The following is a 56352-nucleotide window of genomic DNA, read 5'->3' on the forward strand; positions in this document are numbered from 1 at the left end:
GCTGTTCAGGCGACACATTGGCCAGCGCCCCAGGGGTCAAGGCGTCCAGCGTGATCAGCCCCCACACGCGACCGTCTAACACCACAGGCGCGCCCATGCAGTCGTGCACTGGCAGGATGTCCGGGTGGCCTGCCACCAGCCCATCGTAGGGGTCGGGCAGATGGCAATCGGATGGAAAACGCAGGCCCTGCCCGCTTGAAAGCAATTGCGCCAACCTGGGATGCTGCGCCACGGCGAAGCGTCGGCCCAAGGTGTCTTCGCTCAAGCCATCAATGGCCACCGGCACCAATGCATCGCCTTCCAAGCGAAGCAAGGCTGCCGCATCGCACTGGACCAGGCTCCGTGCCGCTGCCAGAAGGCGCCGATAAGGGGGCTCCGAGTTTTGATTGGTCAATTCGACAACACTAACGTCATTAAGACAACAACTCTCATGCTGTCATTTTAACAACAAGATACCAATTACGTTTGAGATCAAGCACTTGCGAGCGGCATAGGCCTGGCACGGTAATTGGATTGAACCTTTCAGACATTCAACCAAGCACCTCAGGAGCCCATCCGTGTTTTCAGCCCAGACCATTGCCCTCATCAAGGCCACCGTGCCCGTGCTTCAGCAACATGGCGAAGCCATCACCACGCACTTTTATCAGTTGATGCTGCGTGAGCACCCCGAACTCAAGGCCTTCTTCAACGAGGCCCACCAAGCCCACGGCACGCAAGCCCGTGCACTGGCCGGCGCCGTGCTGGCCTATGCCGCCAACATCGATCGCTTGGAAGCCCTGGCGGGCGCCTTGCCGCGCATCATTCAGAAGCACGTGTCCCTGGGCGTCGAGGCCCAGCACTACCCCATCGTGGGCCAATGCCTGCTGCGCGCCATCAAGGAAGTCCTGGGCGATGCGGCCACTGACGACATCATTGCCGCCTGGGGTGAGGCCTACACGGCCTTGGCCAACATCCTGATCGCCGCCGAAGAACAGGTTTACCAAGACAACGCCGCCAAGTCAGGCGGATGGCGTGGCACGCGCGCCTTCAAGGTCGCACGCAAGGAGCCCGAGAGCGACCTGATCACCTCCTTCTACCTGGAGCCCAGCGATGGTGGGCCGTTGCCTGCCTTCCAACCGGGCCAGTACCTGACGTTGGTGCTCAATGTGAACGGGCAGGAACTGCGACGCAACTATTCGCTGTCTGACGCGCCAGGCAAGCCGTGGCTGCGCATCAGCGTCAAGCGCGAAGCTGGTGGGCTGGCGTCCAACTGGCTGCACGATGACGTGCAAGTTGGCCAGGAACTGCGGGTGCAGGCCCCCGCCGGTGACTTTGTGCTGGACGGAGCGACACGGCCGCTGGTGCTCGTCACCGGTGGCGTGGGCATCACGCCCGCCATGAGCATGCTGGAAGCCAGTGCCGCCTCCGGCCGTCCCATCCACTTCATTCATGCGGCCCGCCACGGCGGCGTGCATGCCTTCCGCGACCGGGTGGAAGAGCTGGCAGCCCAGCATGCCAACGTCAGTGCCACCTATGTCTACGAGCAACCGCGCGACACCGAGTTGCCGCACACCGTTGGCAGAGTGAACCAGGATCTGCTGGGCCAACACTTGCCGGCCGACCGGGACGTGGACGTGTACTTCATCGGCCCAAAGCCCTTCATGCAGGCCATCTACCAGATCGGCCGAGACCTCGGCGTGCAATCCAACCGACTGCGGTACGAGTTTTTTGGACCGATGGAAGCCATCGCCTGATCGTTCGGGCTCGGCCATGACCGGCCGGGGCGCCGAATCGCTGGCACAAAGCATGCATCTCGCTTGGCCCCGGGAGACCTGCTTTGAACAGTCAACGCGAACGGCGCTTACAGCCCCAGCCACTGCAAAATGCCCTCGACCGGATTCAGATCACCCGGGTGAAGACCCGCGTGCCCATGAACCGTGCGGAGCAGAGAGTGGCGCTGCTGATCTGGGTTTGTTCGATCTGCACTGCCTTGCTGGCAGTCTCTGAAATATGCTCGGCGCTTCACGTAGCATTGCAGTGAGTCACACGATGCGCCAAAGAAAAACCCCCTGAGAGCAAGCTAACAGGGGGCATTCTGTTTTTGGCGGAGATGGAGGGATTCGAACCCTCGATACGCTTTTGGCGTATGCTCCCTTAGCAGGGGAGTACCTTCGACCACTCGGCCACATCTCCAGCACAGCTAGCATTATAGCCGTCAAAACGGCGCCAACCCTTGCTCTGCCGTCAAAACAACGGCACTTTCAATTCAAGCAGCGCGCGCTTCCTCTAGCCCAAAAGCCTTGTGCAAGGCCCGCACCGCCAACTCCATGTACTTCTCATCAATCACCACCGAGGTCTTGATCTCGCTGGTGGTGATCATCTGGATGTTGATGCTTTCTTCAGCCAGGCAGCGGAACATCGTTGCGGCGATACCCACGTGGCTGCGCATGCCAATGCCCACGATGCTGACCTTGCAAATCTTGGCATCACCCACCACCTGCAGCGCGCCAAGTGCGGGCACCACATTGGTTTGCAGCAATTCCATGGTTCGCGCGTAATCATTGCGGTGCACCGTGAATGAGAAGTCGGTCTTGCCATCGTGCGACACGTTCTGAATGATCACGTCCACGTCGATGTTGGCCTCGGCCACCTTGCCCAGGATCTGGTAGGCAATGCCGGGGGTGTCGGGCACGCCGACCACGGTGATTTTGGCTTCGTCGCGGTTGAAGGCGATGCCAGAGACAACGGCTTGTTCCATTTTTTCGTCTTCCTCAAAACTGATCAAGGTGCCCGATGCGGCTTCCACATCGAGGTCAATGTCCCAGGGCGTGAAGCTGGACAGCACGCGCAGGGGCACACGGTATTTGCCGGCGAATTCCACCGAACGGATCTGCAGCACCTTGGAGCCCAGGCTGGCCATCTCCAACATCTCTTCAAAGCTGATGCTGTTCAGGCGGCGCGCCTCGGGCACCACGCGCGGGTCGGTGGTGTAGACACCATCCACATCGGTGTAGATCAGGCACTCGTCGGCCTTCATGGCGGCGGCAATCGCCACGGCCGAGGTGTCCGAACCACCGCGACCCAGCGTGGTGATGTGCCCGTTGGGATCCATACCCTGGAAACCGGTGATAACCACCACTTTACCCGCCGCCAGGTCAGCCCGCACGCGCACGTCGTCGATGCTTTCGATGCGGGCCTTGCTGAAAGACGAATCGGTTTTGATGGGCACTTGCCAGCCGGCGTAGCTGACCGACTCCAGGCCTTCAGCCTGCAGTGCGATGGCCAGCAAGCCCACGGACACCTGTTCGCCCGTGGAGGCGATCATGTCGAGTTCGCGGGGGCTGGCGCGGTCGGAGATTTCCTTGGCCAGGCCGAGCAGGCGGTTGGTGTCGCCGCTCATGGCCGAGGGCACGACCACCAGTTGATGGCCAGCCCGAACCCACTTGGCCACGCGCTTGGCCACGTTGCGGATGCGCTCCGTGGAGCCCATCGACGTGCCGCCGTATTTGTGAACGATCAGTGCCATGTCAGGATGAAGTTGAAGGGTAACGATTACTTGGTCGAGCCTTCGATTTTAGCCCGTTCAACCAATGCCGCCCCACTTCCCATGATCGAGACACGTTAAATTGTCAGATTGGGCACCCAAATCAGGGTGACCTGGGGCTCGCCCGGAGCAGCCAAAGCACGGGCATCTACTCCCAGGCCTCGCACAAATACCAGTTGCCCTTGCGCAAACACCAGCGGCCCTGCGCGCTCCCATTCGGGCACCGCTTGCGCTTGAAACTGCTTGCGCAAAGCACGCGAGGGGCGGTTGGGGCCAAGCTGAAAATCCTCGCCGCCCTCCCGCGAGCGGATCTCCACCTGCGCCAGTCTGGACAAAGCCATCCCGCCACTGTCCACCACCGACACCACCAACTCGCCCCCCCACTCGGGCAAGGCATGGCGACCTGGCCCATCAACGCTCAACAGCACGCGGGTAGAGGCATCATTGGATGAATGCTTGGCCAGCGCAGCCGGGCGGCAGACCAACCCCCCCCGGTACAGGCAAACATCAAAAGCCCCCGCCCGCCACTGGATGGAGCGGCCGGTGTCCACCAGCGACGGCAACTCTTGCGTCAGCCGCACCACGGCGCTGGCTGGCAGGTGCCGATCGGTCCGGGTGGTGAACCAGTGCCGAAGCAGTTCCCGCTGATGCGGCAGCGGCAAAGCCAGCAGCGCGGGCGCACTCAAGGCCTCCGCCTGGTCCGGCACCAGCAAATCAGCCAAGGACTGCGCCAACCAATCTTGCAAACACACAAGGGCGTCAGCAGCCCTGGAAGCCGACTGGGCCAGCGACACCTCGGCCTGCTCAAAGGCCGATTCCAAGGCAGGCCAGACGGTGAGCCTCACGCGGTTGCGGGCGAAACGAGGATCGGCGTTGCTGTCGTCTTCCACGTGCGCCAGGCCGTGGTGGGCCACATAAGACTCAATGGCGCGTCGAGGCTGAGACAGCCAGGGTCGCTCCCAACGGATGCCATGGCGGTCGGCGCTTGAAGGCATCGCCGACAAACCCGCGATGCCCGCCCCACGCAGGGCTTGCAGCAAAAAGGTTTCGGCTTGATCGCGCCGATGGTGGGCGAGCAGCACGGTATCGGCCCCGGCTTCTTGAGCCATCTCGGTCAGGGCCCGGTAGCGTCCGTCGCGGGCCAGGGCCTCCACGCTGTCACCCGGATTTTGATTCAGGTTGAGCCGACGCCAGACCAGACTGACCGGAAGACCTTGCCCGGCCCAAGCCTCGCACTGCGCCTGGGCATGCGCCAGCCACTGGTCAGCTTGGGCACTCAAGCCATGGTGGACATGCAACGCGACGACGCGCAAGCCCGGCTGTTCCAGCGCGGCCACGGCTGTGGCGTGCAGCAAGGCGGTGGAATCACGACCTCCGCTGTAGGCCACGCCAATGCAGGCGCACTCACCCACCGCGTTCATGGGGCTCAATGCTCTTTGGTGTCGTTGTAGCGGCCGTAACTTTGCAGGCGGTCATAGCGTTGCTGCAACAGCTCTTTGACCTTCAGGTCGCTGAGTTGGCGCATGGCATCGTTCAAGCCACGCTTGAGGTTGGCCGCTGCTTGTTTGTGGTCACGGTGCGCGCCACCCACCGGCTCGCTGACGATCTTGTCCACCAGCCCCAAGGCCTTCAGGCGGTGCGCCGTGATGCCCAGGGCCTCAGCCGCCTCTTCAGCGCGGTCCGCCGTCTTCCACAAGATGGAGGCGCAGCCCTCCGGCGAGATCACGGAGTACACCGAATACTGCAGCATCAGCACCTGATCGGCCACGCTGATGGCCAGCGCGCCACCAGACCCACCCTCGCCAATGATGGTGGTGATGATGGGCACTTCCAGGCGCGCCATTTCAAAGATGTTGCGTCCGATCGCTTCTGACTGGTTGCGCTCTTCGGCGCCAATGCCGGGATAGGCACCGGGCGTGTCCACGAAGGTGAACACTGGCAGGCTGAATTTCTCGGCCACCTTCATCAGGCGCAAGGCCTTGCGGTAGCCCTCAGGGCGCGACATGCCAAAGTTGCGCATCGCGCGCTCTTTGGTGTCCCGGCCTTTTTGGTGGCCCAGCACCATGCAGGCCTGGCCGTTGAAACGTGCCAGCCCACCCACGATGGACAAATCGTCCGCGTAATGGCGGTCACCGTGCAGCTCCTGGAAATCCGTGAACAACTCGTTCACGTAATCCAGCGTGTAGGGCCGCTGGGGATGGCGTGCAATCTGCGTCACCTGCCAGGGCGACAGGCTGGAGTACACATCCTTGGTCAGCTGCAGGCTCTTCTTGCTCAGCCGGTCGATCTCTTCCGAGATGTCCACGGCCGATTCGCTTTGCACGTAGCGCAGCTCTTCAATCTTGCTTTCAAGCTCCGCGATGGGTTGCTCGAATTCCAGGAAATGTCGTTTGCTCATGGCAAGTTGTCCTCAGTCACGCGCAGCAGGTTTTTATGATGCCGAGGGCAGCGGGTCAAGGCTGCGCCACAGATACCACGTTCCCACTGTGCGATAGGGGGCCCAGGCTTCCGCAATGTCACGCGCTTCGGCACGTGACACGGGTTCACCACTGAAATAACTCTCGCTGATCGCCTTGATCAATACCGTGTCGTCCAGCGGCAGCACATTGGGCCGCATCAGGTGAAAAATCAGGAACATCTCGGCGGTCCAGCGGCCAATGCCACGGATGTCCACCAGCTCCTCGATGATGGTCTCGTCCTCCATGCGCTCCCAGTGGTTCACATGGACACGGCCTTCGGCAAAATGCTTCGCCAGGTCTTGCAGATATTCGGCTTTGCGCACTGACAAACCCGCTGTGCGGAGCTGGTCAACGCCCATCACCAAGACCGCTTGAACCGACAGGGGTGCACGAGACTCAGGCGGCTGCTGCCCCATCAAGGTCAGCAGCCGGTCCCAGACTGACTGCGCCGATTTGGGCGAAATCTGCTGGCCCACGATCGAGCGTGCCAGGGTAGTGAACGCATCGCGGCGGCTGTACAGGCGACCTTGCCCATAGTCGGCCACCAGTTTGCGCATGACCCGGTCACGCTTGGACAGGTGCTTGCACGCTTCATCCCAATAATGCGGCGTCACCAGTGCAGCGGGCAGCGGCGCGGCGTCGGCATCGGCCGCCGAGAAAGAGGCTGAAGACGGCATCAGGCTTTTACCCACGTCGTGCCTTGCGGGCTGTCTTTCAACACAATGCCTTGCTGAGCCAGCTCGTCTCGGATGCGGTCGGATTCGGCAAAGTTTCGCGCTTTCTTGGCCGCAGTGCGGGCTTCGATCAAAGCCTCGATCGCGGAGGCCTCCAGACCACCCGACTCGCCGCCCCCCTGCATGTAAGCCTGAGGAGACTGTTGCAGCAAGCCCAGAACACCCGCCAAAGCCTTGAGCAAGGACGCGGCCTCTGCGGAGCCCGAGCGATTCACTTCGGCCGCCAGGTCGAACAACACCGCCACCGCGATGGGCGTGGTGAAGTCTTCGTCCATGGCCGCTTTGAAGCGAGCGGCCTGAGGATGAGTCCAATCGATGTCCCTTGAGGGCACATCGGCCACGGTGCCTAATGCGGTGTACAGGCGGCGCAGGCCGTTGCGGGCGTCGTCCAGGCCAGCATCGCTGTAATTGAAGGGACTGCGGTAGTGCGTGCGCAGCATGAAAAAACGCACCGTCTCGCCGTCGTAGCTCTTGAGCACGTCGCGGATGGTGAAGAAGTTGCCCAGCGACTTGGACATCTTCTCGTTGTCTACGTTCAGGAAGCCGTTGTGCATCCAGTAATTGACAAAGCGCTTGCCACTGGCCCCTTCGCTCTGGGCGATTTCATTCTCATGATGGGGGAACTGCAAATCCAGCCCGCCGCCATGGATGTCGAATTGCTCACCCAGCAGCGAGCAGGCCATGGCCGAGCACTCGATGTGCCAACCAGGGCGGCCAGCGCCATAGCTTGAATCGTATTTGGCATCCTGAGGCTCGTCGGGCTTGGCGGCCTTCCAGAGCACGAAATCCAGCGGATCAAGCTTGCCATCGGCGGCCCGGTTGCCAGCCCCGTTCAGCTCGCGCTCGCCGGCGCGCAGTTGGTCCACCGATTTACCCGACAGCTTGCCGTAACCCTCAAACTTGCGCACGGCGTAGTTCACGTCGCCATTGATGGCCTGATAAGCCAGGCCATTGGCCTGCAACTTGCCAATCATGGCGAGCATTTGCGGCACATACTCGGTCGCACGCGGCTCGTGCGTGGGCGGCTCAATGCCCAGGGCGGCGATGTCCTGGTGCATGGCCAGCGTCATCTCTTGGGTCAACTGGCGGATCGTGATGCCGCGCTCCACCGCCCGCCGAATGATTTTGTCGTCGATGTCGGTGATGTTGCGCACGTAGGTGACCGACAAGCCCGAGGCCCGTAGCCAACGTTGCACCACATCGAACGACATCATCATGCGGGCATGGCCCACGTGACATAAGTCATAAATGGTCATGCCACACACGTACAAGCCGACCTGGCCAGGAACCATGGGGACAAACGACTCGACCTGCCGCGACAGGCTGTTGAAAATACGCAAGCTCATTGGAGACAAATTCTGGTCAAGCGCCCAAGGCCGCATCCGGTGTCGGGCGACACGGGTCATGCGGCACTTGCGGCAAAGCAACAAGTGGGCGGGGCATGCACGGGCCCCATCAAACTTGCAACGCTCAGATACAATCCAATGAGTATAGCGGCCCGCCCACGCCCAAGGATGACAGACACTTTTGCGGTCGGTGGTCGGCTGGTATCCTCGAAAAATGGCAGGCTTTTTTCTAGCCGCTTTGTGTGCCCGACACCATCAACACAAACCCATCGGATAAATACCACTCATGCAAGCTGTTGCGCCTAAGTTTGGAATCCGCTTCACGGCCATGGCCGCCAAGTGCCTGGCCATTGCCGCCCTGTCCATGACCGCCGTCGCGGTTCGTGCAGACGAAGTCGGCGATGTTCAAAAATTGCTGTCGGCCGGCAAAAACACCGAAGCCTTGCAGCGCGCCGACCAGTTCCTGGCCGCCCGCCCACGCGACCCCATGATGCGTTTCTTGCGGGCCATCAGTCTGTCGCAGGCCGGCCGCATCCCTGAGTCCATCACCGCGTTCACCAAGCTGACGGAAGACTATCCAGAGCTGCCCGAGCCGTTCAACAACCTCGCGGTGCTTTACGCCCAGCAAGGCCAGTACGACAAATCGCGCAATGCGCTGGAAATGGCCATCCGGACCAATCCCAGCTACGCCACCGCCTACGAAAACCTGGGCGATGTTTACGCCAAGCTGGCCAGCCAGGCTTACTCCAAGGCACTGCAAATCGACACCCGCTCGGCCGTGGCCCCCAAGCTGGCGATGATCCGCGACTTGTTCCCCAAAGAACGTGGTGGCACGGCCGTCGCTGGTTTGACCAACAGCAACACACCCACCACCACGCCAGCACCGGCACCCGTGCCCTTGCCAACCCCGGCCCCCACCACCAAGCCCGCTCCTGCGCCAGCACCCACCTCCGCCACCAAGCCCACGCCGCCCGCACCGGCGCCTGTGGAAGCCAAGGCTGAGGCGGCGGAACGCGAGGTCGAATCGGCCCTGCAAGCGTGGGCATCAGCCTGGAGCAAGAAAGACCTCAATGCCTACTTCGCCGCTTACAGCCGCGATTTCAATGGCGGCAAGTCGCGTAAGGCCTGGGAACAGGAGCGCCGCGAGCGCATCCAAGGCAAGCGCAACATTTCGGTCAAGCTCTCCAGGATCAATGTCTCCATCAATGGCAACAAGGCCACCGCTCGTTTCCGCCAGGACTACAAAGCCGACAGCCTGGACATCAGCAGCGGCAAGCGCGTTGAGTTGGTCCGCACGGGTGGTGAATGGGTGATCGTGAAGGAAAGCACCGGTTCGTGATGATTGGTCATTTGGGCCGACCGCCGCACAGCGCGGCGGGTCGGCGGTTGTCCATGCTGTTCAAATGCATGTTGCTGGCGAGCGCCATGGGCCTGAGCTTGGTCGGTGCTGGGCCTGTCCATGCCGTCAAACCAGCGCAGCAAAACCAACCTGCGGAGGCTCGCCTGCTTGAAATCTACCGCCTGATCGGCGCTGGACAAGGCAAAGTGGCCCTGAAAAAGGCGGAGACGCTGGTCGAAGACGTGCCCAATTTCCAGTTGGCACAGATGGTGTACGGTGATCTGCTGCTGTCCCAAACTGCTCCCCTGAAAGCCATGGGCAGCGCCCCCTCCGACCTGACTGAACGGGCGCCCCAGCGGATTGAACAACTGCGCACGGAAGCCGAGCGTCGGCTCGTCTCGCTCCGCGAGCGCCCCCCTGCTGACGCGCTGCCTGCCCAGTTCATCGAGATTCCACCCAGTACACGTCATGCCATCGCGGTCGATGCCAGCCGATCGCGCCTTTACCTGTTTGAAAATGGGCCTAACGGCCTGCGCGTGGTGGCAGACCACTACGCGTCCATCGGGCGCCTTGGCGCCGAGAAGGCCGCACAGGGCGACCAGCGCACGCCTTTGGGCGTGTACTACATCACCAGCCGCCTGGATGGCAAACAGCTCACCGATTTCTATGGTGTGGGCGCCTTGCCTCTGAACTATCCCAACGAGTACGACCGCCGCCAGGGCCGGACCGGATCGGGCATCTGGCTGCATGGCGTGCCCAGCGACAGCTACGCCCGCAGCCCCAACAGCACCGACGGCTGCGTGGCCCTGGCCAACCCAGAGCTGAAAAGCATTCTGGAAAGCGTGCAACCGCGCACCACCCCGGTGGTCATTGCCAAAAGCCTGACCTGGGTGCACCCCAAATCCGCCGAACATGAGCGGCGCAACATGCGCAACCTCATCGAGGGCTGGCGAGTGGCGCGAGCCAGCGGTGACCTGACCCGGTTGATGTCCTTTTATTCCAGCCAGTTTTCCAACGGCACCCGCGATTTCAATCAGTGGCGACAATGGCTGGAAAAAGAAGTGGTGAGCCAGCGTGGCAAGTCCTTGCAACTCAAAGACTTGGCCATCCTGGGCTGGCGTGACAAGAGCGATATCCTGGTGGTGACCTTCGGAGAAGTGTCCGACGGTCAACGCACTGGCGTCGTCAAACGTCAATACTGGGGTAAAGAAGGCGGCCTTTGGAAAATATTCTATGAAGGAGTGATCGGATGACCTACCTGCCCAAACTCATCAATGTTGGCCTGATGGCTGCGGCGCTCAGCGCTGTGGCCATGGGCTCTGCCCTGGCGCAAACGGTGAAACTGTCCACCAGCGAGGGCGACATCGTCGTTCAGCTGGACGCCGCCAAGGCGCCTAAAACGGTGGAGAACTTCGTTCAGTACGTGAAATCAGGCCACTACAACGGCACCGTGTTCCACCGCGTGATCAAGACCTTCATGATCCAGGGCGGCGGCATGACCCCTGACATGAAAGAGAAAACCACGCGCGCGCCCATTCCATTGGAAAGCCGCAACGGCCTGAGCAACGTGCGGGGCACCCTCGCCATGGCCCGTACCAGCATTCCCGACTCGGCCACCGCGCAGTTTTTCATCAACGTCAAGGACAATAACTTCCTTGACTCGGCCCAATCCCCCGATGGCAACGGCTACGCCGTGTTTGGCAAAGTCGTGCAAGGCATGGACGTGGTCGACAAGATCCGGATGGTGGAAACCGGCCAGAAGGGCCCACACGGCGATGTGCCCCTCAAACCCATCGTGATCAAACAAGCTACCCTGGAGAAATGACATGACCAAAACCGTTGAACTGCAAACCACGGCAGGCGTGATCCGCCTTGAACTGGACGACGCCAAAGCGCCCGCCACCGTCGAAAACTTCCTGAACTACGTTCGCGCCGGCCACTACAACGGCACGATCTTTCACCGCGTGATCAAGGGCTTCATGGTGCAAGGCGGCGGCTTCGAGCCTGGCCTCAAGCAAAAGCCCACCACCGACACCATCCAGAACGAAGCCAACAACGGCCTCAAGAACGACCACTACACCGTGGCCATGGCCCGCACCAGCGCGCCGCATTCGGCCAGCGCTCAGTTCTTCATCAACACCACCAACAACGATTTCCTGAACTTCAAGTCGGAAACCGCCAGTGGTTGGGGTTACGCGGTCTTCGGCAAGGTCGTCGCTGGCACCGAGATCGTCGACCAGATGGAAAAGGTCAAGACCGGCCGCAGCGGTGGCCACGATGATGTGCCCGTTGAAAACGTGCTCATCACCCAAGCCACGGAAGTGTGATGTTGTGATTGGGGACACCCTCCCCTTTCCTGCCGCCGACACGCTCAATGCACCGCCCTCGTGGCGGTGCATTGATTTTGTGTCTGACCTGCACCTGCATGTCGGCCTGCCCCGCACTGCCTTGGCGCTGGCCCGCTACCTGCGGGGCACCCCCGCCGATGCTGTCCTGATCCTGGGCGACTTGTTCGAAGCCTGGGTGGGCGATGACATGCGCCATGCCGACTTTGAGGCCGATTGCACCGCCTTCCTGGCCGAGGCCGGCAAGCGCTTGCACCTCGGCTTGATGGTTGGCAACCGCGACTTTCTACTGGGCCAAGACATGGTGGACGCCTGCCACGCGCACGCCTTGGCCGATCCGACCATCCTGAATGCCTTTGGCCAGCAAGCGCTGCTCACCCACGGTGATGCCTTGTGCCTGGCCGACCAGGCCTACCTTCGTTTCAGGGCTCAGGTTCGACAACCCGCCTGGCGGGACGCCTTCCTGGCCAAGCCGCTGGCAGATCGCCTCATGGTGGCCCGCCAGATGCGCGAAGCCAGCGCGGCCCATCAGCATCAGCAAACGCCTGACAACTGGGCAGACGTCGATGAGGCCGCTGCAGGCTCATGGATGCAGGCCGCTCACACGCCCGTGCTGCTCCATGGCCACACGCACCGACCCGAAAGCGCCCCCTTTGGCATGCATGGCGGCACCCGCCACGTCTTGAGCGACTGGGACCTTGACGGCGCCCATCCACGCGGTGAAGTGCTGCGCCTCAGCGCTCAGGGCTTTGAGCGCCTGTCTTTTCCACCAGCCACGGATTAAAAAAGCCGATGCCCCAACAACAAGGGCCCAGCCAAAGCTGAGCCCTTGTCCAATCTGGCCAGGCCAGACGAAGATCACTCGGCCGTGGCGGCCTCCGCCTTGGGCTTGTCGCTTTTCTTGTTGGGCTGAATGTCCAACTTGACTTCCATCTCGCCGTCGGCACCTTCCACCACGTCCACCGTCAGTCGGCCGCCATCCACCAGGCGACCGAACAGCAACTCGTCGGCCAGCGCACGACGGATCGTGTCCTGAATCAAACGCTGCATCGGACGTGCGCCCATCAGCGGATCGAAGCCCTTCTTGCCAAGGTGGGCGCGCAAGGCGTCGGTGAAGGTGACTTCCACCTTCTTCTCGGCCAATTGGCTTTCAAGCTGCAGCAGGAACTTGTCGACCACCCGCAGGATGATCTCTTCGTCCAGCGCCTTGAAGCCCACGATGGCATCCAGACGGTTGCGGAACTCAGGCGTAAAGACACGCTTGATGTCCGCCATCTCGTCGCCCGCCTGCCGCTGGGTGGTGAAGCCAATGGTCGATCGCTGCAAGGTTTCAGCCCCGGCATTGGTCGTCATGATGATCATCACGTTGCGGAAGTCAGCCTTGCGACCGTTGTTGTCCGTCAGCGTGCCATGGTCCATCACCTGCAGCAGGATGTTGAAAACGTCCGGGTGGGCTTTTTCAATTTCATCAAGCAGCAAGACGCAATGCGGCTTCTTGGTCACGGCTTCAGTCAACAGACCACCCTGGTCGAAACCCACGTAGCCGGGAGGCGCACCGATCAGGCGGCTGACCGCATGGCGCTCCATGTATTCCGACATGTCAAAACGGATCAACTCAATGCCCAGGATGTAGGCCAATTGCTTGGCCACTTCGGTCTTGCCCACACCCGTGGGGCCGCTGAACAGGAAGGAGCCGATTGGCTTGTCTGGCTTGCCCAGGCCCGAACGCGACATCTTGATCGCTGATGACAAGGCATCAATGGCAGCATCCTGACCAAACACCACGCTCTTCAAGTCACGGTCCAGGCTCTTGAGCTTGGAGCGGTCGTCGTTGGACACGCTGGTCGAAGGCACCCGCGCGATCTTCGCGACGATGTCTTCCACCTCGGCGCGCGTGATGGTCTTCTTCTGCTTGCTCTTGGGCAGGATGCGTTGTGCCGCACCTGCTTCATCAATCACGTCAATGGCCTTGTCAGGCAAGTGGCGATCATTGATGAACTTGGCGGACAACTCGGCCGCGGCTTGCAAAGCGCCCAAGGCGTACTTGACGCTGTGGTGCTCTTCAAAGCGCGACTTCAGGCCCTTGAGGATCTCGATGGTTTGCTCAACCGACGGTTCGACCACTTCCACCTTCTGGAAGCGACGCGACAAGGCGGCATCTTTCTCGAAGATTCCACGGTATTCCGTGAAGGTGGTGGCGCCGATGCACTTGAGCTGACCCGAGCTGAGCGCGGGCTTGAGCAGGTTACTGGCATCCAGCGTGCCGCCTGAAGCCGCACCCGCACCGATCAGGGTGTGGATCTCGTCGATGAACAGGATCGCGCTGGGCTGCTCTTTGAGCTGCTTGATCACGGCCTTGAGGCGTTGCTCGAAGTCACCACGGTATTTGGTGCCAGCCAACAGCGCGCCCATGTCCAAGGCATACACCTCGGCATCGGCCAGCACATCGGGCACGTCCTTTTGCGTGATGCGCCAGGCCAAGCCCTCGGCGATCGCGGTCTTGCCTACGCCAGCTTCACCCACCAGCAGCGGGTTGTTCTTGCGACGGCGGCAGAGGATCTGAATGACGCGCTCAACCTCATGATCGCGACCAATCAAAGGATCGATCTTGCCTTCACGGGCCAGGACGTTGATGTTCTGGGTGTACTGCTCCAGGGGCGAAGCCTTGGGCTCGCCGCCCTCTTCCTTCTCGGTCTCAGCGGGGCTGGACTCTGAAGAAGACTTGATGGGCTCAGGAGGATCGGCCTTGCGGATGCCGTGGGCAATGTAGTTCACCACGTCCAGGCGTGTCACGCCCTGCTGGTGCAGGTAGTACACCGCGTGAGAGTCCTTCTCGCCGAAGATCGCCACCAGCACGTTCGCGCCAGTCACCTCCTTCTTGCCGCTGCCCGAGGATTGCACATGCATGATGGCGCGTTGAATGACACGCTGAAAGCCCAGGGTGGGTTGCGTATCGACCTCGTCGGTACCGCCCACGGTGGGGGTGTTGTCACGCACGAACTGATCAAGGTTCTTGCGCAACTCTTCCAGGTTGGCCGCACAAGCTTTCAACACCTCGGAAGCGGAGGGGTTGTCGATCAGGGCGAGCAACAGGTGCTCGACGGTGATGAACTCGTGGCGTTGCTGACGGGCCTCGACAAAGGCCATGTGCAGACTCACTTCCAACTCTTGCGCAATCATGCGGTCTCCAGAATGCACTGCAGGGGGTGCCCGGCTCTGCGGGCGGCGGCAAGAACGAGTTCGACCTTCGTGGCCGCGACGTCTTTGGTATAGACCCCGCACACACCACGACCTTCGTGGTGGATTTTGAGCATGATTTGCGTCGCTGTCTCGATGTCGTGACTGAAATATTCCTGCAAGACGATGATCACGAATTCCATGGGGGTGAAGTCATCGTTGAGCATCACTACCCTGTAAAGCTTTGGCGGCTCCAGGCTGACAGTTTCTTTTTCGGCAATGGCCAGCCCCTCTCCACCCTCCCCAGGCCCAATGGGCGGTTCGGATGCGTGCGGCTTTAACGGTTCAGTCATGAATTCATTCTACGAGACGCCATTGCTTTGTGTCTTCACATGTTGCGGTAACCCACCTGAGTTCAAGGGGGGAAATTCACCCAGCTTTCACGACTTTTCAAAGCACCGTGGATTGGTCGGACATGCCGACGTTGCTGATAGCTTGAGGCTAAGCGCCAAATTTCAAGCAAATTTCACAATACAAAATCGATCGACTGTCAAGGCAAGAAACCCAGCCGGAACCTGGGTGCTTGACACCTGTGGATTCGGACTAGAAAATGACAACAAACTAACAGGAGGGACAGTATGGCTATAGGCACTGTCAAGTGGTTCAACGACGCCAAAGGGTTTGGCTTCATTGAGCCCGATCAAGGGGGCGGAGATGTTTTCGCCCACTTTTCAGCCATCCAGATGGATGGTTTCCGCACGCTCAAGCAGGGCTCGAAAGTTCAATACGAACTGATAGCCGGCCCCAAAGGCATGCTTGCGCAAAACATTCAGCCCGTTGATGCCGTCACGGCGGAACAGGCTCAACCCGATGCCCTGAGTGACATGCACTTCAGGGAATTGTCTGGAGGGCCTGGGCACAGCTTGCCGCACTGACGCCCCGCACCAACAAGAACCCCGCCTTCAAGGCGGGGTTCTTGTATCAAGCGGTGACTCTTGTTAGTCGCATGTCAGCTTGCCGGGCGCCGGTGTGCAGGTGTCCTTGTGTTTGACGGTGCCACTGCCTTCAGTGGCGGCGCGCCCCGCCCCAACCTCGCCGATCACGCTGTTGCGCACTCTGGATGAAACATTGGCGCCTGTCGGTGCCTGCCCCGCTTCGGCCACGCAATCCAAACTGTTGGTCTTGGGCGTGCATTTTCCAGGCAAACGCAACATGCGGCTACCTTCGGACACGGGTTGACCCGATCCAACATGAGTGATCAGACCGCCGCGAATGCTCAGCGCATCGCCCTGCTTCAAGGACCGCGTCGCTGGCGTGCCTTGACTTTGATCAAGGGTCGTCACCGCCGAATTCTTGGCAGCCACTCCAGGAGGGGTCGCAGCTTGCGACCTCGTTTCGACTGGAAACTGCCCTTCAGTGGGAGACGACGCCTGCGCCCAGATCGTGGAACACAAAGTGGCACACCACACCGCCAAAGCAGCCCGAACCAGGTGATGTGGGGTGCAAGAGAATGCTGATCGATTGGTCATATGGATTGCCTCAAGCTTTCAAGCTCAGAAGTTCTTGGTCAGCACGGCATTGGCGCGCGGCTGGTGGGTATTGTTGTCGGCCAGCGGCTCACCAGTGGCACGCCACGCCAAGTTCAGGCGTAACGCGAAATCACTGGGCCGCGCCCAGATCATGCCCAAGCCATAACCACTGAGGTTGCGGCTGGTCGAGGCCGACTCTGAGTTGCGCGCCAGTTTGGCATGGCCCCAATCGTAGAAAGTGCTGAATGCCAATTCATGCGCAAAGCGACCAAACCAGGCCTCGGGCGGCAAAAAGCGCAATTCGGTGGTCACCACATGGGCAGTATCACCCGCAGCTTCGCCAGGCGCAAAAGCACGAACGCCCGTGGGCCCGCCCACCGCGAAGCGTTCGGTGGCGTCCAAGGTGGTCCCGGCAATCTGGCCTTTGTAGCGTGCATAGAGTTGCAAACGGCCGCTCACCAGGTTTTGCAGGCGTGAATAGCCCAGACTGGCCTTGCCAAAATTGGTTTTCAGGCCAGCGGTCGTGGTGTCGGCCACATCGAACTTCATTCGGCCTTGCAGCCAGCTGAGCTCGTACGTGTTGACCCCGCCATTCAGCCAGTTGTCGCGGAAGTCCCCGACCACGCCCAGCTGCACGTCGTCACTGGTCTTGCGGGAAGACACACCATCTTCCTGGTCGTCAAATCGCTTGTTTTCATAGCTCAGCAAGCTGAACACGTTGAGGTTGCGCGAACGCACCACCGGGTACAGGGCAAAGCCGCTGGTCGCGACGACGGTGCCGGTCAGGTCCGAGGAAACATATTCCTTGTCCAGCTCGTAGCGCACTGTCGACAGGGCCGCGCCCAACTTCAAGCCATTCGCACCGACCGGCGACACGTAGCTCACGCCGGCAAACGCCAGGCCTCCACTGAGAGAACTCAGGGCATTGACCGACACGGCATCACCACGCCCGGTGGGACTGGCCACGGTCACCCCGCCACTGACGCGACCCATGCCGGTGTAGCGTGACCCCAAAGAGTCCAGCTCGGCGCGGCCGCTGACGCGGGCTTCGGCGGTGGGCGTCACGATCAGCGAAGCGGTGCCAGGATCGCGACCTTCGCCAATCTCGAAGCGCGAGCGGACACCTTGCAGATCGTTGAGCAGAAAAACGACCCGCTCAACGTCTTTCACGCGAATGACCTCGCCTGATTTCAAGGCGGCAAGGTAGCTTTCAAGCACGTCGCGGCGCACTGGCATGGCAGTGTCAGGCCAGTTCAGTTGCACTTGGTCAAGGCGTCCTTCGAGCACCGCGATGTGCACGACGCTATCTTTGGCTTGCTGTTCCGGCAGGTAGGCAAAGCCAACGTAGTAGCCCAGTTCGCGCTGCATGTACAAGGTCACGGCCGCCGTGGCGTTCACCAGGTCTTCATAACCACGCCCCTTGCCGGTGAAAGGAGCGGTGATGGCTGCCAGCCTCGCAGCTGAAGCCTCAGGCAGCCCATCGACCTGATAGGCGCTCACGTCCAGGGCCATGTCTTCTTCAGGCTTGCCCAATTCGCGCAGAGGCGCTGTGGACGAGGCAGCAGCAGATGGCGTGACGGACTGAGCCCAGGCCCCGCCGGTGGCCAGCAAGATGGCCGCAGCGGCCAGGACTTTCAAATTCAAAGACGCAAAACGCACGGCAACAATCCCTTTTGAAATGGTGATTTCGCAAGGCTGCGTGGGCTCAAGGCACCGCAGTCCTCCGAGCACCCGTGAGGCCGGCTGATGGTATATCAACCCCCATTCAATTGACAGACGCCACCAGAAAACACAACGGTTGATGGATTCGTGGTCTTGACATTGCGCTGTCACCGAACTTCGCCTGAGCACGATGCACGTCTAGACTTCAGCATGCCCGACGCTCACAACACCGCGACCACCACACGCCCTGCGCCCGTCACCTTCTGGGAAGCTTTTCGTTTCTGGCTCAAGCTGGGCTTCATCAGCTTTGGCGGGCCCGCCGGGCAGATCGCGATCATGCACACCGAGCTGGTCGAGCGCCGCCGCTGGATCAGCGAGAAACGTTTCCTGCACGCGCTGAACTACTGCATGGTGTTGCCCGGCCCGGAGGCCCAGCAACTGGCGACCTACATCGGCTGGCTGATGCACCGCACCTGGGGGGGCATCGTGGCTGGCGCTTTGTTCGTGCTGCCTTCGCTGTTCATCCTGGGCGTCTTGTCATGGGTTTATGTGGCGTTCGGGCAGGTGCCGGTGGTGGCGGGCATCTTCTACGGCATCAAACCCGCGGTGACCGCCCTGGTCGTTCACGCGGCGCACCGCATCGGCACGCGTGCATTGAAGAACGGCTGGCTGTGGGGCATTGCGGTGGCCTCCTTCGTGGCCATCTTTGCGCTGGAAGCACCCTTCCCCTTGATTGTGCTGATCGCCGCGTTCATCGGGCATGTGGGAGGCCGGATGGCACCGCAGATTTTTGTGGTGGGCGGTGGTCATGGCACGATTCAGCAAGCCTATGGGCCCGCGCTGATTGATGACGACACGCCGACTCCTGGGCATGCGCGATTCGCCAAAAGCCACCTGGTCAAAGTGCTGATCATTGGCTTGGGTTTGTGGGCTGGCGCCATGGCATGGCTGTTACTCACCCATGGCATGAACGGCACGCTCACGCAAATGGGCTGGTTCTTCACCAAGGCCGCCCTGCTGACCTTTGGCGGCGCCTATGCGGTGCTGCCTTATGTTTACCAAGGCGCGGTGGAGCACTACCACTGGCTGACGGGCCCTCAGATGATTGACGGGCTGGCCCTCGGCGAGACCACGCCCGGACCGCTGATCATGGTGGTGGCCTTTGTCGGATTTGTGGGTGCCTGGACGCAGCAGGTGTTCGGGCCCGATGCCCTGATGCTGGCTGGCGCGGTGGCCGCGACCGTGGTGACCTTCTTCACCTTCCTGCCCTCTTTCATCTTCATCCTGGCGGGCGGGCCTTTGATCGAATCGACCCATGGCCAGCTGAAGTTCACCGCACCGTTGACGGCGATCACGGCAGCCGTGGTCGGGGTGATCCTGAACCTGGCGATGTTCTTTGCGTACCACGTGCTGTGGCCGCTTGGCCTGAGTGGGCGCTTCGATGGGGTGTCGGCCTTGATCGCGTTGGGCGCCGCGGCGGCCTTGTTCCGCTTCAAACTGGGCGTCATGACCTTGCTGGGCCTGTGCGCCGTCCTTGGCCTGGCCATCACCTGGCTGCGCTAGTCGGCCAATTCGTCCAGGATGGGGCAGTCGGGCCGACTGTCACCCTGGCAGCACTGTGCCAGGCGCTCCAGGGTGTGTTTCATCTCGGCCATCTCGCGCATGCGCCGGTCCAGGTCGGCCACATGGGCCAGGGCAATGCGTTTGACATCGGCGCTGGAGCGCTTGCGGTTTTGCCAGAGCTTCAGCAGTTCGGCCACTTCGGGCATGCCAAACCCCAGTTGCCGCGAGTGCTTGATGAAGCGCAAGGTGTGCACCTCGCGCTCGCCATATTGTCGGTACCCGGCTTGCGTTCTCGCCACCTTGGGCAACAAGCCCAGGGATTCGTAGTACCTCACCATCTTGGCCGAGACACCCGACTGCGCGGCAGCCTGGCCGATGTTCATGGGTTCCGCAGTCATGTCGAGCTGCCTGTCCAACGGCGCAGCATCAGGGCGTTGGTGACCACGCTCACGCTGCTGAAGGCCATGGCCGCACCGGCGATCACGGGGTTGAGCAGGCCCATCGCGGCCAGCGGGATGCCCACCAGGTTGTAGACAAACGCCCAGAACAGGTTCTGGCGGATCTTGGCGTAAGTGCGCCGAGAGATGTCGATGGCATCGAACACCAAGGCCGGGTCGCCCCGCATCAGGGTGATGCCTGCGGCGTGCATGGCCACGTCGGTGCCGGTGGACATGGCAATGCCCACGTCAGCAGCAGCAAGGGCCGGGGCATCGTTGATGCCATCGCCGACCATGGCCACACGCAGGCCAGAAGCCTTCAGTTCGCCCACGATGGACGCCTTGTCTTCAGGCAAGACTTCGGCGCGGATCTCGTCAATACCCAGTTGCCGGCCCACGGCCTGGGCACTGCCCCGGTTATCACCGCTGAGCATCACCGTGCGCACGCCATGCTCGTGCAGGCGCGAAATCGCTCGTGCGGCCGAGGCCTTGACCGTGTCGCCAAAGGCCAGCAGGCCCCGCAGCAGTGGCTGGTCCGGGTTGGTGACATCGGCGACCCAGGACACCGTCCGCCCTTGCTCTTGCAACTGCTCGGCCCGCGCTTGCAGCATGCGAAGCTCAACGCCCAGTTCTTGCATCAGCCGGGTGCTGCCCAACCTCAAGTCGCGCCCGCTCACCTGGGCGGCCACTCCTCGACCGGCCAGCGCCCTGACGTCTTGCGCAGCGACCAATGGCAGCCCCTCGTCTTGCGCAGCTTGCAGCACAGCGTGGGCCAACGGGTGCTCGCTGCCCGCCTGGATGGCCGCGCTGTCGGCCAGGAGTTCGGCCGGGCTGCCATTGGCCGCCTCAAATGCCACCAATCGAGGCTTGCCTTCCGTGAGGGTACCTGTCTTGTCAAAGGCGACCAGCTTGACCGCGTGCGCCACCTCCAAAGCCTCGGCATCTTTGATGAGGATGCCATGGCGTGCCGCCACGCCGGTACCGGCCATGATGGCCGTGGGCGTGGCCAAGCCCAAGGCGCAGGGGCAGGCGATGACCAGTACGGCCACGGCGTTCAAGATCGCGTTTTCCCACTGGCCCGCACCCAAACCCCAGGCCATCAATGTGATGAAGGCAATGCCGATCACCACGGGCACGAAGACCGCACTGACCTGGTCTACCAGGCGCTGGATGGGGGCCTTCTTGGCCTGCGCAGACTCGACCAGACGGACGATGCGGGCCAGCGTGGACTCCGCGCCCACCGCCACGGTGCGCACCAGCAGCAAGCCCTGCCCGTTGACCGAACCTCCGGTGACCAGGTCACCCTCGTGCTTGGCCACCGGCAGGCTTTCACCGGTGATCAGCGACTCGTCGACCTCGCTGCTGCCTTCGGTCACCTCACCATCCACAGGCACGCGCTCGCCGGGGCGGATGACCACGACATCGTTCACCCGAACCCGAGCCACGGGGAGTTCAAGGTCTTGCCCATCGCGGCGCACGCGAGCCGTCTCTGGACGCAAGGCGTTGAGCGCCCGGATGGCTTCGGTGGTCTGGTGTTTGGCACGCGCCTCCAGCCACTTGCCCAGCATGACCAAGGTGATCACCACGGCCGAAGCCTCAAAGTACAAGTGGGGCATGTCGTGCCCGCCATGGCGCAACAGCATGTACAGACTCAAACCGTAGCCTGCCGAAGTGCCCAAGGCCACCAGCAAATCCATGTTGCCCGAACCTGCCCGCAAGGCTTTCCAGCCCGCGATGTAGAAGCGCGCACCCAACCAGAACTGAACGGGTGTGGCCAAGGCCAGTTGCAGCCAACCGTTCAGCATCCAGTGCTCGCCCACCAGCATCCCGATCATTGGCAACACCAAGGGCGCTGACAGCGCTGCGGCGACAGCAATGGGCCACCAATCGGGCGCCCATGGCCGCGCGGCGGCAACTTCCGGCTCGCCCGCCAAGTCGACAGGGTGAGCGGTGTAGCCTGCTTTTTCGACCGCGGCCACCAAGGTCGGCAGGTTCACATCGCCTTCATTGGCCTGGACCGTGGCCATTTCAGTGGCCAGATTGACCTGGGCCGACATCACACCAGGCACCTTGCTCAAAGCTTTTTCGACACGCCCGACACAGGAGGCGCAAGTCATGCCTTCAATCGCCATCGTCCACTCCTGCAATGGCGTGGCGGAGGCTGCGGCAATCGGGGTCGCATTCATGGCACGGTCTTTCTTCAAATCATCCATGGACCAAGTCTGCAGCTTCCCACAATGGGAAGGTCAACAAGCTGGTGATCAATCCCCTACAGTTGACCTTACCATCATGGTAAGCCTGACAGTTTGTGCCTGATCAACCCATTCCGAGGATCCCTCATGTTTGAATTCCAAGTTCCAGCCGTGTCCTGCGGCCATTGCGTGAAGGCCGTGACCGAGGCCGTTCAATCGTTGGACGACCAGGCGAAAGTGCAGGTTGACCTGGCTCAACACCGGGTCACCGTCGAGACCTCACAAGAGCGGCAGGCCATCGTCGATGCCTTGGCGGAGGCGGGCTACCCTGTCGAATGACCCCAACAGCCCTCCAGGCCAAGCTCAGGGGGCGGGCTTGATCTCGGTGACCACCAGGGCGCCATCCTGTTTCTCGACATGGAACTTCACAGCGTCACCGGGCTTGACCTTGTTCAGCAAGGCCTCGTCCTTGACCTGAAACACCATGGTCATGCCGGGCATGTCCAGGTTTTTGATCTCGCCATGTTTGATCGTGATTTTCTTGATTGACTTGTCGATCTTGCGGATCACGCCCTCGGACATGACTGGGTCTGCCATGGCCAGGTTGGCGCCAAAGGCCAGGGCCATGATCAGGGCCGAGGCAAGCTGTTGCAGTTTCATGAAGGCTCCTTTTCAGTGACCTGTGTGGCCAGTGGGTTTGCGAACTGACATTTCAAGCTGGGCGGGCGCAGCCTTGTCGACCTGGCGGGCAGGCTGTGCCAGCGGACCAGTCCATTCGTAGGCCACCGAACCGGCTGGGGGCTTGAACCAGCCCGGGTCCTTGTAGTCACCCGCTTTCTGGTCCTTGCGCACCTTGACCATCGAGAACATCCCCCCCATTTCGACCGAACCGTGTGGCCCCTGCCCCGTCATCATGGGCACGGTGTTGTCAGGCAAAGGCATCTCCATTTCAGCCATGTCGGCCATGCCCCGCTCGCCCATCACCATGTAGTCTGGAATCAACTGGGTGATGCGACGCGACACATCCTGGTGGTCAACTCCGATCATCGTGGGGATGTCATGACCCATGGCATTCATGGTGTGGTGGCTCTTGTGGCAATGGAAAGCCCAGTCGCCCTCTTCATCGGCCACGAACTCCAGTTGCCGCATCTGGCCCACGGCCACATCCGTGGTCACCTCGTGCCAGCGCGTGGACTTGGGCGTGGGGCCGCCATCGGTGCCGGTGATCATGAACTCGTGCCCATGCAGGTGAATGGGGTGGTTGGTCATGGTCAGGTTGCCAATGCGGATGCGCACCTTGTCGTGCTGGCGCGCCACCAGCGGGTCAATGCCAGGGAAGACTCGGCTGTTCCAGCTCCACAGGTTCTGATCCAGCATGGTCATGATCTTGGGGGTGTAGCTCCCCGGCTCAATGTCGTACGAGTTCAGCAGGAAGCAATAGTCGCGCTGCACTTCGTCGATCAAGGGATGCTTGCCTTTGGGGTGGGTGACCCAGAAACCCATCATGCCCATGGCCATCTGCGTCATCTCGTCGGCATGGGGGTGGTACATGAAGGTGCCCGGGCGCCGGGCCACAAACTCGTAGACAAAGGTCTTGCCAGGCTTGATGGCGGGCTGGGTCAAGCCGCCGACGCCATCCATGCCATTGGGCAGGCGCTGGCCATGCCAGTGCATGGTTGTGTGTTCAGGCAGCTTGTTGGTGACAAAGATGCGCACCTTGTCGCCTTCCACCACCTCGATCGTGGGGCCGGGCGACTGGCCGTTGTAGCCCCACAAGTGGGCCTTCATGCCTGGCGCCATTTCGCGCACCACGGGCTCGGCCACGAGGTGAAACTCTTTCACGCCCTGGTTCATCCGCCAGGGCAAGGTCCAACCGTTGAGCGTGACCACGGGGTTGTAGGGGCGGCCAGTGGATGGCAGCAGCGGCGCCATGGTGTCGGGCGAGGTTTGGATGACCGGCTCGGGCAAGGCCGCCATGGCCACCCGGCTGACGGTGGCGGCTGCCACCGCCCCACCAGTCAAGCCCAGGGCTTGAAGAAAACTTCTTCTGGAACTCATGAGTGTCTCCAAATCAAGGATGGACAGGCTTGCCAATCAAAGCCATTTGCAGGTCGCTTTGAGCCAGCCAGAAATCTCGCAAAGCGTCGATGTAACCATTGACCGCCGTGATCTGCTCGCGGGCATCGGCCAACAGGTCGAACACACTGATGAACATGCCGTTGTAGCGAAGCTGGTTCTCTTCCGAGATGCGCTTTCGCAGTGGCACGACCTCGTCTCGGTAGTGGCGGACCAGGTCATGGCTGCTGCGGTAGCCCAGGTAGGCCTCGCGCACTTCGGAGCGCGCCTCAACCGCAGCTTGGGCCAATTGGTTGACCGACTGCATGTAGATGGCCTCGGACTTGGCCACACGGGCGCCGCCCCAATCGAACAGCGGGATCTCCAGGCTGATGTCATAGCCACGCTCGGTGGTGGGCGCATCGTTGAAGGAGTTGCGGGTGGCCCCCACCTCCAGCACATTGACCACCCGGGTCACTTTGCTCAAGCCCAAGTTTTTGGCCAAGCCTTGGGTCTGGGACCGCAAGGCTTGAAGGTCCAGCCTTTGGCCCATGGCTTGCCGCTCGATGTCGGGGAATTCATCTGCCGACTTGGGCAACTCGGGCAGGCGAGGCGGCAGCGAAAACTTGGTTTGATCGCCCCACAGGCCCATCAAACGGGTCAGGCGTTCACGCGCCGCCAATCGGGCTTGCGTGGCTTTGGCCACGTTGAGCGCGGCATCGGCGCAAAAACCTTGCTCGCGGGCATGGTCAAGGCGGCTCCAGTTGCCAGCCTGGACCATCCGGGCGGCCAACTCTTCGCCCGCATCGGCGGCCTTGAGCACCTCTTGCATGTAGCGCAAAGACTCGTCAGCGGCCACGGCCATGAACCAGGCCTTGCGTGTTTGAGACGCCAACGAAAGCGTCTCTTGCGCCGCCAGGCCGCGGGTTTGTTCAAAACGCCGCGTCTCGATCCCCGACACCAACGGGGCCAAGAGCAAGCGAGTCAGGTCGAAATGGAAACCACGGTCGATCTCGGTCTCGGCACCCCGTTTAGAGCGTCCGAAAGAAAGCCGCGGATTGGGCAGCCGAGAAGCCTGGACAAGGTCAGCTTCAGAGATGCCCAGCTCAGCGTACGAGGCCTGCAAGCCCCGGTTGTTGAGCAATGCCACCTGAACCGCGTCATCAACCGACAAAGGCTTGGCCAGGAGTTCCGCCACGCGCTGCCGCGCGGCGCTGGCCTCAGCATCGGTCTTGTGCCAAGCGGCATCCAGACCGATGCGACTTTTGGTGATTTGCTGAACTTCGCCAAACCCGCCATCGGCGGAGAAGCTGGCGCAGCCTCCCAGCACCAGGGCAGACGCTGCCAGCACCGTCCCAGCCAGGCGCTTGCTTGTCATGAACATCGTCATGGCTGCCTCACTTGTTTGAATGTGAATGCCCGGCGTGCGGGTCGGGTTTGGGCGAAGCCCCAGGCGGTGAAGACGCGGCGCGCTCGGGCGGCATGGCGGCTTCTCGCGCGTATCCGCGCCACCCGCCTCGGCTCAGAACCGTTTGATGGGCCTGGCGCCAATCACTCACCGCAGGGTCGCTCAGTGGGCGAACCCCGGCCAAGGGTGACTGGTAGACCACGGGGGGCACGGTGGCTTGGGGGTCGGTGGGATCAGCCGCGACGGGCTCGGCTTGAACCGGCGCGCTCAGCATCATGGCCGCACCCAACAGGGCGGCCACCACCGACCAGGCAGACGCCTGGGATGAAATCAACATGGGAAACCTCGCAAAACAAGACTTGAAGCAGCCGAGCGAACGCCTTAACAGGCGCCGTGCACGGCGTCAGGCGGTCAAGCGAGGACAAATCTGGGCGGTCGATCCAGCCCGTCTGGCTGAAAAGAGGGCAACAGAGGCCTGAAGGTGGCCACTAAGACGGCATGCTCGTGAGAGGGCGCCAGCCACTGGGCGAAAGTGGCCACCATGCCCAGGCCCGAGCAACAAGAGGCACAGACACTGCACTTGTCGGCACTGGGTTGGTGCTGGGGCGCGGCGTGATCGCCACTGCCATCGTGCTGGGCGTGATGCTCATGCATGTCGTGCGCTGCACTCACGGGGTGATGATGCGCCGACCCACAAGACAGCCTCGTCACCGCCGCCATGCCCTGAACAGGGAGCGACAGAACGCAAAGCCAGACGAGGAGGATCTTGAGCAACTTGGTCATTCAGCCTTGATTATTGCAGCGCTTGCCCTGGGCTGCAACGTCTGTCGGTTTCTTTGAGCAAGTGGCGAACTCATCGAAAAAACCCGCATGCGCCCCACCATGGCCTCGACTTGGCCACTCAAAGGCTCTGGGCTCCGTTTGAATTTCGCGAGGCGCTGCTGCTGCGTCAGTGTCACGGAGACTTGGCGGTCAAACATGGTCGCCTCAGAGTGCGTTGAGGGGGAGCTTGAGGTAAGTCGTGCCATTGGCCTCAGGCGGCGGCAAGTGCCCCGCGCGCACGTTGACCTGGATGGACGGCAAGATCAGTTTGGGCATGGCCAGGGTGGCATCCTTGGCCTGGCGAAGCGCCACGAATTCAGCCTCGGTCACGCCATCACGGATGTGGATGTTGTGGGCTCGTTGCAATGCCACAGTGCTCATGACCTGCGTGGGGCGGTCCACCGGCGGGTAGTCATGGCACATGAACAGCCGCGTCTCGCCAGGCAGTGCCAGGAGTCGCTGCACCGACCGGTACAACTCGTGGGCATCACCCCCCGGGAAATCACAGCGGGCGGTGCCCACATCAGGCGGGAAAAGCGTGTCGCCCACGAACACTGCGTCACCGATGCAATAGGCCAGGTCGGCGGGCGTGTGCCCTGGCACATGCCACGCAGTCGCGGTCAGGGCACCGATGGCAAAGGTCTCACCATCGTCAAAGAGGTGATCAAACTGCGCCCCATCGGTGGTGAATTCCACCTCGAGGTTGAACAAGGACTTGAACACCTTCTGCACACGCTGGATGGCACGGCCAATGGCGATGCGTCCACCCACCCGCGACTGAATGTAGGGCGCCGAGGACAGGTGATCCGCATGCGCATGCGTCTCCAGGATCCAATCAATGGTGAGGCTTTGCCCTTGAACAAAGGCGATCACGGCATCAGCCGACCCATGGGAAATCCGGCCGCTGCTCTGATCGAAGTTGAGCACAGGATCCACGATGGCCCCGTGGCCACTCGGTTGATCGAAAACGACGTGTGTGAAGGTGCTCGTGGCTTCGTCAAAAAAGGATTGAACCCGAGTTGGTGTGGCGTTCATGTTGATGTCACTGGATGACCTTGCTGCGTTGCAATGACTTTATTGACAAATAATATACATGTCAACATAATCTAAATTATGAATGTGATTAACCCGACCAGGCCAAGCCAACGGCTGCCCAGACCTGACCTTGCTGCACTGCAGATCTCGGCCGAGAAGGCTTGTGCTCTCCTCAAAGTGCTGGCCAATGCAGACCGCCTGGTGCTCTTGTGCCGTCTGGCACAAGGCGAGTTCTGCGTCGGCGAACTGGAAGAGGACCTGGGCATTCGCCAGCCCACCCTTTCACAGCAACTGACGGTGTTGCGCACTGAAAGCCTGGTAGACACGCGCCGCCAGGGCAAGCACATCTATTACCGGCTGATCAGTGAAGACGCAGAAGCCGTGATGCAGGTTTTGCACAGCCGCCTGTGTGGTGCCGCGCTGCCGCAGCCCTCGCCGTCGCTCGACATGCCCCCTCAACGCAAAGCAAGGAACAAGACATGACATTGAGCGTCCCCACCACGGCCTTGTGCCCCGAGTTCACTGTGTGCGGTCAAATTTCTGTCGCCGACGTTGCGGTGTTTGCCAAACAGGGTTACCGGAGCATCATCAACAACCGACCCGATGGCGAAGGCGGCCCGGATCAACCCCGAAGCGCCGACATTGAAGCCGCTGCCAAAGCCCACGGGATGCGCTATGTGCACTACCCCGTGCCCAGCCCCATGCTGAGCGCCGACCAAATTGAGGCCTACCGCCAAGCCTGCGCCGACCTGCCCCACCCCGTGGTGGCATTTTGCAAATCAGGCGGTCGGGCCAGCGCCTTCTTTCAGGCATGCGGCGGCCAAGTCGGCTGTGGCATCACTTTCAAACCAAGGACATCATCATGAAATCAAATGTTGGCAGCATCGACCGCATGGTCCGCATCGGCGCGGGCTTGGCACTCATCGCGCTGGCGGCCACCGGCACCGTCGGCATGTGGGGCTGGATTGGCGTGGTGCCCCTGGCCACAGGGCTGATCGGATGGTGCCCGGCTTATTTGCCCTTCGGCATCTCGTCGTGCAAGGTCAGGTGACGCTTGAGCATCGGCACTGATCGACTGGCTTCAATGCAAGCACTTTAGGCACGCTGCGGCAAGCAAAGCCGCCGCACAGGCCCAGCCAGAAAACAGCACCCGCCACAGCACGTGGCGTGGCACAAATCCGATCCCGCGAACGAAGCCTGCCGCCATGGCCATGAACAGGGCCATGGCCAGGCCATGGTCGGCATGGCCTGCCGCATTGACCATCAAGGGCGGATACACCGTGCCCACCAGCATGATGGTCAGGCCCACCAGCAAGCTGGGCAAGTGCGTGGGCGTTGGCGTGCGAGTGGGCTTGACCATCATGGCGTGCGCTGATTTTTTCATTGCTGATCTCGGAGGCTGTTCGCCCTCGCCTCTTCGCTTTCACCCCACATGGCGTTGAGGATGGCCAGCAACACGGCAAAGCCGACGCCCAAAATCCAAGCGAAATACCACATGGTTTTACTCCTTTGGCTCAGTAAGCCGTGTGTTCGTTGGCCTGGATCTGCGCGACCGTGACCTTGCCACGCATCACGCGGTAAGCCCAGGAGGTGTAGACCAGGATCAGTGGCATGAAGATCAAGGTGGCCCAGAACATGATGCCCAGCGTGAGGTGGCTGGACACGCTGTCCCACACCGTCAGGCTGGCGTTGGGCGTGCTGCTGGAGGGCATGATGAAAGGGAACATGCTGGCGCCAGCCGTGCCGATCACCCCCACGATGGCCAAAGCCGAAGCGACAAAAGCACTCAGAGTGCGACGGGCCAGCAAGAGCCCGGCTGCCAGCAAGGCCCCCACCACCCCAAGTGCAGGCAAAGCCCACATGAGCGGTTCACGCGCATAGTTGGCCATCCAGGCACCGGCTTCCCGCACCACGGTTTTGTTCAGTGGATCAGGCAAGGCGTTCATGTCGATGGCCGAGGTGATCTTGTAACCATCGATGCCCTGAAGCCACACCCCTGCCCCAACAAAAGCCAGCGCCATGATGAGGGCCGCGCCCACCGCCCCCTTGATGGCGCGTGACTGAATGACACCCTCGGTGCGGTGCGCCAAGTAGGCACCTCCGTGCATGGTGATCATGGCAGTGCTGACCACACCAGTGAGCAAGGCGAAGGGGTTGAGCAGTTGCCAGAAGCTGCCGGTGTAGGTCGACACCATGTAGTCGTCGAAGCTGAAGGGCACGCCTTGCAGCAGGTTGCCAAACGCCACGCCAAAGATCAGTGGCGGCACCGCCCCACCCACGAACAGCCCCCAGTCCCAGGTGCTGCGCCAAGTGGCGTTGTGGACCTTGCTGCGGTAATCAAAGCCCACCGGCCGAAAAAACAGCGCCCACAATACCGCCAGCATGGCCCAGTAGAAGCCACTGAAAGCCGTGGCATAAACCAGTGGCCATGCCGCAAAGATCGCACCGCCCCCGGTGATGAACCAGACTTGGTTGCCATCCCAATGGGGGCCGACGGTGTTGATGACCACGCGACGCTCCAGGTCGCTCTTGCCCACGAAGGGCAGCAAGGTGCCCACGCCCATGTCGTGGCCGTCCATGATGGCAAAGCCGATGAGCAACACGCCCACCAGCAGCCACCAGATGATTTTGAGGGTTGGGTAGTCCAACATGATGATCTCCTTGTGTTGCTGACTCAGGCGTGTGCCGTGGTGGGCGCGGCTTCGTGCTCATACCGCCCTGTACCCAAACTGCCAGGCCCCATGCGTGCGAACTTGACCATCAGGTACATCTCGACCACCAGCAAGACGGTGTAGAAACCGACGAAGCCTGCCAATGAGCCATACAGGCTGTTGACGCTGAGGGTGGACACGCTCAGGTGGGTGGGCAAGACACCGTAGATCGTCCAGGGTTGGCGGCCATACTCGGCCACGAACCAGCCCAACTCGCAGGCCAACCAGGGTGTCGGCAGCATCCAAAGGGCCGCCTTGAGCAACCAGGGCTTCTTGGCCCAAGCCGACTTGAGCGTGCTCCAAAAGGCCAGGGCAAACAGGACCAGCATGGCAAAGCCCAAGCCCACCATGGCGCGAAAGGCCCAGAACATCGGGGTCACGCGGGGCACGGTGCTGTCCACGGCCTTCTGGATCATCTCCGGCGTGGCCTGGTTCACATCGACCACATACTTTTTAAGCAGCAGGCCAAAGCCAAGGTCGGCCTGGTATCGCGCCAGGGTGTCGCGCGCCAAGGTGTCGTCGCGGTGCTTGCGCAAGGTCTCCAAGGCATTGACAGCCACGATGCCACGGATGATGCGCTCTCGGTTCTTGGCTTTGATGTCATGGATACCAGGGATCTCTTTGCTGATGGAGCGCGTGCCAATCAGGCCCATGAGCCAAGGCACCTCGATCTCCCAGTCGTTCTTCTGAGCGCTCTCGTTGATGCTGGCTACCAAGGTCAACGGTGCAGGCGCTGGCTTGGTTTCCCACATGGCCTCCAGCGCGGCCATCTTGGTTTGCTGGGCCTCACCCACGGTGTAGCCCGACTCGTCTCCCAGCACGATCACACTCAGCACCGAGGCCAGGCCAAAGGCCGAGGCCACACGGAAGCTGCGCTTGGCGAACTCGATGTCGCGCCCCTTGAGCAGGTACCAACTGGAGATGGACAGCACGAACATGGCCCCGGTCACATAGCCCGCAGAGACCGTGTGCACGAACTTCGCCTGCGCGACCGGGTTGAAGACCACGGCCCAAAAATCAACCATTTCCATGCGCATGGTCTGGTAGCTGAACTCGGCCCCGACCGGGTTTTGCATCCATCCGTTGGCGATCAGGATCCACAAGGCCGACAGGTTGGTGCCCACCGCCATGAGCAGAGTCACCATCAAATGCTGTGTGCGGCTAAGGCGATCCCACCCAAAGAAGAACAGCCCGATGAAAGTCGACTCCAGGAAGAAGGCCATCAGCCCCTCAATGGCCAGGGGGGCACCAAAGATGTCGCCCACATAGTGAGAGTAATAAGCCCAGTTGGTGCCGAATTGGAATTCAAGCGTGATGCCGGTGGTCACGCCCAGCGCAAAGTTGATCCCGAAAAGCTTGCCCCAGAACCGGGTCATGTCCTTCCAGACCACCTTGCCGGTCATGACATAGACGCTCTCCATGATCACCAGCAGCCAGACCATGCCGATGGTCAAGGGCACGAATAGAAAGTGGTACATGGCGGTCGCGGCAAACTGCAGCCGCGAGAGGTCGACCAGTTGTTCTGATATCACTTGGGAACTCCTTGAGAAATGGCTTGACCGCCGAGTTGCGCCGCCACACTGTCGGTGTCCGCGCTCACGCGGGCGTCACGAACGAAAATCCACCACAGCAGCGCCAGCACCACGAGCTTGATCAGCACAGCAGTGGCAAGGTGGCGCACCAGGCGTCGTTCATCAGGGGTCATGCTCCTTTCAACACACATTCCGTGCCAGGGCAAAAGGCAGGATAAAGTATTTAAAATCAATTACTTACAGGCGCATACCGGAACCGTCAGTGCCATAAAGGCAGCTCGCTATGCGCCACTTTGGCAGTCATGCCAGAATGGCAGCAAGATTCCGAGGTTGCCATGTCAAATGCCCTGCCTGAGTTGAAGTGCTACCTGGAGTCGCTGCCAGAGCCGCACATCCTGTTTGACGACCGCTATCGGATCCTGGCGGCCAATGCGGCCTACCTGCGGCAGTTCGGCACGCAAGCCTCAGTGATCGGCAGAACGTGTTATGAGGTTTCCCACCACTTTCAGGCACCTTGCGATCAAAGTGGTGAAAGCTGCCCGATGGCGATGGCCAGGGCCTCTGGGCAACGCGAGCGCGTTCTGCACCTGCACCACACGCCCAAGGGCGAGGCTTACGTCAACATTGAACTGGTGCCGCTGAGCAATGCCCAAGGGCAACAGGTTTATTTCATCGAAAAGATGGAAGCCTTGAACGTGGCCAAGGGCACGCCCGTCTCCGAGGGCCTGGTCGGGCGCTCCGTGGCGTTTCGAGACATGCTGGAGTTGGCCACGCGTGTCGGGCCCTCCAATGCCAGCGTGCTGCTCTTGGGTGAATCGGGCACGGGCAAGGAGCTGGTGGCCCGGGCCGTGCATGAGGCCAGCAAGCGTGCCCAGTCGCCGCTGGTCGTGGTCGAGTGCGCCAGCTTGAGCGAATCCCTGTTTGAAAGCGAACTTTTTGGCCACGAGCGTGGCGCCTTCACCGGCGCCAACACGGCCAAGGCGGGCCTGGTCGAGGCCGCCAGTGGCGGCACCCTTTTCCTGGACGAAGTCGGCGACATCCCCCTGAGCATGCAAGTCAAATTGCTTCGGCTGCTGGAGAGTGGCACTTACCGCCGGGTGGGCAGCACGGAACTGAGGCGGAGCGACATCCGTGTCATCGCGGCCACGCACCGCGACCTGCAGGCGATGGTGGCTTCAGGTCTTTTCAGGGAAGACCTTTACTACCGCCTGAGCACCTTCCCCATTGGGCTGCCGCCCTTGAGGGCGCGCGCCGATGACATCCCCCTGCTGGCCAAAGCCCTGCTGACACGGGTGGCCCATGGCCGCAGGCTGAGTCTGTCTCAAGCTGCGCTGGACCGATTGTCCGCCTACCCCTTCCCGGGCAACATCCGGGAGTTGCGCAATGTGTTGGAGCGCGCCACCTTGCTGTGTGATGGCGACGTGGTCGGCCTTCAGCACATCGAAAAATCGCTGAGCACCGACGCACGAAACGCCTTGTCTGCCCGGGCATCAAGCCAAGGAACGGCGTCACTCGTCAGCGCAGCACCTTCGTCGGCTGCTGGCGAAACCCGCTCACTGCGCGAGGTAGAAACCGATCTGTTGATGGCTCACCTGCGAAACCACCAAGGCAGCAGAGCCGAGCTCGCGTCAAAACTGGGTATCAGCACCAGGTCGCTGTACCGCAAGCTCAAAGCCCTCGGTCAGGCGGACTGAGCCGACAGAAGGCTGGCTTCACCGCGCCCCTCTATTTTTCGAGGCGCTCGATCCCTAAGGCTTTCAGCACGTACTTTTCGTACACAGGCTCGGATTTGCCGGTCTTCATTTTGTGCATGAAGTATTTCTCGAAGGCCACCTTGGCCAGGTGCACCCACTTGCCCTTTTTGAACCAGTTCACATTGCGCGGCGGGATCTGAGGCAGCGCCACAAAGGCCGCACCGGTGTCGCCCATGTCGGCCAGACATATCGCATTCCAGGTGGCTCTGGCGTGCGGTGCCTCACCGGCCAGCTCGGCTGCGATGTTTTCGACGATGGCCGTGACCATGGTCTCGATCATGTACCCCGTCTTGGGCGCACCGGTGGGCACCGGTGTTGGCTCAATGGGCGGGATCGCCACGCAAACCCCCGCCGAGTAGATGTTGGGGTATTTGGGGCTGCGCTGATGGGCATCGATCAACACAAACCCCCGCGGATTGCACAGGCCCTCAACATTGGCGACGGCTTCCACCCCCTTGAAGGCGGGGATCATCATTGAAAATTTGAACGGAAGTTGGTGCTCTTTGAACACCTCGCCACGCTCGTCCAGCTGGGTCACATGCATGACGCCGCCTTCAACCTTGGTCACCTTGGCGTTGGTGATCCACTTGATGTCGTTGTTGCGGAACTCCGACTCCAGCATGCTCTTGGAGTCTCCCACTCCGCCCAAGCCCATGTGTCCCACGTAAGGCTCCGGGGTCACGAAGGTCATGGGGACCTTGTTGCGCAACTTGCGACGACGCAGGTCCGTGTTCACGATGAAGCTGAATTCGTAAGCAGGGCCGAAGCAGCTGGCGCTGGGCATGGCGCCCATTACCACAGGGCCCGGGTCTTCCAGGAAGCGCTGGTAGCTGTCCCAGGTTTTCTCGGCATGGTCGATGGTGCAGATCGAGTGGGTGTGGCCTGCGGGGCCGGCACCTGCCACTTCGTCAAAGGCCAACTTGGGGCCCGTGGTGATGACCAGGTAGTCGTAGCGCAACTGATCGCCATTGGCGAAGGTGAGCATGTTGCCTGCGGCGTCAATCTGGCTGACCGACTGGGCGACAAACTCAATGCCCTTTCGCGCCAGATAGGGCCGGATCTCGAACGTGGTCTCGTCGCGCTTGCGCCAACCCACCGCCACCCAGGGGTTGGATGGCACGAACTGAAAGGTTTCACTGGCATTGACCACCGTGATGCGGTGTTCGGCGCCCAGCTTGTTGCGCAACTCATAGGCGGCGGGCATGCCACCTGTACCTGCGCCCAATACAACGATGTGCTTCATGGTGTGTCTCCTCAGCCCCGACTCGGGAAGGCCGCTTGCCCCGGGGTTGAGGCAAGTGGTATGGATCAAGCCATCACGGCAAGCTCCGCTCTGCAAACGATTGGTTCACATCGCGCAATACAGCCTCGTCCAGGCCACCAGCAGCGGCAGCCAGGCGTAGTCGCCCCAGCAGCACCGCATGGCGGGCTTGCTGCAAAGTCACGTCAACCGTGTGCAGCTCTCTTTCGGCATCCAGCATGTCCAGCACCGTGCGATCGCCCACCTCAAAGCCCGTGCGGCTGGCGTCCAGCCGCTTGCCTGCAGACAATCTCGCCTGCTCCAGGGCTCGCAAGCGTGCCACCCCTGTGCTGACAGCCAACCAGGCCGAGCGGGTCTGTCGGCCCACCTCAAGCCGAACCGCTTCACTGCGTGACTGGGCTTGGTCGGCCAAGGCCAGGGACTCTCGCTCTTTCGATGAACGCATGCCGCCGGTGAACAAAGGCACGTTGAGTTGAACGCCCAGCCAACGCACGCCAGAATTGCCCTTGGCGCCGTCAGACCCGTTTGCATAGGGGCCGCTCCCCTGTATCCGGTCCTCGCTGGCCCGCGCCACCAGGTCCAAGGTGGCCCCTGCCACCGCGCCATGTCGCGTCACATCGGCTCGTGCCAGATCGGCCGCCAGGCGTGCCTGAAGCACATGGGGGTTGTCAGTTTGAGCACGCCCAAGCCACTCGTCCAATGGCGCGAGTGCTGGCCCAAGGTACGAAGATTCAGGCAGATCGACCGCTTGCTCCGCAGGCAGGCCTGTCATGTCAACGTAAGCGTCATCGCTCATGGCCAAGGCGTCTTGTGCGGCAAGAACCTGAGCCGCCACCATGTCGCGCCGGGCCTGGGCGTCGTGGACGGCGGTTACCGGCACGCCACCCGTTTGGAAGCGCTCCTTGGCCTCGCCCAGCGCTCGCTGGGAAGCAGCTTGTTCGCTCTGCGCGGCTTTCAAGCCCACGCGCGCGGCCAGCACGTCAAAGTGAACTTGGCTCACCTTCAGGATCAGTTCCTGCTGCGCTTGATGCCACGCGACATCAGCCAATTGGGCCTGCAAGTCCAACTGCTTGGACGACGCAGAGCGGTCGGCATTGATCAAGGGTTGTTGAAGCATCAGGCTCCAACCCTGTGCCCTGCCCCCATCCACATGGGTTTTGAACGCCACGTCTGACGATTCGCCAAAGCCCGGTGCGTCGAAGCCCGCCCCTTGGGTGCTGGTGGTCTGAGATGCCCAACCGAGGTTCGCTGCGGCCATGACGGTGGGTCGCCACAAGGCCTTGGCCTGATCGGCCTTGCTCACCCCAGCGGCCCGTCCCGCACGGGCGGCGGCGTAGGCGGGATCGTGGGCAGCCGCTGCGCGCCAATCAACCAGCAGATCCTGACCGGCCTGTGCGCCACAGGCAGCCATCAGCATACCGGCGTTCAAGGCCACATGACGAAAGCGCATGGTCAAGCTCCCTTGTTGGCCAAGGCCAGTTGGGTGTCCACCCACTGGAGCAACTGAGGCCCCGACATGGCGCCTGATGCGCGGGCGATCTCGTCGCCCCCTAGGAACAAGGCGATGGTGGGGATGCTGCGCACGCGGTGACGCATCGAGGCCTTGGGAGAGGCATCGCTGTCCACCTTGACGAAGCGAACCCCGGGCCGTTGCTCCGCCGCCTGCGCGAAGTGCGGCGCGAACGCTTTGCACGGGCCACACCATTCGGCCCAGAAATCCACCAGCACAGGTGCCTCGGTCTTGGCCAGGTAGGCAGGCAAGCGGTCGTCACCAAGTGCCACAGGCTTGGCCGGGGCCACCTCGGCACCGCAGCGGCCACACACCGGTTGTTCGCTCAGTCGGGCTGGGGGCACGCGGTTGGTGGCGCCACATTCAGGGCAGACAATGTGCATGTTGTGCTCCTTAAGATCAATCAGCGGCACGCAAGCCGAGCTTGCGCAGGATGCGTTCCATCAGGCACCAGCGCGTGAGGCCGCTTTGCAGCAAGTTGATGCCCACGAAGGCGGTGAACCACAACCACATCGGGCTTTGGAACAGGGGGCTACCCTGCGCGCCCAATGCCAGGGACAGGAGAATGAAGGCGCCAGCGATGACGCGGGTAAGTTGCCAGGAAGTCATGGTCGTTTCCTCTGAAAAAAATGGGTGCGGCTCAAGCACCGTGCTCATGCCGGTAGGTGCGGAAGTACAGCAAGGGAATGACGACAAGGGTCAGCATGGTGGACACCAAGATCCCGAAAATCAGGGAAATGGCCAGGCCGTTGAAGATGGGGTCGTCCAGGATGAAGAAAGCCCCCGCCATGGCGGCCAGCCCCGTCAGCGCGATGGGCTGGGCACGGGTGGCCGCAGATCGGATCACCGCCTCACCAAAGGCCACGCCCTCGCGCACCTGCAGCTCGATGAAGTCGACCAGCAAGATGGAGTTGCGCACGATGATGCCAGCCAGCGCGATCATGCCGATCATCGACGTGGCGGTGAATTGGGCGCCCAGCAAAGCGTGGCCTGGCATGACGCCGATGATGGTCAAGGGGATGGGCGCCATGATGATCAAAGGTGTTCGGTAGGAACCGAACTGCGCCACCACCAAGAGGTAGATCAGGATGAGGCCCACGCCGTAGGCGGCACCCATGTCGCGGAAGGTCTCGTAGGTGATCTGTGATTCGCCATCCCACTTCAGGGACACCGCACGGTAAGGGTCGGTGGGCTGCGTGGTGAAGAACTCCTGGATGTGCCCTCCGGCCACCTCCAGCTTGGCAATGGCAGGACGCATGCCCGCCAGGCCGTACAGCGGGCTGTCCAGGCCCTGCACGACACCCGTTTTCGCATCGGGCACACCGGCCATGTCGGCGACCACCATGTTCACGGGCAGCAAATCCTTGTGCCAGATGGGCTGGTCTTGCGTGGTCTGCACGGTGCGCACGAGTTCGGCAATGGGCACGAGGGCGCCACTGCTCGATCGCACGGACAGCTTCAACATCTCGCTGGTGTCGCCTTGGGTGCTCACCGGCAGGCTCAAGTGCAGCGGCACGGGGTACTTGGACTGGTTGTGGAGGTAACTCACATCCTCGCCCGCCAAGCTCGCCCTCAAGGTGCTAACAATGGCCGCCTGGGGCACCCCCAACATGGCGGCCTTCTCGCGGTCCACCACCAACAGCTGCTTGGGCGCGGTGGCAATGTCAGACGAGTCCACATCGACGATGCCCGGTGTGGCGTCGAACACGCCGCGCACCGCACGCGCAGCGGCAAGCCGGGCAGCGTCACTGGGGCCATAGATCTCAGCCACGATGGGCGACATCACTGGCGGGCCAGGCGGCACTTCCACCACCTTGACACGGCCACCACTGGCAACGGCGATCTTGTGCAACGCAGGCCTGACCCGCATGGCGATGGCGTGGCTTTGCGCGCTGCGGTCATGCTTGTCCACCAGGTTGACCTGGATGTCGCCCACCTCGCCCCCAGTGCGCAAGTCGTATTGGCGCACCAAGCCATTGAAGTTGATGGGGGCGGCGGTGCCGACGTAGACCTGCCAGTCGCTCACCTCAGGCACCTTGGCCAGTTCGGCCGACATGGCCTGCAAGACGCTGGCCGTGCGCTCCAGGGGCGTGCCAGCAGGCATGTCGAGCACCACCTGGAACTCGGACTTGTTGTCAAAGGGCAGCATCTTGAGCACCACCAGTTGCCCCACCGGCAGCGACACCGACAAGACAATCAGGCCCAGGATGCCCAGCCACAACTTGATGCGGTTGGCGTGGCCCTTTTGCTTGTCGAGAAACGGCTTGAACAGGGTGGTGAAAAACGGCAGCAACTTGGCGGTCAGGCCGCCTCCGCCATGCCCCTCATGCTGAGGAGCTGCGCTGACCTTCAACCAGCGGTTGGACAACCAAGGCGTCAAGATGAAGGCGATGGCCAGCGAGATCAACATGCCCATGGAGGCATTGATGGGGATGGGGCTCATGTAAGGCCCCATCAGGCCGCTCACAAAGGCCATGGGCAGCAAGGCCGCGATCACGGTCAAAGTGGCCAGGATGGTGGGGCCGCCCACTTCATCGACGGCCGCGGGGATGATCTCCAGCAACGGCCGCCCCGGCTTGAGCAGCATGTGGCGGTGGATGTTCTCCACCACCACGATGGCGTCATCGACCAGGATGCCGATGGAAAAGATCAGCGCAAACAGCGACACCCGGTTGAGCGTGAAGCCCCAGGCCCAGGAGGCGAACAAGGTGGCCGTGAGCGTCAGCGCCACCGCGATGCCCACGATGGCCGCCTCACGGCGCCCCAGGGCAATGAACACCAGCCCGACGACCGAGGCCGTCGCAAACAGCAGCTTCTGAATGAGCTTCTTGGCCTTGTCGTTGGCCGTTTCACCATAGTTGCGCGTGACGCTGACCTCGACGTCGGCGGGCACCACGGTGTTGCGCAATTCGGCCACGCGCGCGATCACGGCCTGCGCCACGTCCACCGCGTTCTCACCTGATTTTTTGGTGATGGTCATCGTGACGGCATCGGTCTCCAGCGGCGCCCCCGATTCGCTGCGCTGGCCAAACCACACATGGCGTGCTGGAGGCAAGGCCCCATCGCTCACACGCGCCACATCCCGCAGGTAAACGGGGCGGCCATGGCGTGCGGCGACCACCAAGCCGGCCACCTCATCGGCATTGGACAGGAAAGGACCCGATTCGATGGCCACGGACTGGTTTTCGGCGATGGTCTCGCCCAGAGGCAAGCCCAAGTTAGCCGATTGCAACACGCCGCGCAGGTCTGCCACGGTGACGCCTGACGAGCGCATCCGCCCCGCGTCCAGTTCAACGCGGATCGCGCGGCCTGGTCCACCCAGAGTACTCACGTCGCGGGTGCCAGGCACGCGCTTGAGTTCAGCCTCCATGGCGTGGGCAACACGCTCCAGGTCGTAGGCACTGGGCGCCTCGTTATTGGCCTTGGCCGCGCCATGCAGGGTCAAGGAGACGATGGGCACATCGTCGATGCCCTTGGGGCGAATGATGGGCTCACCCACGCCCAATTGAGGCGGCAGCCAATCGCGGTGCGCTGCCACCGTGTCATGCAGGCGAACAATGGCCTCGGTGCGCGACACGCCCACCTTGAACTGCACGGTGAGCACGGCCACGCCGGGGCGCGACACCGACACCACATGCTCGACGCCCGGCATGCGAGAAAACACCTGTTCCGCTGGCCCGGCCACAGACTGCTCGACCTGCTTGGGCGAGGCGCCAGGAAACGGCACGATGACATTGGCCATCGTCACGTCGATCTGGGGCTCTTCCTCGCGTGGCGTCACCATGACGGCAAAAATTCCCAAGAGCAAGGCCACCAAGGCCAGCAAGGGCGTGATGCGTGCCGTCAGGAAAAATGCGGCAATGCGGCCAGACACGCCCAAGCGAAGGGGTGCGCGGTCATCAGGATCAGGATTCGAATGTGTCATGGGGATGTCCGTTCTGCCGGGGGCTCAGCGCAAGGCCGCTTGGGCTGCGGCCACTGGATCAACAGCCACCCTCTCTCCGGGCTGCAAACCGGAGAGCACCTCGGTTTGCGCGCCCGACGAGCGGCCCAGGCGAACCTGGCGCAGCCGTGCCTCGCCTTGGGTGGTCACCACGTACACCGACGTCAATTCTCCGCGCTCCACCACCGAGGCCGTGGGCACCATCAATTGCCCCCTGGGGGCGAGACCTTCTGTTCTTGCTTTGAGCGGCAAACTCACCTTCGCGAACTGCCCCGGCAAAAGCGGGGGCACCGGGCCCGCGATGTCGATGCGCACCGTGGCACTGTGGGTGCTTGCATCCAGCGACGGCAGCACTGTGGTGCGCACCCCCAAGAGCTGGCGCGGGCCATCCATCTCGTTGGGCAGCTCAATCTCGGCGGGCTTGGTGACATCCAGCGAAGAGGCGACCGACTCCGGCACCTGAACCGCCAGTCGCAACGCGGCAGGGTCATACACCGCCAGCAAGGGCACGCCTGGCAAGGCCATGTCACCCGCGCTCACGTTGACCTGCGAAATCCATCCCGCAAAGGGGGCTCGGATCGTGAAGTAAGCGGACTGCACCGATGCGCCTGAAGCCTGAGCACTCAAAGCTCGGGCTTGCGCCTCAACGGCTTTGTATTGAGCCTGCGCGTGGTCCAAGGCAGCCTTGCTGAGGTATTCCTTCTTGTAGAGCTGCTGCGCACGTTCATGGTCACCCTTTGCTGCCAGCAGCATGGCCTGCGCCTGTGCGAGTTGCGCTTGGCTGCCCATGACTTGCTGGGCAGCCGCGCTTTGATCCAGCCGCACCACAACCTGGCCCGCTTGCACGCGGTCGCCCGCTTTGACCAACACTTCAATGATGCGGCCCGGAACCTGACTGGACAAACGGGCGTCACGGACGGCCTCAACCGTGGCATCTGCCAAATAGGCCCCCTGCCCCGCCACCCGCTGGACGGTAACCGTCTTCAGCGCGGCCCCTGGATCAGCCGCAGCAACCCAAGATGATGCCCCCAAGGAACACGCCACAACGCTCAGCAAACGCCCCAAGGCCATCCATGACGAAGGAATTCTGTTTTGGGATGCGTTCATGCCTGCTTCTCCTTGCCTACGAAATCATTTATCAATACTATATCGCCATGTAGCTATGCACGCAAGTCAGGATGGGATTATGATTTCGACCAGTTGGACAAACCGGGTTGGAACGACGATGGAAGCCTTGGACGATCGCGCGTTGGAGCATGTGGCGGACTACTTCCGAGCACTGGCAGAGCCTTTGCGGCTGAAGTTGCTCAATGCCTTGCGGGACGGCCCGCTGAACGTGGGTGAACTCACCTCATTGCTGGGCTGCAGCCAGGCCAATGTGTCCAAGCACTTGGCGCTGCTGGCGAAGCTGGGGCTGGTGTCTCGCGAGTCCAAAGGCACCAGCGTCTACTACCAGATCGCAGACCCTCGCACCTACCAACTCTGCGATTTGGTGTGCGGTCAAATCGCCCAGCGGTTGATTGAGCAAGTTCAGGGCATGGGTGGCTTTGGCGTTAACCGAAGCCCCCTGAAGAAGCACCGCCGACCTTAAAGGTCGCCCCCCAGCTTGGGATCTCAGCGCAAAGGTTCTTCAGCACGCCGAGGGGCTTGGTTGTCATACCGTATGACGCTGATGTGGCCGTCGCCCTCCATGTAGGCATGGCGAACCAGTTTCACATCGTCAACGCCTTGCTTTCTCAGTTCACTCATCAAGTCATCCTGACCGAGAAACTCCTTGCGCAGATTCCGCTTAAGCACCTGTCCATGCCGGATCAATGGCAGCTTGGGAGGCTCGAGCAAGAGGTGAATCAGCTTGAAGCGGAAGGCCGCCCAGTCCAACAGGTAGTTCCAGCCAACAATGGTGGACACCAGCAACATGCCGTCGGCGATGGACTTGTAGTCGCCCGCCATCGCGTTTTGCGAGGCATCGGCCACGATGACCAGCAACAACACGTCTGAGATGGCGATCGAACCGACATCCCTCCTCAGCAAGAACCGGAAAATGAGGAAGAGGAACCAATACATGGCGGACCCGCGGATCAGAAGCTCCAGCGGCGACATGGTGAAGGTGAAGAGTTGGATGATTTCGTCAGCGCTCATGGCTTGGACCTACGCGTTAGAGGGTTCATTGCGGGCACGAACTCCTCTCCACAATTCGTTGAGGTAGGGGATGAGGGGGAACACCGTGGCAGCGGCCAACAATGCGGCAATGTAGATAGCCGAAAGCGACTCTGACTTGAGCGCGATGTCGAAACGGGCCGACTCGATGCCCAGACCAAACAAGGCCAGAAACTGAGACTCTTTCAACAGCGACACCATGACAATGCACATGAGTGGCAACAGCTCCAGAAAGCTGTGCACATGCTGCTCGCCGGGGCTGACCAAGCGCTTGCTGACGGCGTAGGTCACGTCCCACAAAGCGGTGGCTTCGTGAACGAAGAAGGCCGTGATCATCAAGCCGATCACCAGCGCATTGACTTCCAGAAGCACCGCGGGTGTTCAATGTCAGACCTGCGGTGAAATATCCAGTCGACGAAGCCTGCAAGCACCCACATCGGCACGAGGAAGTACATGAGTATGAACTGCACTGAATCTGCGGACATGGCTGATGTGGTCGGTCAAACTGCGACTAAACAAGCTCAGGCAAGCGCAAGCTGGGGGAAGGATCGGTGCAGATGCAAAGGGACTCTTGCAGCTGCGTCAGCGTTCGGTCGCGCAGAGCGGGCGTGTGCGACGCCACGCCATCTGCAGGACACCACACCTTGAAGTCGCGCATGCAGGCATCCGTGGCCGTCATGGAAACACAGTGTTCGGTGGACACGCCAGTGAGGATCAATTGTCCGACATGGAGGTGTCGCAGCAACAGCTCCAGAGGCGTGGCGTAAAAACCAGAATGCTTGGGCTTGAGGACGAAGTAATCGCGCTCGCGTGGCGCGAGACTTCGGGCGATGTCGCCACCCGGGCCTTCCTGCGCGCAGGCATCTTGAACCACCTTTCGAAGGTCTGACCGCCAGCGCCCATGGTTGTCATTGACATAGACCACCGGCACCCCCACCGCATCACAACGTGCACGCAGGGCCTCAATGGCCGGGGCGATGCGCGCTGCATGGCGCAACAATGGCTCGCTGCTCGGAAACCGCCATTCGCTCATCATGTCAATGATGAGCAAAGCGCTTCCCCCAGCAGCATGCTCCTCCGCGAGCGGGGCGCGTCTTTCGTCAGTCGGCATGTTCGCTCAATCGCCGTTGACGACGGCGTGGGGCGGCACATTGGTCTGGCGAGCCAACTCCCGGTCGGCTTTGTTCTGGTCGCTGCGGCCATGGACACGCCCCGATTCGCCAGCCTCGTAAAGGGTGCCGTCTCGCGAATGCGGCACTTCAGTGCACTGTTGGCGTCCAATCTGCATCGTCGCCCTCTCGGGCTTGATCATCGGTGTCGGCAACATGGGCACCTGAGTGATGACTTGCTGATCAATCGGTCTGAGTGATGGTCGCTGCATGGTCTTGCTCCTGCCTGGAAAGGGTGCCGTGCTTGTCGTTCAGCAATCGCCGTACCAGGGAGATCTGCTCAGCGAGCAGGACGTCGTGGGGGGGGGAAGATGCAAGTTTTTCGGCAAACGCCTGAACCCATCGAACACATTTGCCGTGTGGACGCTTGGCTTGGCGGCGAACGGGTCAATCGGCTCGGTGCGGGCGTTTTAGACAAAGCACACACAATGCCACCAGTTCCCTTCGGAATGAAGAAAAGGCAGCAGCCAAGCCAGGTATGCAGCCGTTCTGAGAGAGATCGGCATGGGTGGCCTCCAGGAATTCCTCCGGGCTTCGTGGTGAGCGTCCCAGACACGCCGCCATCAAGGCCGGGTCGGCCAACCGGTTCACCAATGCGGCAGGCACGGCCAGAAATCGCGCACAGCCCGCTCCAAGAGACCGTCGCAAAACCGCCAGATAGTCTCGAAAACTCAAGGCTTGCCCACCCGACGCGGCAATGCGACTGCAAGGTGCCAGTTCGGGCTGTTCCACCAGCCGCACCACCAGGCTGGCCAGATCGTCGATGTGCACAGGCTGGATCAGCTGAACCACGCGGCTGCCCCCTTCAATGGCGCAAGCGCGAAAAAGAGCGGCCGGGCCCTGGACGTACAGGGTCAGGATGCCCACCGCGTTGACGACCACGTCTATGCCCCGAATTCGTGAAAGCCACAGGGCGGGTTCGTGGTCCATCGTGAAATCAATCTCTGCGAAGGAGCAGGGCGGCCATGACCGCCGTGGCAGCGTTGGCTGATTTCAAAATGGTGCCTGAACGCCTCACACCCGGATTTGAGCATCACCTCTCCAGAAAAAGCTTGTGGTTGACTTACGGCGTATTCGCGGCGGGGCTGGCGCTGGCGCTGGCAGTCTTGGCCACACGGGATGGCAAGGGGCCGGACAAATGAATCGACGCCGTCGGATGACCGGGCCAAGCGGGCGGTGATGCTCGATTCCTCAGGCCAGAGGATCCAGATCCCGGGCACGCGTGCAGGCCATTGCCCGCCTGCGGCCCTGGACATCAACGATGATCAGCGCCAAAACCGCGATGACCGCCAGGGACATCAAGGACCACATCCCCTCCATAGGGGCTTCGGGCGAAGACTGGGACAGCAACACCAGTGAACCCATCGATCCGACCAGGATGGCCACGTCCTGCATGCTGCCCTGCGCGTTCATGAACACTGCCCTCATGCCGGGCGGCGGCGCGCCTGCCGTGTGCGAAGCCAAGGCCACGTTCTTGGCGGCGTTGGCGGCCATGAACAAGGTGAACACGGTGGCGGCTAGCAAGGGATGGTCTGATGGAACACCCCATGCGAAGAGGAGCATGGCCGCGATCAGTGCAAAACATGCCAGCATGAATGGGGTGCGATACCCCAGTCGGTCAGCGCCCATTCCTGACAAGCGCATGCAAGCAAACGCAGCCAGCCCACCCGACGCATAAACCCATGGGATCAGGCCCGGCGAGACGCGCAAGTTGGTCACGAGGAAGGTGGCCAGCACCGGGATGATCAGAAAAGTGGAGAACTGGCTCAAGCCTTGCAATAAAAAGGCGCGCCTCACCCCGGGCAAGGCCCACAGCTGACGCCACGCGGCGAGACCTGAGGTATCACCAACGGCATGAACGCCCATTTTCATCCGCCAAACCAGGATCAAGAGCGTGCAACTCAAGATGCTCATGAGAACGAACGCCGCCCGCCATCCCGCCAGGTTGGCCACACCCAGCGCCATGGGCACACCCAGGATGACCGCCAGGCTGGCCCCACTCATGGCGGCAGAGATCGCCCGCCCTCTCTGATCCGAGGGGGCTCGGTCAATGACCTCGGCCATCATGGTGGCCACGACAGGTGCCCCGGCGATTGCGGCCAAGGCCCGGCAACACAACAGCCCCATCAAGTCATTGACAAAGGCGGTTGCCATGTTGGCCAGCACGAAGCATGTGAGCCCACCCAGGATGACCCTTTTCTTGCCCAGTCGATCCACGATGAGGCTGGCACCCAACCCTGACAGCAGGGATGCCAGGGTGTAACTCACCGACAACCAAGCCACATTCGGGGCAGCGAACCCAAGTTCGCGGCTCAATGCGGGCCCCAGCGGCAGCGGCATCACAAAGTCCACCATGTAGATGAACTGCCAGAAGGCCGCAAGCCAGATGATGTTTCGGTGAGTCACACCAGCTCCTTAGAAGCGCCAGGCGGCCGACACGCGAATGTCTCGCCCAGGCTCAGGGAAACCTGCAACCGCACCCCAGCGCGGGTGGTAACCAAAGCTGGACTGTTCGTGATAGAACTTGTCAAACAAGTTCTTGACGGTGAACGTCAAGGTGACGTCATCCGTGCCCGTTGGTTGCCATTGCGCATACACGTCGTGAACGGTGTAGCCCGCACGCGGGTCACTGCCCTCAGGCACGTAGCTCAGTTTCTCGACCAGACGACCCGTCCACCCCAGCTTCAGGTGCATTGCAGGCAGTTGATGGTCAAGCTGCGCCACCCAGGTTCTGCCATCCGAGTTACCCAGCAGCAACGAATCGTCTTGCGACAAGGGCACACCATTGACCGATGGCTTGGCTTGAGACACCCCCACGCTGGCTGACCACAAGGGAGCTTTGTAGCCTGCGCTGGCGTTGAAGCCTCGGGTGATCACATCGCCCATGTTCATGCGCACATCGTCATAGCCGATGAAGTTCGAGATGCGCTGACGAAAGACACTGCCAACGAGCTGCCAGCCACCCGACACCCAGGCCGCACTGAGTTCGGAGTTGCGTGCCTTTTCAGGGGATATCTGAGCTGCGTTGTCCTGGTATTGCTTCAGGAAGGGCTCGACAATGCCGACACCCCGCAGTGCACGGGATTGAGTGGCCCGCAGCGTCCACGCATCAGTGGGCTTGAATGCCAGCGACGCGCTGGGTGATGCACCGCTGGATTCATATTGCTGTGACTTGATGTCGGTGTAGGCGTAGTGGTCATAGCGCGTTCCCAGCGTCAACTGCCACATGGTGCTGAGGTCGATCTGATCCTCCACAAAAACGCCTGTCACCCGCGCGGCCTCATCTGGCATCGGGCCAGTATCCACATCGGCATAACCCGTGTCGCTGCGATGATTGAGTCCATAGGTCAGGCGGTGCCTACCGGCCAGCACGGAGGTGTTGCTGATGTTGATGCCATGGCTGCGGGTGCCCAGCTTGTCAGGCTGTGCCGTCTCCAGTCCCACTTGGGCGCGGTTGTCGTTCACGAAGACGGTTGCAGCCAAGTCGATCCATTCATTACCAGGTACGTATTTGTAGTGAAGCGCTGTAGAAGTACGCTTCGTCCGTTCACGCGTGGGTGCATTGAACGCCGCAGGCAGCAAGTTGGTGCGCACGTTCCATAAACCCTCTTCTTCTCGTTGTTCGTGCGAAAGTTCGACTCGCTGGTGCTCACCCGGCCGCCATCCAGCCTTGATGAACACATCCTGGGCATCACTGCCGCTGTTGGGGACCTCGTCGCCTCGCCCATCCTTGTAAGACTGCCCCTGCAACGTGGTACCGCTGAACAAGATGTCGCCTTGCGTGCCAAGTCGAGCAAAGGCTGTGGCCGACAATTTCGTGGCTTGCGCGGCGCTTTGATACCCGGCCTTCAGCAGGCCGCCAGCCTGCTCCCCGGGCTTGAGCAAATCCAGCGCATTTTTGGTGATCAGCCTCAGCGCACCAGCCAGTGCACCAGGCCCCGCCGTGGCCGCCCCCGTTCCCGCCTCAATCTCCACACGCTTGAGCAATTCGGGCTCGATCATCAACTGGCCCATGTGGTGGTAGGCAGACTCGGGTTGCGCCGCGCCGTCGATGGTGACCGTCAGCATGCGTTCACTCAGGCCGCGCACGTACAGCTTCTGCGCCGCGGATTGGCCGCCGCTGACATGCACTTCAGGCGTCTTGCTGAAGACGTCACGAATGCTGCTGGCTTGCTCCACCTCGATTCGCTTGGCCTTGACGACGGTGTTGGTGTCTTGCCCACGGGTCGCAGTCACCACAACGGGATCCAGGGTTTGCGTTTGATTTTCAGCCGTTTGCGCCCAGGCACCAGCGCTGGACATCAAGGCCATCCAGCAAGGGCCGTAAACGCGGGCCTTGCGAAAAGGAATGGATGGTTTGGCAGTCGAAAACATGAGGATCCTCACTTCAGGTCAGGTTGAAACATTTTTGTATTGCGAATCATTCGCGTTCGCATTACTATAGTTTTCTTCTTTTGAAAGCGCAAGCCCGCTGTATAGGCCAAGCCGTCATGTCATGACTTGGCCTGCTTGAAGCTCCTCAGTTCTTCAACCCCTGTTTCAAGGCATGGAGGCCGCTCATGAGTCACGGTCAGACACAAGGCACCTGGTCCATTTCCCCCCCTTCGGCAAGCGCGCTGTTGCGCCTGTATCGAATGGGCGACGGCGTATTCATTTCCCCAAGCTGCAGCCTGCTCACACGCGGGGTCCACCGCCACCTCGACAGCCGCAATCTAGAGGTCCTGCCCTCAGACGCGAAACGACTGCTTCAAACCATCGCCAACGAGGCAGAGGCGGAACCACTGCTGATCGGCGCCATCGGTTTTGACGATCACACCCCGCCCAGGCTGTTCATACCCGACGGCGTGGTGATGGGCGCAGGGGCTGCACCCCCTCACAGGTCTTTCGGTAGCGCAACCACCACCTTGACTCAGTTACCGGACGCAGACTCAGGTCACAGCTTCCCGCCGCAAGCCCGGTACTGTGGCAACGTCGAGAAGGCGCTGCGCCAGATCGAAGCAGGTCACCTCGACAAGGTCGTGCTCTCCCGTTCGCGCAAGCTGTTGGCGCAGGTCGATGTTCCGCGGCTTGTTCAGCGCCTGATGCCCCGCAATCTCATGGGCTACACCTACGCGATCAACCTGGAGGACAGCGACTTGCCAAGTCATGCAAGGACCTTGGTGGGCGCCAGCCCCGAATTGCTGCTTCGCAAGCGTGACAGACATGTCGTCTCGCATCCGTTGGCAGGCTCGATACCGCGCTCGGCCGACGCCCTAGAAGATCAACGCAGAGCCGCCCGCTTGCTGGAATCAGCCAAAGATCTGCGGGAGCACGCCTATGTGGTCGATGCCGTGGCCCACACACTGGCCCCGTACTGCAGAACGCTGATCGTCCCGCCCGCCCCGACCCTGGTGTCCACGCCCACCATGTGGCATTTGGGCACACGCATCGTGGGCGAACTGAAGGATGAAGATGCCTCGGCGCTCGAACTGGCGCTGGCCTTGCATCCCACACCCGCGGTGTGTGGCCATCCCAATGCGGCCGCCAAGAACTTCATCCGTCAGCACGAAGGGTTTGACCGTGCTTACTTTGCCGGGCTCGTCGGGTGGACCGATCTGCGCGGCGATGGCGAGTGGGCTGTCACGATACGCTGTGCCGAGGTGACCCCGCAGCACGCCACCTTGTATGCGGGTGCAGGTGTGGTCAGTGGTTCCGATCCGCAACGGGAGTGGGCCGAGACCGAGGCCAAGATGGCGACCATGTGGGGTGCCATGGCGTCCACGCTGGTCAAGGAGGCCGCATGAGCCTTTTGACATCCACGCCTCAGCAGGCCGACTGGACACCCTGGCCTGCGGACATGGCCGCCCATTACAAAGCGCTGGGCTACTGGCGCGGAGAACCACTTTGGCGACTGCTGGCAGACAGCGCTCTCAGGCATCCTGGCCAAACCGCGCTGGTGTGTGGTGCGCGCCGGTGGTCTTACCTGCGCCTTGATGAATGGGCTCGGCAGCTTGCTGGCGGCTTGTGGCAGCTCGGCATCCAGCCAGGTGACCATGTGGTGTTGCAACTTCCGAACGTCGCTGAATTTCTCGCCGCCTGCTTCGCCTTGTGGCGCGTGGGCGCCAGACCGGTCATGGCGCTGCCAGGGCATCGGCACGCCGAGATGGCTTACTTCTGCGCGCACACGGGCGCCACAGCGGCCATCGTGGCAGACACCGGCCCACACGGGTTCGACCATGTGGCCATGCTCGGTCGGATCAAGGCCCAAACACCGTCGCTCAAGCATGTCATCGTGGTGCAAACGCATGGGGGCAACAGGTCGGAGCGAGATGACGCGATCTCTTTTGCGTCGTTGGCCGAGCACCCACCCGTGCCAGCCAGTCACGACCACGTCGATGCATCCACCCTGGCGCTCTTGCAGCTGTCCGGCGGCACCACGGGCCTGCCCAAGCTGATCCCACGAACACATGACGACTACGCCTACAGCGTGCGGGCCAGCGCCGACATCTGCCAGTTCTCTACTGACACGGTCTATCTGGCCGTGTTGCCGCTGGCGCACAACTTTCCGCTGAGTTCACCTGGCACGCTGGGCGTGCTGTACGCGGGCGGCACCGTGGTGCTGTGTCAGCACGGCGACCCAGGCACCGTTTTCCCGCTGATCGCCAAAGAGGGCGTGACCCACACGGCCGTGGTCCCGCCACTGGCCCAGGCGTGGTTGAACGCACCGGAGTCAGTCCGCGCACAAGGCCGAGGCTTGCAATGGATGCAAGTGGGTGGCGCGCGGCTGTCGCCAGACGTCGCACAACGCATCGTCACAGAAATGGGTTGCCGCCTGCAGCAAGTCTTTGGCATGGCAGAAGGCCTGGTCAACTACACCCGGCAAGATGACGCGCCGGAGACGATCATCTCGACACAGGGACGCCCTATTTCGCCCGACGACGAGTTGCTGGTGGTGGATGACCACGATGTGCCCGTCCCCAATGGTGTCCCTGGCCACCTGCTCGCCCGGGGGCCCTACACGATCCGAGGCTACTTCCGCGCCGACGAGCACAACGCACGGGCGTTCTCGACCGACGGCTTCTACCGCACGGGGGATGTGGTGCGTGTGCTTGAAAGCGGGCACATCGTGGTCGAAGGCAGGGCCAAGGATCAGATCAACCGGGGAGGAGAAAAGATCCCGGCGCAAGAGGTCGAAACCCACCTGCTGGCCCACCCATTCGTCCTCGATGCAGCGCTTGTCGCGGTGCCTGATCAACACCTTGGCGAGCGCAGTTGTGCCGTGCTGGTGTGCCCCTCCGACAGGCCCTCCCGGCGCGCACTGGTCAGCTTTCTGAAAGACAGAGGCCTGTCCATCTACAAATACCCCGACCGCTACGAGTTCGTGGATCAACTGCCCAAAACCAATGTGGGCAAGATCGACAAGCGCGCCCTCCGTCAATGGCTGGACAACACCCCACCAACCGCACCATGAGCATCCCAAAAATAGCCACCTACTGCATGCCTGAGCCTGCCACATGGCCGACCAACCGGGTGAACTGGCACGCTGACCCCCAACGTGCCGCGCTGTTGATCCATGACATGCAAGCCTACTTTCTGGGCTTCTACGACCAGACCCAGGCGCCAGTGCCAGACCTCGTGATGCGCATTCAACGCCTCCGTCAGGCTTGCCATGCTGCAGGCATACCCGTGTTCTACACCGCGCAACCCGGTGAGCAGCCGCTGACTGAACGTGCGCTGCTGCAGGATTGGTGGGGCCCGGGCATCACGGCCGACCCTGAACAGTCTGGCATCGTGCATGAGTTGACGCCTTCGGATAACGACACGGTGCTGACCAAGTGGCGCTACAGCGCCTTTGCCAAAAGCGATTTCCAGCAACAACTCCAGCAGCTCGGCCGTGATCAATTGATCGTCTGCGGCATCTACGCGCACATCGGCGTGATGACCACTTGTGTGGATGCCTTCATGCGCGACATCCAGCCCTTCTTGATCGCCGATGCCGTGGCCGACTTTTCGCTAGCAGAACATGAGATGGCGCTGAAGTGGGTCGCGGGCCGCTGTGGTGTGGTAACGGGAACAGACGCCCTGATCCAAGGCCTTGCACCCACAGCAGAAGTGCACCTGTACCCCAGCGAGCAGGCGTTGCTGCTCGATGTCGCCAAGGTCATGGAAATGCCCGCCTCAGATCTGCAGGCTGATGACAACCTGGTGGACATGGGGCTCGACTCGATCCGCCTGATGGCGATGATCGGTCACTGGAAAAAAGCCGGTAGCCAGGTCGATTTTTCCGCGCTGGCCAAGGTGCCGACCATTCAGGCGTGGTGGCCCTTGCTGACCACTGCACCCTCCCACCTCTCGCCGGAGGAGAACCACCTTGGCACCTGAGCAAACCAAGCCTCTGACGCAAGCGCAACGAGGCATCTGGATGGGCCAGCAGATGAGCCCGGACACCCCCAGCTACTGGACCGCCGAGACACTCCTCCTCAAGGGCGATTTGCGGCTTGAGTTTTTTCAAAGAGCCGTGGACCATGTTTTGCGGCATGCACAAACACTGCACATGGTTGGCGTGGATGCCGCGAGTGCCGCATACCCTGCCATGCCACTGGCGGAAGGTTCCTGCCGCCCTCGCCTTCAAACGCTTGAGCAAGGGCCAGGTCAGAACCCGACATGGCCCGATGTCAGCGCACAGCTCTGTGCCAGGGGCCCGACAGCCGCACCAACGGTCGGCGAATCTCTCTGGCGGCAAGTCTTTGTGCCAGTGGCAGAGGATCAGTACGCATGGTGCTTCTGGGCACACCATCTGGTGCTGGACGGCTATGGGTACGCGCTGCTACAGGCCGCTGTGGCGCAGAGCTATGTCTCGCTGCACAGGGGGCAAGCTTTGCCCGACTTGTCGCACTGGACACTTGACGAGGTGATCGCAGAAGACACCGCTTACCAAGCCTCGCCAAGACGTCAACAATCCGCAGGTTTCTGGGCGCATCGGCTCAGCGGGGTTGCTGCGAACACGCTGGCCCAGTGGCCGAGCTCGCAGCCTCTGCCAACGGCACATTCGGTGCGCCGAGCCCAGCACAAGGTTGCGGCTGATGATGTCAAGGCTTGGCGACAAGCCGCCCTGCATCAAAATCAGGACTGGATCACCTGGCTGGCTGCCGGGGCCGCCAAGGCTCTGACCAACTTGATGGGCACGCAGCAAGTCACCTTGGGGTGGCCCGTGATGAACCGGCTGGGCTCCTGCGCCTTGTCGGTTCCCTGCATGCACATGAACATCGTGCCGCTTGCGCTGCAATGCACGGCACACGACCAGGTGGCGCAGCTGGCCACGCAATTGGCCAAGCACTTGCGCGACATCCGGCCGCACCAGCGCTACCGCTATGAACACATGCGGCAAGAGCAGCGTCGGCTGGGTGAGCGTGGCCGGATCTTTGGGCCGGTTCTCAACCTCATGCCCTTCGAGCGAGTACCTGACATGCCTGCACTTGCAGTATCGACACACACGCTCGCTGCGGGGCCTGTGGAGGATCTCGTCATCAACTTGTCTTGGCACGACCCCGAGATGGCGCTGCACATCAGCGTCGAAGGCAACCCCTTCCTTTATGAACAGGCCAAGCTCGCCGAACTGGTGTGCGAACTGCAAGCCGTCTGGCGCGCTGGCGCACTGGAGCGCGCCGACGATACCGTGCCTCAACACGTTTTGACCGGGCCAGCGCTCACCTGCCCCATGCCCCCACCGCTTGCAGGAAGTGCGGTGCTCGCTCAGCTGGCTGCCCACGCGCAAGGCCGAGGTGATCATGTGGCCGTGCAGTGCCCTCGTCAGCAACTGAGCTACGCGAGCCTCTGGCACCAGGCCGCCGCGCACGCCAACGCCTTGTCCGCCAAACTACCGGAGCGAGACGCCCGGGTGTTGATCGTGCTGCCCCGCCACACCCAGACCTTGGCCCTGATCCTTGGGGCGTGGATGGCGGGGGCATGCTACATCCCGCTGGACCCTGCCACACCTCCAGCTCGGCGACAACTGATCGTGGACGATGCCCGACCACACCTCATCGTCACCCATGCGGACCTGGCACCTCAGTTCTCGGGTGACTGGCCTGTCTGGACACCAGATCTGGAGACGCCCTTGACTGCCCCAGGGACAGCACTCCCATCGCTGGACCAACTGCACGGCAAACTGCACGGCATGGCGCGCGCGCCGTCGGACACCGCTTATGTGATCTACACCTCAGGCTCGACGGGTCGGCCCAATGGGGTGATGATCAGCCACGCTGCGCTGGCCCATTTCCTGGCGGCGGCGACGCAAACTTACGGCATGCAGCCAAACGACCGGATGCTGCAGTTTGCCCCCCTGCATTTCGATGCCAGCGTGGAGGAGCTGTTTCTACCCTTGATGAGCGGGGCCACGGTCGTGATGCGGGATGACGCGGTGCTGGAGTCTCCGGCTCACTTGCTGCGCCACGCCGGCCTGAATGGACTGACCGTGCTCGATCTGCCAACAGCCTATTGGCATGAATTGGCCCGCGCGCTGGCCGACGATCAAGTGCTGCGGTCGATGTGGCCAGCCTGCATCCGGCTGGTGATCATTGGCGGCGAAGCGGCGCAACTCCCCCATGTGCTCAGTTGGCGCGAGCACATGCCCAAAGACGTCGTCCTGCTCAACACCTATGGGCCAACCGAGACCACCGTGATCTGCAGCACCGCCGTTCTGTCTGGCCCTCAAGCCGTCGACATCAGCGAGGGCATCCCGATCGGGGGCGCCTTGCCGGGGCTGCGGTTTCTGCTCTCTGAGCCACGCCCCTTGAACACGGCAAACTCGGCAGGCCTTGGGGCGCAGTGCTGGCACCTGTCGGTCGAAGGCCCCACCCTTGCAAACGGCTACCTGGGCAATCCGGCACTCAGTGCGGATAAATTTCGGGAACACCAATACCGCACAGGCGACTTGGTCAGCATTGACGCATCTGGGCAGCTGATCTATCAGGGGCGAATCGACGATGAACTCAAGATCAGCGGTTACCGGATTGATCCATGCGAGATCGAGTCAGCCTTGCTGAGCCATGATGACATTCAAGCCGCGTCGGTGCAGGCCCATGCCTTGGATGGCGGTCAAAAGCAGTTGCTTGCGTTTTATGTGCTGCGAAGCGCCAACAGCCCAGCCTTGAACCAAGCTCAGCTGAGAGAGCACCTTGGCAAGCGCTTGCCTGCGCCAGCCATACCGACACATTTTCTAGCGTTGTCCCGACTGCCCTTCAACCACAACAACAAGGTAGACCGCCACGCGCTCAAGGCGCAGATGGCCGAGCACCTTGCCCGTGCGCAACAGGCGCCAGCTCAGCGGGCATGCACCGAACTGGAGGCGATGATCGCAGCCACTTGGACGCCTTTGCTGGGCGGCGTCCCTCTGCAGCCCGACAGCGATTTCTTCGCACTGGGTGGGGCCTCACTGCAGGCGATTCAAGCCTGCAGCCGCCTGGCCACCCATCTGGGCCGAGAAGTCCCGGTGTCGATGCTGTTCGCACACCCCACCGTCGCGGCGTTCGCGCAGGCACTGAGTCAGCCAGTGGCCCACCACCCGCCCAATCTCGGCTCAGGGCAAGAGCTTCAGCCTTTGTTGTGCATACAACGCGCAGCCTCGCACACAGCCCCATTGCTGCTGTGTGTCCATCCGGCAGAGGGACTCTCATGGTGCTACTTTGGCCTGTGCAGGCATCTGCTTGGCATTGAAATTTGGGGCATTCAATCTCCCGGCATCACCGGCCATCGGCCTGAAACCTTTCATGATCTGATCCAGCACTATGTTGCACTGGTGCGGCAGATTCGGCCTCACGGTCCCTATGCCCTGCTGGGCTGGTCGTCGGGTGGGGGCATTGCCCATGCCATGGCCTCTATGTTGCAAAGTGAAGGTGAATCGGTCTCACTGCTGGCCATGATGGATTCCTACCCGGCAAGCATCTGGCATGACAAGCCTGAAGCAGGTGAAAAAGATGCCCTGGAGGCGCTCCTGGACGTGATCGGTGCTTCTGCCCAAACCCAAGACGGCAAAGCCCTGAGCGCCGATGAAATGCGTCAGCTCCTGCGCCGCCCCGGCAGCCCACTGGCCTTGATGGACCAGCGCACTCACCAGCGCCTGATCGACAACGCCCTGCATGGAATGGGCTTGTATCGAACCGCCGATCACGCGCCAGTGTCAGGGCCTTTGCTGTACTTCCGGGCGTCCATCCGTGGACCTCGCGCACCGCTGGAGCACGGATGGCGCGATCTTGTGAAAGGCCGCATCGACATCGTCAACATCGACAGCGACCACAACGGCATGAGCCAACCCAAGCCCCTGTCACAAATCGGCACGGCTCTGGCTAAACGATTGAGCGCAGCCAATTCTCTGGGCAACGATAAGAAAGACTTGATGCATGCAGCGCTTTGAATCGAAAATCGCGCTGGTGACCGGCGCCGCGCAAGGCATCGGCTTGGCGATTGCAAGGCAACTGGCGCACGAAGGCGCCACATTGGTCCTGTGGGACATCCATGCTCCGGGGCTCAGTCAGCAAGCCATGAGGCTGGCCGAGGCGGGACATGTCGTTCATCCAACCGTGGTGGATGTTGGAAGCCAGGCGTCCGTCCACCAGGCGCTGGATGAGGCCCTGACTCACTTTTCTCGCATCGACATCCTGGTCAACGCGGCTGGCATTCTTCACACCGGATCGCTGCTCGACATGTCACCA

General features: G+C 61.6%; 55 protein-coding genes, 1 tRNA gene and 1 pseudogene (2 of these 57 running past the window's edge). 21 read left to right on the top strand and 36 right to left on the bottom strand.

Annotated features, from left to right (window positions below; genetic code table 11):
* Window positions 1-394 carry the beginning of a nitric oxide reductase transcriptional regulator NorR gene (gene norR, locus PSV38_RS19655; protein ID WP_300550527.1) on the bottom strand. It extends 1136 nt beyond the left edge of the window, so 394 of the gene's 1530 nt are visible here — the first part of the coding sequence; it begins with the start codon at window positions 392-394; the stop codon falls past the left edge of the window.
* Window positions 395-557: 163 nt separating this feature from the next.
* Here norR and hmpA point away from each other — a divergent pair, with 163 nt between their 5' ends.
* Window positions 558-1733, top strand: a complete 1176-nt coding sequence (hmpA, locus tag PSV38_RS19660; protein ID WP_300550529.1) for an NO-inducible flavohemoprotein — start codon at window positions 558-560, stop codon at window positions 1731-1733.
* Between the two features lie 348 nt (window positions 1734-2081).
* On the opposite strand, the gene PSV38_RS19665 is transcribed toward hmpA, so the two are convergent.
* The 6 genes from PSV38_RS19665 to cysS all read right to left on the bottom strand — a co-directional run bounded on the left by PSV38_RS19665 (window position 2082) and on the right by cysS (window position 8062).
* Window positions 2082-2172: transfer RNA gene (locus PSV38_RS19665), tRNA-Ser, on the bottom strand.
* 73 nt (window positions 2173-2245) lie between these two features.
* Entirely contained in the window at window positions 2246-3505 is a 1260-nt protein-coding gene (locus PSV38_RS19670) for an aspartate kinase (protein WP_300550531.1), read from the bottom strand.
* Window positions 3506-3600: 95 nt separating this feature from the next.
* A complete protein-coding gene (tilS, locus tag PSV38_RS19675) occupies window positions 3601-4944 on the bottom strand; it encodes a tRNA lysidine(34) synthetase TilS (protein WP_300550533.1) in 1344 nt (447 codons plus the stop codon).
* Window positions 4945-4949: 5 nt separating this feature from the next.
* A complete protein-coding gene (locus PSV38_RS19680) occupies window positions 4950-5921 on the bottom strand; it encodes an acetyl-CoA carboxylase carboxyltransferase subunit alpha (protein ID WP_300550535.1) in 972 nt (323 codons plus the stop codon).
* A gap of 33 nt (window positions 5922-5954) precedes the next feature.
* Window positions 5955-6659 (bottom strand): DNA-3-methyladenine glycosylase, encoded by a 705-nt coding sequence (locus tag PSV38_RS19685; protein WP_300550537.1) that lies wholly within the window; start codon window positions 6657-6659, stop codon window positions 5955-5957.
* Window positions 6659-8062: a cysteine--tRNA ligase gene (gene cysS, locus PSV38_RS19690; RefSeq protein ID WP_300550539.1), complete on the bottom strand. Its 1404-nt coding sequence runs from the start codon at window positions 8060-8062 to the stop codon at window positions 6659-6661. Before cysS ends, PSV38_RS19685 begins: the two co-directional genes overlap by 1 nt.
* Window positions 8063-8348: 286 nt before the next feature.
* On the opposite strand from cysS, the gene PSV38_RS19695 reads away from it, so the two are divergent.
* From PSV38_RS19695 to PSV38_RS19715, 5 genes are read left to right on the top strand one after another with little or no spacing between them, the layout of a single operon-like run.
* The gene (locus PSV38_RS19695) at window positions 8349-9401 is read left to right on the top strand and encodes a tetratricopeptide repeat protein (protein ID WP_300550541.1); all 1053 of its coding nucleotides are present in this window, start codon (window positions 8349-8351) and stop codon (window positions 9399-9401) included.
* Window positions 9401-10654 carry a L,D-transpeptidase family protein gene (locus PSV38_RS19700; protein WP_300550543.1) on the top strand — a complete coding sequence of 418 codons (1254 nt, stop codon included), beginning with the start codon at window positions 9401-9403 and terminating at the stop codon, window positions 10652-10654. The genes PSV38_RS19695 and PSV38_RS19700 overlap by 1 nt, the downstream gene beginning before the upstream one ends.
* 32 nt (window positions 10655-10686) lie before the next feature.
* Window positions 10687-11226 (top strand): peptidylprolyl isomerase, encoded by a 540-nt coding sequence (locus PSV38_RS19705; RefSeq protein ID WP_300550638.1) that lies wholly within the window; start codon window positions 10687-10689, stop codon window positions 11224-11226.
* 1 nt (window position 11227) lies between these two features.
* Complete coding sequence (locus tag PSV38_RS19710) at window positions 11228-11728, top strand: peptidylprolyl isomerase (protein ID WP_300550545.1); 501 nt, start codon at window positions 11228-11230, stop codon at window positions 11726-11728.
* A gap of 4 nt (window positions 11729-11732) precedes the next feature.
* Complete coding sequence (locus tag PSV38_RS19715) at window positions 11733-12530, top strand: UDP-2,3-diacylglucosamine diphosphatase (protein WP_300550547.1); 798 nt, start codon at window positions 11733-11735, stop codon at window positions 12528-12530.
* A 74-nt stretch (window positions 12531-12604) separates the two neighbouring features.
* On the opposite strand, the gene clpA is transcribed toward PSV38_RS19715, so the two are convergent.
* Both clpA and clpS read right to left on the bottom strand, forming a co-directional pair.
* A complete protein-coding gene (gene clpA, locus PSV38_RS19720) occupies window positions 12605-14926 on the bottom strand; it encodes an ATP-dependent Clp protease ATP-binding subunit ClpA (protein ID WP_300550549.1) in 2322 nt (773 codons plus the stop codon).
* Window positions 14923-15276, bottom strand: a complete 354-nt coding sequence (gene clpS / locus PSV38_RS19725) for an ATP-dependent Clp protease adapter ClpS (protein ID WP_300550551.1) — start codon at window positions 15274-15276, stop codon at window positions 14923-14925. The genes clpA and clpS overlap by 4 nt, the downstream gene beginning before the upstream one ends.
* Before the next feature lie 285 nt (window positions 15277-15561).
* Between clpS and PSV38_RS19730 the strand changes: the two are divergent.
* A pseudogene (locus PSV38_RS19730) lies at window positions 15562-15756 on the top strand (cold-shock protein); the annotation flags it as partial.
* 165 nt (window positions 15757-15921) lie between these two features.
* On the opposite strand, the gene PSV38_RS19735 reads toward PSV38_RS19730, so the two are convergent.
* Both PSV38_RS19735 and PSV38_RS19740 read right to left on the bottom strand, forming a co-directional pair.
* Window positions 15922-16137: a hypothetical protein gene (locus PSV38_RS19735; RefSeq protein WP_300550554.1), complete on the bottom strand. Its 216-nt coding sequence runs from the start codon at window positions 16135-16137 to the stop codon at window positions 15922-15924.
* 339 nt (window positions 16138-16476) lie between these two features.
* The gene (locus PSV38_RS19740) at window positions 16477-18111 is read right to left on the bottom strand and encodes a ShlB/FhaC/HecB family hemolysin secretion/activation protein (protein ID WP_300550556.1); all 1635 of its coding nucleotides are present in this window, start codon (window positions 18109-18111) and stop codon (window positions 16477-16479) included.
* A 213-nt stretch (window positions 18112-18324) separates the two neighbouring features.
* Here PSV38_RS19740 and chrA point away from each other — a divergent pair, with 213 nt between their 5' ends.
* Window positions 18325-19677, top strand: coding sequence for a chromate efflux transporter (gene chrA, locus PSV38_RS19745; RefSeq protein WP_300550558.1), 1353 nt, complete (start codon window positions 18325-18327; stop codon window positions 19675-19677).
* On the opposite strand, the gene cueR is transcribed toward chrA, so the two are convergent.
* Both cueR and PSV38_RS19755 read right to left on the bottom strand, forming a co-directional pair.
* The gene (cueR, locus tag PSV38_RS19750) at window positions 19674-20075 is read right to left on the bottom strand and encodes a Cu(I)-responsive transcriptional regulator (protein WP_300550560.1); all 402 of its coding nucleotides are present in this window, start codon (window positions 20073-20075) and stop codon (window positions 19674-19676) included. The genes chrA and cueR overlap by 4 nt on opposite strands.
* Window positions 20072-22300 (bottom strand): heavy metal translocating P-type ATPase, encoded by a 2229-nt coding sequence (locus PSV38_RS19755; protein ID WP_300550640.1) that lies wholly within the window; start codon window positions 22298-22300, stop codon window positions 20072-20074. The genes cueR and PSV38_RS19755 overlap by 4 nt, the downstream gene beginning before the upstream one ends.
* 153 nt (window positions 22301-22453) lie before the next feature.
* On the opposite strand from PSV38_RS19755, the gene PSV38_RS19760 reads away from it, so the two are divergent.
* The gene (locus PSV38_RS19760) at window positions 22454-22645 is read left to right on the top strand and encodes a heavy-metal-associated domain-containing protein (RefSeq protein WP_300550562.1); all 192 of its coding nucleotides are present in this window, start codon (window positions 22454-22456) and stop codon (window positions 22643-22645) included.
* Between the two features lie 24 nt (window positions 22646-22669).
* Here PSV38_RS19760 and PSV38_RS19765 read toward each other — a convergent pair whose 3' ends face one another.
* The 4 genes from PSV38_RS19765 to PSV38_RS19780 are packed head-to-tail and all read right to left on the bottom strand — an operon-like array spanning window position 22670 to window position 26106.
* Window positions 22670-22933 carry a copper-binding protein gene (locus PSV38_RS19765; protein WP_300550641.1) on the bottom strand — a complete coding sequence of 88 codons (264 nt, stop codon included), beginning with the start codon at window positions 22931-22933 and terminating at the stop codon, window positions 22670-22672.
* Between the two features lie 45 nt (window positions 22934-22978).
* A complete protein-coding gene (locus tag PSV38_RS19770; RefSeq protein ID WP_300550564.1) occupies window positions 22979-24364 on the bottom strand; it encodes a multicopper oxidase domain-containing protein in 1386 nt (461 codons plus the stop codon).
* A gap of 13 nt (window positions 24365-24377) precedes the next feature.
* Window positions 24378-25751 (bottom strand): TolC family protein, encoded by a 1374-nt coding sequence (locus PSV38_RS19775; protein ID WP_300550566.1) that lies wholly within the window; start codon window positions 25749-25751, stop codon window positions 24378-24380.
* A 7-nt stretch (window positions 25752-25758) separates the two neighbouring features.
* Entirely contained in the window at window positions 25759-26106 is a 348-nt protein-coding gene (locus tag PSV38_RS19780) for a hypothetical protein (protein WP_300550568.1), read from the bottom strand.
* A 275-nt stretch (window positions 26107-26381) separates the two neighbouring features.
* Between PSV38_RS19780 and PSV38_RS19785 the strand changes: the two genes are divergently transcribed.
* Window positions 26382-26609: a hypothetical protein gene (locus tag PSV38_RS19785; RefSeq protein WP_300550569.1), complete on the top strand. Its 228-nt coding sequence runs from the start codon at window positions 26382-26384 to the stop codon at window positions 26607-26609.
* 147 nt (window positions 26610-26756) lie between these two features.
* Here the strand turns inward: PSV38_RS19785 and PSV38_RS19790 are convergent, their stop codons facing one another.
* Window positions 26757-27626 (bottom strand): MBL fold metallo-hydrolase, encoded by an 870-nt coding sequence (locus PSV38_RS19790; protein WP_300550571.1) that lies wholly within the window; start codon window positions 27624-27626, stop codon window positions 26757-26759.
* 78 nt (window positions 27627-27704) lie between these two features.
* On the opposite strand from PSV38_RS19790, the gene PSV38_RS19795 reads away from it, so the two are divergent.
* Genes PSV38_RS19795 through PSV38_RS19805 form a run of 3 tightly spaced genes read left to right on the top strand, consistent with a single transcriptional unit; the run spans window position 27705 to window position 28677 of the window.
* Complete coding sequence (locus PSV38_RS19795; protein WP_300550573.1) at window positions 27705-28109, top strand: metalloregulator ArsR/SmtB family transcription factor; 405 nt, start codon at window positions 27705-27707, stop codon at window positions 28107-28109.
* Window positions 28106-28492: a TIGR01244 family sulfur transferase gene (locus PSV38_RS19800; RefSeq protein ID WP_300550575.1), complete on the top strand. Its 387-nt coding sequence runs from the start codon at window positions 28106-28108 to the stop codon at window positions 28490-28492. Before PSV38_RS19795 ends, PSV38_RS19800 begins: the two co-directional genes overlap by 4 nt.
* Window positions 28489-28677, top strand: a complete 189-nt coding sequence (locus tag PSV38_RS19805) for a DUF2892 domain-containing protein (RefSeq protein ID WP_300550577.1) — start codon at window positions 28489-28491, stop codon at window positions 28675-28677. Before PSV38_RS19800 ends, PSV38_RS19805 begins: the two co-directional genes overlap by 4 nt.
* Window positions 28678-28707: 30 nt before the next feature.
* Here the strand turns inward: PSV38_RS19805 and PSV38_RS19810 are convergent, their stop codons facing one another.
* The 5 genes from PSV38_RS19810 to cydP are packed head-to-tail and all read right to left on the bottom strand — an operon-like array spanning window position 28708 to window position 32042.
* The gene (locus PSV38_RS19810; protein ID WP_300550578.1) at window positions 28708-29010 is read right to left on the bottom strand and encodes a cyd operon YbgE family protein; all 303 of its coding nucleotides are present in this window, start codon (window positions 29008-29010) and stop codon (window positions 28708-28710) included.
* On the bottom strand, window positions 29007-29123 hold the full coding sequence (cydX, locus tag PSV38_RS19815; protein ID WP_300550580.1) for a cytochrome bd-I oxidase subunit CydX: 117 nt from the start codon (window positions 29121-29123) through the stop codon (window positions 29007-29009). Before cydX ends, PSV38_RS19810 begins: the two co-directional genes overlap by 4 nt.
* A gap of 17 nt (window positions 29124-29140) precedes the next feature.
* Entirely contained in the window at window positions 29141-30277 is a 1137-nt protein-coding gene (gene cydB, locus PSV38_RS19820; protein WP_300550582.1) for a cytochrome d ubiquinol oxidase subunit II, read from the bottom strand.
* A 23-nt stretch (window positions 30278-30300) separates the two neighbouring features.
* Window positions 30301-31869, bottom strand: coding sequence for a cytochrome ubiquinol oxidase subunit I (locus tag PSV38_RS19825; protein WP_300550584.1), 1569 nt, complete (start codon window positions 31867-31869; stop codon window positions 30301-30303).
* Window positions 31866-32042: a cytochrome oxidase putative small subunit CydP gene (gene cydP / locus PSV38_RS19830; RefSeq protein ID WP_300550586.1), complete on the bottom strand. Its 177-nt coding sequence runs from the start codon at window positions 32040-32042 to the stop codon at window positions 31866-31868. Before cydP ends, PSV38_RS19825 begins: the two co-directional genes overlap by 4 nt.
* A 162-nt stretch (window positions 32043-32204) precedes the next feature.
* On the opposite strand from cydP, the gene PSV38_RS19835 reads away from it, so the two are divergent.
* A complete protein-coding gene (locus PSV38_RS19835; RefSeq protein WP_300550588.1) occupies window positions 32205-33563 on the top strand; it encodes a sigma-54-dependent Fis family transcriptional regulator in 1359 nt (452 codons plus the stop codon).
* A gap of 31 nt (window positions 33564-33594) precedes the next feature.
* Here PSV38_RS19835 and PSV38_RS19840 read toward each other — a convergent pair whose 3' ends face one another.
* From PSV38_RS19840 to PSV38_RS19865, 6 genes are all read right to left on the bottom strand, one after another.
* A complete protein-coding gene (locus PSV38_RS19840; RefSeq protein ID WP_300550590.1) occupies window positions 33595-34866 on the bottom strand; it encodes an FAD/NAD(P)-binding oxidoreductase in 1272 nt (423 codons plus the stop codon).
* A 73-nt stretch (window positions 34867-34939) separates the two neighbouring features.
* Entirely contained in the window at window positions 34940-36334 is a 1395-nt protein-coding gene (locus tag PSV38_RS19845) for a TolC family outer membrane protein (RefSeq protein ID WP_300550592.1), read from the bottom strand.
* Window positions 36335-36336: 2 nt separating this feature from the next.
* Window positions 36337-36777 carry a thioredoxin TrxC gene (trxC, locus tag PSV38_RS19850; RefSeq protein WP_300550594.1) on the bottom strand — a complete coding sequence of 147 codons (441 nt, stop codon included), beginning with the start codon at window positions 36775-36777 and terminating at the stop codon, window positions 36337-36339.
* 16 nt (window positions 36778-36793) lie between these two features.
* Window positions 36794-37003 carry a DUF2892 domain-containing protein gene (locus PSV38_RS19855; RefSeq protein WP_300550595.1) on the bottom strand — a complete coding sequence of 70 codons (210 nt, stop codon included), beginning with the start codon at window positions 37001-37003 and terminating at the stop codon, window positions 36794-36796.
* A gap of 31 nt (window positions 37004-37034) precedes the next feature.
* Window positions 37035-40319: an efflux RND transporter permease subunit gene (locus PSV38_RS19860; protein WP_300550596.1), complete on the bottom strand. Its 3285-nt coding sequence runs from the start codon at window positions 40317-40319 to the stop codon at window positions 37035-37037.
* A 24-nt stretch (window positions 40320-40343) separates the two neighbouring features.
* On the bottom strand, window positions 40344-41444 hold the full coding sequence (locus PSV38_RS19865) for an efflux RND transporter periplasmic adaptor subunit (protein WP_300550597.1): 1101 nt from the start codon (window positions 41442-41444) through the stop codon (window positions 40344-40346).
* 118 nt (window positions 41445-41562) lie between these two features.
* On the opposite strand from PSV38_RS19865, the gene PSV38_RS19870 reads away from it, so the two are divergent.
* Window positions 41563-41928 carry a metalloregulator ArsR/SmtB family transcription factor gene (locus tag PSV38_RS19870; protein ID WP_300550598.1) on the top strand — a complete coding sequence of 122 codons (366 nt, stop codon included), beginning with the start codon at window positions 41563-41565 and terminating at the stop codon, window positions 41926-41928.
* A 23-nt stretch (window positions 41929-41951) separates the two neighbouring features.
* On the opposite strand, the gene PSV38_RS19875 is transcribed toward PSV38_RS19870, so the two are convergent.
* The 5 genes from PSV38_RS19875 to PSV38_RS19895 form a co-directional block, all read right to left on the bottom strand.
* On the bottom strand, window positions 41952-42476 hold the full coding sequence (locus PSV38_RS19875; protein WP_300550600.1) for a YetF domain-containing protein: 525 nt from the start codon (window positions 42474-42476) through the stop codon (window positions 41952-41954).
* 9 nt (window positions 42477-42485) lie between these two features.
* Window positions 42486-42866, bottom strand: coding sequence for a hypothetical protein (locus PSV38_RS19880; RefSeq protein ID WP_300550602.1), 381 nt, complete (start codon window positions 42864-42866; stop codon window positions 42486-42488).
* Window positions 42867-43005: 139 nt separating this feature from the next.
* Window positions 43006-43545, bottom strand: coding sequence for an isochorismatase family cysteine hydrolase (locus tag PSV38_RS19885; protein ID WP_300550604.1), 540 nt, complete (start codon window positions 43543-43545; stop codon window positions 43006-43008).
* A gap of 66 nt (window positions 43546-43611) precedes the next feature.
* Window positions 43612-43782 carry a hypothetical protein gene (locus PSV38_RS19890; RefSeq protein ID WP_300550606.1) on the bottom strand — a complete coding sequence of 57 codons (171 nt, stop codon included), beginning with the start codon at window positions 43780-43782 and terminating at the stop codon, window positions 43612-43614.
* Between the two features lie 268 nt (window positions 43783-44050).
* Window positions 44051-44593, bottom strand: a complete 543-nt coding sequence (locus PSV38_RS19895) for a hypothetical protein (RefSeq protein ID WP_300550608.1) — start codon at window positions 44591-44593, stop codon at window positions 44051-44053.
* A gap of 35 nt (window positions 44594-44628) precedes the next feature.
* Here PSV38_RS19895 and PSV38_RS19900 point away from each other — a divergent pair, with 35 nt between their 5' ends.
* Window positions 44629-44805, top strand: coding sequence for a hypothetical protein (locus PSV38_RS19900; protein WP_300550610.1), 177 nt, complete (start codon window positions 44629-44631; stop codon window positions 44803-44805).
* A 49-nt stretch (window positions 44806-44854) separates the two neighbouring features.
* On the opposite strand, the gene PSV38_RS19905 is transcribed toward PSV38_RS19900, so the two are convergent.
* Together PSV38_RS19905 and PSV38_RS19910 are read right to left on the bottom strand one after the other, a co-directional pair.
* Window positions 44855-46069: an MFS transporter gene (locus PSV38_RS19905; RefSeq protein ID WP_300550612.1), complete on the bottom strand. Its 1215-nt coding sequence runs from the start codon at window positions 46067-46069 to the stop codon at window positions 44855-44857.
* 9 nt (window positions 46070-46078) lie between these two features.
* Window positions 46079-48037, bottom strand: coding sequence for a TonB-dependent receptor (locus tag PSV38_RS19910; RefSeq protein ID WP_300550614.1), 1959 nt, complete (start codon window positions 48035-48037; stop codon window positions 46079-46081).
* A 530-nt stretch (window positions 48038-48567) separates the two neighbouring features.
* Between PSV38_RS19910 and PSV38_RS19915 the strand changes: the two genes are divergently transcribed.
* The 5 genes in view from PSV38_RS19915 to PSV38_RS19935 are tightly spaced (each overlapping or abutting the next) and all read left to right on the top strand, a layout consistent with a single transcriptional unit that may run on beyond the window.
* Window positions 48568-49446: an isochorismate synthase gene (locus PSV38_RS19915; protein ID WP_300550616.1), complete on the top strand. Its 879-nt coding sequence runs from the start codon at window positions 48568-48570 to the stop codon at window positions 49444-49446.
* Window positions 49443-51113 carry an AMP-binding protein gene (locus PSV38_RS19920; RefSeq protein WP_300550617.1) on the top strand — a complete coding sequence of 557 codons (1671 nt, stop codon included), beginning with the start codon at window positions 49443-49445 and terminating at the stop codon, window positions 51111-51113. The genes PSV38_RS19915 and PSV38_RS19920 overlap by 4 nt, the downstream gene beginning before the upstream one ends.
* Window positions 51110-52024: an isochorismatase family protein gene (locus tag PSV38_RS19925; RefSeq protein WP_300550619.1), complete on the top strand. Its 915-nt coding sequence runs from the start codon at window positions 51110-51112 to the stop codon at window positions 52022-52024. The genes PSV38_RS19920 and PSV38_RS19925 overlap by 4 nt, the downstream gene beginning before the upstream one ends.
* A complete protein-coding gene (locus PSV38_RS19930; RefSeq protein WP_300550621.1) occupies window positions 52014-56054 on the top strand; it encodes an amino acid adenylation domain-containing protein in 4041 nt (1346 codons plus the stop codon). Before PSV38_RS19925 ends, PSV38_RS19930 begins: the two co-directional genes overlap by 11 nt.
* Window positions 56041-56352: the 5' portion of a 2,3-dihydro-2,3-dihydroxybenzoate dehydrogenase gene (locus tag PSV38_RS19935; protein WP_300550622.1), read on the top strand. It continues 471 nt past the right edge of the window; 312 of the gene's 783 nt are visible here — the first part of the coding sequence; its start codon is at window positions 56041-56043; its stop codon lies beyond the right edge, outside the window. The genes PSV38_RS19930 and PSV38_RS19935 overlap by 14 nt, the downstream gene beginning before the upstream one ends.

It is taken from the genome of Aquabacterium sp. (assembly GCF_029946005.1).
In the GTDB taxonomy this organism is placed as follows: Bacteria; Pseudomonadota; Gammaproteobacteria; order Burkholderiales; family Burkholderiaceae_C; genus Aquabacterium.

Coding starts and splice junctions, on each gene's coding strand:
- PSV38_RS19680 (WP_300550535.1), bottom strand. CDS start 5,921: ATGAGCAAACGACATTTCCTGGAATTCGAGCAACCCATCGCGGAGCTT.
- PSV38_RS19860 (WP_300550596.1), bottom strand. CDS start 40,319: ATGACACATTCGAATCCTGATCCTGATGACCGCGCACCCCTTCGCTTG.
- PSV38_RS19920 (WP_300550617.1), top strand. CDS start 49,443: ATGAGCCTTTTGACATCCACGCCTCAGCAGGCCGACTGGACACCCTGG.
- cydX (WP_300550580.1), bottom strand. CDS start 29,123: ATGTGGTATTTCGCTTGGATTTTGGGCGTCGGCTTTGCCGTGTTGCTG.
- PSV38_RS19870 (WP_300550598.1), top strand. CDS start 41,563: ATGGAAGCCTTGGACGATCGCGCGTTGGAGCATGTGGCGGACTACTTC.
- PSV38_RS19890 (WP_300550606.1), bottom strand. CDS start 43,782: ATGCAGATTGGACGCCAACAGTGCACTGAAGTGCCGCATTCGCGAGAC.
- PSV38_RS19760 (WP_300550562.1), top strand. CDS start 22,454: ATGTTTGAATTCCAAGTTCCAGCCGTGTCCTGCGGCCATTGCGTGAAG.
- PSV38_RS19925 (WP_300550619.1), top strand. CDS start 51,110: ATGAGCATCCCAAAAATAGCCACCTACTGCATGCCTGAGCCTGCCACA.
- PSV38_RS19840 (WP_300550590.1), bottom strand. CDS start 34,866: ATGAAGCACATCGTTGTATTGGGCGCAGGTACAGGTGGCATGCCCGCC.
- clpS (WP_300550551.1), bottom strand. CDS start 15,276: ATGACTGAACCGTTAAAGCCGCACGCATCCGAACCGCCCATTGGGCCT.
- PSV38_RS19790 (WP_300550571.1), bottom strand. CDS start 27,626: ATGAACGCCACACCAACTCGGGTTCAATCCTTTTTTGACGAAGCCACG.
- PSV38_RS19900 (WP_300550610.1), top strand. CDS start 44,629: ATGACCGCCGTGGCAGCGTTGGCTGATTTCAAAATGGTGCCTGAACGC.
- PSV38_RS19865 (WP_300550597.1), bottom strand. CDS start 41,444: ATGAACGCATCCCAAAACAGAATTCCTTCGTCATGGATGGCCTTGGGG.
- PSV38_RS19875 (WP_300550600.1), bottom strand. CDS start 42,476: ATGAGCGCTGACGAAATCATCCAACTCTTCACCTTCACCATGTCGCCG.
- cueR (WP_300550560.1), bottom strand. CDS start 20,075: ATGACTGCGGAACCCATGAACATCGGCCAGGCTGCCGCGCAGTCGGGT.
- PSV38_RS19895 (WP_300550608.1), bottom strand. CDS start 44,593: ATGGACCACGAACCCGCCCTGTGGCTTTCACGAATTCGGGGCATAGAC.
- trxC (WP_300550594.1), bottom strand. CDS start 36,777: ATGCACATTGTCTGCCCTGAATGTGGCGCCACCAACCGCGTGCCCCCA.
- PSV38_RS19710 (WP_300550545.1), top strand. CDS start 11,228: ATGACCAAAACCGTTGAACTGCAAACCACGGCAGGCGTGATCCGCCTT.
- clpA (WP_300550549.1), bottom strand. CDS start 14,926: ATGATTGCGCAAGAGTTGGAAGTGAGTCTGCACATGGCCTTTGTCGAG.
- tilS (WP_300550533.1), bottom strand. CDS start 4,944: ATGAACGCGGTGGGTGAGTGCGCCTGCATTGGCGTGGCCTACAGCGGA.
- PSV38_RS19765 (WP_300550641.1), bottom strand. CDS start 22,933: ATGGCCCTGGCCTTTGGCGCCAACCTGGCCATGGCAGACCCAGTCATG.
- cydB (WP_300550582.1), bottom strand. CDS start 30,277: ATGTTGGACTACCCAACCCTCAAAATCATCTGGTGGCTGCTGGTGGGC.
- PSV38_RS19835 (WP_300550588.1), top strand. CDS start 32,205: ATGTCAAATGCCCTGCCTGAGTTGAAGTGCTACCTGGAGTCGCTGCCA.
- PSV38_RS19800 (WP_300550575.1), top strand. CDS start 28,106: ATGACATTGAGCGTCCCCACCACGGCCTTGTGCCCCGAGTTCACTGTG.
- PSV38_RS19695 (WP_300550541.1), top strand. CDS start 8,349: ATGCAAGCTGTTGCGCCTAAGTTTGGAATCCGCTTCACGGCCATGGCC.
- PSV38_RS19705 (WP_300550638.1), top strand. CDS start 10,687: ATGGCTGCGGCGCTCAGCGCTGTGGCCATGGGCTCTGCCCTGGCGCAA.
- cysS (WP_300550539.1), bottom strand. CDS start 8,062: ATGAGCTTGCGTATTTTCAACAGCCTGTCGCGGCAGGTCGAGTCGTTT.
- PSV38_RS19795 (WP_300550573.1), top strand. CDS start 27,705: ATGAATGTGATTAACCCGACCAGGCCAAGCCAACGGCTGCCCAGACCT.
- PSV38_RS19770 (WP_300550564.1), bottom strand. CDS start 24,364: ATGAGTTCCAGAAGAAGTTTTCTTCAAGCCCTGGGCTTGACTGGTGGG.
- PSV38_RS19775 (WP_300550566.1), bottom strand. CDS start 25,751: ATGACGATGTTCATGACAAGCAAGCGCCTGGCTGGGACGGTGCTGGCA.
- PSV38_RS19780 (WP_300550568.1), bottom strand. CDS start 26,106: ATGTTGATTTCATCCCAGGCGTCTGCCTGGTCGGTGGTGGCCGCCCTG.
- chrA (WP_300550558.1), top strand. CDS start 18,325: ATGCCCGACGCTCACAACACCGCGACCACCACACGCCCTGCGCCCGTC.
- PSV38_RS19810 (WP_300550578.1), bottom strand. CDS start 29,010: ATGAAAAAATCAGCGCACGCCATGATGGTCAAGCCCACTCGCACGCCA.
- PSV38_RS19910 (WP_300550614.1), bottom strand. CDS start 48,037: ATGTTTTCGACTGCCAAACCATCCATTCCTTTTCGCAAGGCCCGCGTT.
- PSV38_RS19755 (WP_300550640.1), bottom strand. CDS start 22,300: ATGAATGCGACCCCGATTGCCGCAGCCTCCGCCACGCCATTGCAGGAG.
- PSV38_RS19685 (WP_300550537.1), bottom strand. CDS start 6,659: ATGCCGTCTTCAGCCTCTTTCTCGGCGGCCGATGCCGACGCCGCGCCG.
- PSV38_RS19805 (WP_300550577.1), top strand. CDS start 28,489: ATGAAATCAAATGTTGGCAGCATCGACCGCATGGTCCGCATCGGCGCG.
- PSV38_RS19855 (WP_300550595.1), bottom strand. CDS start 37,003: ATGACTTCCTGGCAACTTACCCGCGTCATCGCTGGCGCCTTCATTCTC.
- PSV38_RS19700 (WP_300550543.1), top strand. CDS start 9,401: ATGATTGGTCATTTGGGCCGACCGCCGCACAGCGCGGCGGGTCGGCGG.
- cydP (WP_300550586.1), bottom strand. CDS start 32,042: ATGACCCCTGATGAACGACGCCTGGTGCGCCACCTTGCCACTGCTGTG.
- PSV38_RS19735 (WP_300550554.1), bottom strand. CDS start 16,137: ATGTTGCGTTTGCCTGGAAAATGCACGCCCAAGACCAACAGTTTGGAT.
- PSV38_RS19845 (WP_300550592.1), bottom strand. CDS start 36,334: ATGCGCTTTCGTCATGTGGCCTTGAACGCCGGTATGCTGATGGCTGCC.
- PSV38_RS19670 (WP_300550531.1), bottom strand. CDS start 3,505: ATGGCACTGATCGTTCACAAATACGGCGGCACGTCGATGGGCTCCACG.